Raw genomic sequence first — 55750 nt, 5'->3', positions numbered from 1 at the left:
GGCCTTCCGAAACGGCACCGGTGTAGTCGACCAGCGCGATATCCAATTCGGCCTCCGGTTCACCCCATTCCCCTGGTGCAATGCGACCGGAATGAATGGCCATTTCGGTCGCAAAGGCGTCAACCGCTCGCCCGTCTTCGTATCGGGCACCGATGGTGCTGCCGACGCCGCCGTGCAACAATGCCCGTGAGATCTTCTGCTCTCGGCAGAAAGCCTCGAGCGCCTGCGAGAGATCCTGATTGGGCCTTAGCCTCAGCGCGAACACCCGCCGCTCTCCAGCGAGGCCCAATGCGGCCTCCGAGACGGGGCCAAACAAGGTGAAGTTCGTCTCGGGATCCGGTTCTGCCTTGTACGCCGCGCCATCGAGACCGATGCCGATGACCTGGATCGGCTCCGCGACGAAGGTCTCCTCAGGCATGACATGGCCGCCGCGAAGGACACCGTCTGCGTCGGTCCAGAACGCGTGACAGTGGAAGAACGGCATCCCATCCCGATGTCCGAAGGTCAACGCTCCCGTACGAATGCGACTCAATCCCGGCGGCCGCAGCGTCGCACTGTAGTAGGCAGCATGTCGCGGTGTTTCCGGGAGCGCAGGTATGACATAGGCAAAAGGAGCAATGGCCCCGCCCTTGAGCCTTAGTACCCCGCTCGTCAGGCCCTGCGCCGCGAAGACGCTCTGGACCGCATCAAGGAGCGGCAGACCCGGTTCGAGATGTGCGGACACTTGCAGGCCCTTTGCCTCGGTCCATTGCACCCGCTCGGACGGTCCAACTCCAGGCTGCTTGATTGATCTCATAACTCTCTCCGGGCTCACCGGCTCATGAACTATGTCGTGTCCCATCTCGCGGAGTGCCGACGTTGTCTTCGCCGAAAGCGCGAGTGCGCCGTGCACGATCCAGAACCGGTGGCACTGCCCCAAAAAACCGACCGAATCCCGCCGGCATAATCTTGAGGCAGCAGGCCGTCAGACAATGAGGGGTTCACGACGGAACTTGGCCGGAAGAACGGACAGCCTGCTCCTCCGTAAGCGAACATGCCGCCCACTGACCGAGCGAAGGCTTTGGATGCGAACCGGATTGAACCGGCCGGGGTGAATCAGAGTAGGTGGCCGCGGGAACTGAGTCGTGGCTGCCCCCTTCATCGTGAGCCTCCCCGGGCGTTCCGTGAGCGATGACAAAGGCGTCATAGCGATGCCTATCCGACGGCAGCCGGCCCTGCAGCTTGCGTCGATGCCAAAGCGGCGCTCGTGCCGGTGATGATACCCGCACTCGTAAAACCGCCGTCGACGCAGATCGTCTGGCCCGTGATGTAGCTCGACTTGCTGTCGTCGAGGAGGAAGACTGCAGCGCCGGCGATCTCCTCGGGAGACCCGTAACGACGCAGCGGTACTGTCGACATCCAGGCCGCACGAGCCTCCTTCGTGTGGACCTCCTTGACGAGCGGCGTCTCGATCGGGCCAGGTGCGATCGCGTTCACGCGGATTCCAAGGGGCGCCAGCTCGACCGCCATGACCTTTGTCATGGTGATCACGCCGCCTTTTGATGCGCCATAGGCGACACGTCCCTCATTCCCCACGATGCCGGACACCGATGCGATGTTGATGATGGATCCGGCTCCGCGCGCCTGCATCCTCTTCGCAGCTTCGCGCGACACCACGAAGCTGCCGATGAGATTGACCTCCAGAATCGTCCGGAAGAGTTCGGCGCTCGTCTCGAGGGCCGGCACATCGCGTCCGATTCCGGCCGAATTTACGACACCGGTCAGCGGCCCGAACTCCGCTTCGCAACTCGCGATGCAGCGGACGATGGCATCCTCGTCCGCAACGTTCAGCCGCTCGAACCGAACATTGCCAGCGGAAGACCCGAAGGTATTCCGGCAGCGATCGAGGTTAGCTTGATCCAGATCCGCGACGACCGCCCGCCAGCCCTCCGCAAGGACTGCCTCGACAATTGCAAGACCGATACCTGAGGCTCCGCCGGTGACGAGTACGGCTTGTTGACGAGACATCGGTCCCTCTCGTTTGAAGTTCACATGACTCTCAGGCTGCAGCGGATGCCCCAGTTGGCGCCGCGGCCGGTTGATCGAGCGGCAGGCAGCCGCGCGCCTCGAGTTCCGCGCGGACGTCCTTCTTCGTGATCTTGCCGTACGCAGACTTCGGCAGAGCCTCCCAGAAAAACACACGCTTCGGGAGCTTGTAGCGGGCGACCTTGCTCTCCAGCCAGGCCAGGAGGTCCCGCTCGTCGAGGTTCGCGTGCGGTCGCAGCACGCAGACCGCCACACCGACTTCACCCCAGGTCCTGTCGGGCACGCCGACAATGGCGACCTCGGCGATGGCCGGATGCGTCAGCAGCTTTTCCTCAGTTTCACGCGGATAGACGTTCGAGCCGCCGGATATGTACATGTCCGAAGCCCGCCCGGTGATGTAGAGGAAGCCTTCCTCATCCATGTGGCCGAGATCGCCCGTCCGGAACCAGCCATCCCGAAATGCCTTCGCGTTCGCGTCCGGGTTGTTGTAGTAGCCCGCGAACACCGCGGGACCGCAGACGCAGATCTCGCCGGTCTCGCCGGGCCTCACCTCGCGGCCTTGCTCGTCCTGGAGCGAGACCTGCATCCCGGTGCGCTCATAGCCACATGTCCCGACCTTCACATGAGGGCCGTCCTCGAGTTCGTGCAGCGCGGGCGGAAGCACCGTGATGTTGCCGGTGACCTCGCCCAGTCCGAAATACTGGACGAGCACCTTCCCGAGCTTCCCGAGCGCGTGCTTCTGATCCTCCCGGTACATGGGCGCGCCTGCGTAGATGACGTAGCGCAGCGAGGAGAGATCGTGTGACTCGACCGAAGGATGCTCGGTCAGCATCTTCACGATGGTCGGCACCGTGAACATGTTCGTGATCCGCCACCGCTCCACCAACCCCCAGGCCTCGTCGGCATCAAATCGGTCGCTCGTGAGCAGGACGGTCTTCACACCGCGCGCCACCTGCACGAGCTGGTGAACACCCGCCCCATGCGAGAGCGGAGCTAACACCAGGGAGGCATCCCGATGGGTCGTGCCCGGCATCAGATCGCAGAGATGGTTCGTGATCACGAACGCCATCTGGCCATGGGTCAGAACGGCGGCCTTCGGGCGGCCCGTCGTGCCCGAGGTGAAGAAAAACCAGCACGGATCATCGTGCTCGACTGACGCCACTGGAGCCGCCTGCCCGGAATGCTGCTCGACGAGAGCATCGTAGTCTTCACCAAACTCCGACGGTCCAATCGAGATGACAAGGCGGATATCCGGGGCGGCTTCGCGTGCCGCCGAGACGTACTCCGGAAAGCCGCTCTGGCAGATCATGGCGGTGGCGCCGCTCGCCTGGCCGAGATAAGCGACCTCGCTCGGCGTCTGACGAAAGTTCGTCGGCACCCAAACCGCGCCGAGCCGGAAGCAGGCGAACATCGACTCGAACATCTGGTTGCAATTCTTGGACTGCACTAGAACGCGATCTCCTTTCCTCACGCCTCTGGCGGCCAGCGCAGCCGCCATCGCGTCCACACGCTGGTCCAGCTCGGCCCATGTCCAGGTCGCCTCTCCCCAGACAAAGCCGATCTCGTCCCCATGCCGCCGCGCCGCCTGGCGTAGAAAATGGGAGAGGTTCATGACCCGCTTGGTGACGGGCGCAACGCCCCCGGCAGGAGCCTGACCGAGAGAGCTCATTTGCGGCGCTCCAGGATCGAGACGTAATTCGCGACGGCTGCGCCGCCCATGTTGAACACACCGGCAAGCTTCGCGTCCTCGATCTGCATGTCGCCGGCCTCATTCATGAGTTGCAGGCAGGCCATGACATGCATCGAGACGCCGGTCGCGCCGATCGGGTGACCCTTCGACTTGAGGCCGCCGGAAGGGTTGACAGGCAAACGACCGTCTTTTTCGGCAATTCCCTCTCGTACGACACGGTACCCCTCGCCCGGAGCCGCGAGTCCCATTGCCTCGTACTCGATCAGCTCGGCAATGGTGAAGCAGTCATGCGTCTCGACGAAGTCGAGATCGTCCAGCCTCACACCGGAATCCGCACGTGCTTTTTCCCAGGCCGTCCGGGCGCCCGCGAAGGCGATGGGATCGCGCCGCGATAGCGGCAGGATATCGTTGACGTGCCGCCGCGCCCGAAACGTGATCGCGCGTTGCAGCCGCTCGGCGGTTTCCTCGTCGGCAACGACGAGCGCAGCCGCGCCGTCCGAAATCAGCGAGCAGTCGGTCCGCCGAAGCGGCGCCGCAACATAGGGGTTCTTGTCAGAGACGGCATTGCAAAACTCGAATCCGAAATCCCGGCGCATCTGCGCATAGGGATTTGAGACACCATTCTTGTGGTTCTTCGCGGAGATGCGAGCGAGCTCCTCGCTGCGGTCGCCGTAACGCTGGAAGTAGTTTTGAGCGATCCGGCCAAACACCCCGGCGAACCCGCCGTCGATGTCGGCTTCCTCTTTCCGGTAGGAGGCACTCAACAGGATGTCGCTCGTCTCGGGGACGCTTTTCGCGGTCATCTTCTCGGCGCCGACGACCAGCGCGACACGTCCGCGGCCACTCTCAACGAAGTCGAGCGCGGTGTAGAGCGCCGCCGATCCGGTCGCGCAGGCGTTCTCAAGGCGCGTCGCCGGCACATGCGCAAGTTCGGGCTGACTAAGGGCAACCTGCGCCGCCTCGAAGCCCTGCTTCGAGAAGCCGTTGTTCATGACACCGACATAGATCCCGTCGACGTCTTCCGGTCCAACTCCCGCATGGGCGAGCGCCTCTCCGGACACGCGGGCCATCAGGCTCTCGACATCCGGATTCTCGAGCTTGCCGAATGGCGTATGAGCCCATCCTACAATGCAACCACGTGTCATGTCTGTTTCTCCACTATCTTCGGATACGAGAGGTGTTGCCTTACTGGGCCTGGACTGGGTGGCGTTCCGGAGCGTCACCGGCCGATTGTCATCAGAGAAAGCCGATCGATATCCACGGCACGGCCGCAACGATGACGGTGCCCGACGAGGAGCGCGAGCATGTATGGCGGGATCGGCTTCATGCCCTCCGCTGGCTCGACCCGGCCAATCGCACAGGCCGCGTTGTAGCCGACCCCGAACGGCGGGGCGAACAGGCCGATGCCCATCGCGAGGATGACCACCATCGTGTAGTGCACCGCATGGACGCCGACTGCACCGGAATTTCGACGAGGGCACCGAGAATAGCCTTGAGCGAAGAAGTCCAGGGGTGCCCGGTAGCGAAGGCGGGGCGGTTTGCCGACAGGCTGACTCCGGCGGGATGCGTCTGGATCTGTGCCATAGCCGTCATGCCAGTGTTCCTACGGACTTCTCGAGAATCGCCCAGGCTTCGTTGCCGTATTTGCCCTTCCACTCGGCGTAGAAGCCGGCCTGGCGCAGCTTGTCCCGGAACGGCGCAGGGTCGGGCTGGTTGAAGACCAGGCCTTTCCCGGCGAGTTCCTGCTGAAGATTGGCGTTGAGCTTGGCGACGTCCTCGCGCTCCTTCTCCGCCGCGGCATTGATGTGCTTGGCAACGATAGTGCGCAGGTCCTGGGGCAGTCGTTCCCAAGCACGGCGGTTTGCCAGAAACCAGAACCCGTCCCACATGTGGTTGGTGAGCGAACAGTACGTCTGCACCTCGTAGAGCTTCGCGGTCGAGACGATTGCCAGCGGGTTCTCCTGCCCGTCGACAACCTTGGTCTGGAGTGACGAGTAGACCTCGTTGAAATTGATGGAGGTCGGAGCCGCCCCGAAGGCCTTGTACATCGAGGTCCAGAGGGGCGAGACCGGCACCCGGATCTTGAAGCCTTTCAGGTCGTCGGGCGTGTTGATCGGCTTCGTCGACGATGTGGTCTGACGGAAGCCGTTGTCCCAGATCTTGTCCATGGCCACGAGATTGGCCTTCGTGATCTGAGCGCGAACATAGGCGCCGAGTTCTCCATCCATGGCTTTCCAGACGGTGTCGTAGTCCGGGAAAGCATAGCCGAGCCCGTTGATGGAGGCGGCCGGCACGAGCGTGGACAGGATCAGGCCGGACAGCGTGAAGAACTCGACCGCGCCCGAGCGCACTTGGCTGAGCGTATCGGTATCTGATCCGAGCTGGCTCGACGGAAAGATGTTGATCTCGACCCGACCGTTTGTCTCAGCCTTGATCGCGTCTGCCATCTCGCGCGCCCGCATGTTCATCGGATGCGTGACGGGAAGATTGTTGGCGTATTTGTAAGTGAACTCGGCTGATTGCGCGCGTGCAACGAACGGAGCTCCGAGAACTCCACCCACGACAGCGCTTGAACCAACGGCAAGCAGGCGACGGCGAGACAGGATCATGTAACCCTCCTGATCGGATCCCAGCGGATCCTACGTTTCCTCAGCCCACGGGGTCCATTAAGTGGACCGTTTCTTGTTGATGGCAGCTAGGACCGCACTTGCGGGTCGCTGTCAACCTCTTATTTTTCCGCTGGAGCGGCGCTTTGGTTAAGCTGAATTAGGTCCATATGTTGGAACACCCCAAGAGCGCGTCGGCGAGGAAAGCTGTGCAGGTGATCGGAGAGGCCGCTGCCGGCGGAGCTCAGAGCATCGATCGCGCCGCGACCCTGCTGCTCCTCGTCGGGCGGGCAGGTCCGTCGGGCGCCCGGCTCTCCGAACTTGTCGAGCAGTGCGACCTCACCAAGCCTACTGTCCGGCGGATGCTCCTTGCACTCGTGCGAGCGGGCCTTCTCGATCAGGATCCTGACACGCGGCGCTATCATCTTGGCCCGGAAATTTACGTTCTTGGCACACTTGCAAGCGCTCGCTTCGGCATCCATCCAATATCGCTACGCCCGCTCGCACAGCTGAGCCAGGAGACCGGCGACACGACATTCCTTTCGGTTCCACGGGGCACCTACTCGATTTGCGTTCATCGTGAGGAAGGGTCGTACCCGATCCGAGTCCACGCACTTCACGCCGGGGACCGTCACCCTCTGGGTATCGGGGCCGGGAGCCTTGCCATGCTGTCTGCTTTGCCGGACGACGAGGTAGAGCAAGTCCTGGCCGCGAACGCGGGTATCCTGGCTGACAAGTACTCGCAGTATTCACCACCGGTGCTTCGCGCGCTGGTCAAAGAGACTCGAGTGAGGGGTTACGCGCTCAATCCAGGCATGATGCTCCCCGGCTCGTGGGCCATCGGCGTTCCTATCCGCGGGCTGGACGGCCGGCCCGTCGGTGCCCTCTCCATCGCAGCGATCGAGAGTCGGTTAAGCGAAGAGCGCCAACGCGAGTTGGCTCCGCGCCTTGCAAAGGAGGCCAGCTGGGTGGAGGCGCGGTTGCGGGACGCCGCCGTTGGTGACGAAAGGCAGCCGAGGACCAGGAACGGACGGGTTAGCGCTTGACCATGTTGGACGGATTGGCGCCGCTCCTGGACGACGCTCTAGCGCCCGATCCTGGGCCGGGTGAACACGTTCCAGTAGGCGAGTGCGAAGCCCAGGAAAGCCGCAGCCCAGGCAAGACCGGAGATATCAAGGAGGACGCTCCACTCCGGATGAATTGAAGCGCAGATGCGCGTCAGCGCTGACAGAACGACGAGGGCATAGACGGCCTGAACCACCACCGTCGCCGCCAGAGGACGCCCGGTATGCCCGAGACTCGCCCGGGACATGACAGCGAGCGTCATCGTGCCGACGGCGCCACCCGTCCAGGCGTGGATGCCAGCGGCGGTGGGCAAGAGCCCAAGCGATGACAGGCCTATGAGCACGAAGCCGATGGGCACGAAGGCATACGCGACATGGAGGATGAGAACGAGCCTATCGCGCCACGTACGGTCGCCGGCCCAGCGCGCGAGCCGCACGGCCTGGAGGATACCCGAGACAATCAGGGCGGCGCCCGTAGTGGAATGGTCCGGAACCGCGATCCAGGCGATGACGGCCGCTCCGGCGCAGGCCATTGAGACCATATCGTAGCGCCCGAACGAGGCCGGCAGGCGACCGGGGTTCTCCCGCGCGAGCCAATTGCGAGTGAAACTCGGCACGATACGGCCCCCGATCAGCATCACGAGCAGGATGGTTGCCCCAATGCCGAGCCGGATCCCGTAATCCGCAACTCCGGAGAGATGCGCCTCGAGGTGGAAGATCGCATTGCCGACGAGCAGCAACCCGAGAACGATCAGGACTTTCAGGTTACGCCAATTCCGTCCCGAGACGATCTCGCGCCCGGCCGCTGCGGCGACAAGGAGGAGAATCGACAGGTCGATCAGGGCGGCGGGAAGCCAGCCGATCCAGGCGGACGTCGTCACTGCGACACGCCCCAGGACCCAGGCAATGACCAGTACCAGGAGTGGCCTGCCCTGGAGAGGCATCCTCCCCGTCCAGTTCGGGATCGCGGTCAGAAGGAAACCCGTGATCACCGCCGGGAGAAAGCCATAGAGCATCTCATGGACGTGCCAGTCGCGGGGCGCGAGGAGAGTCGAGACCTCCAAGTGGCTGTAGAACATCGGCAACCACGCCAGGATCGCAAGCCCAGCGTAGAGCGATCCGAACAGGAAGAACGGGCGGAACCCGTAAGAAAGGAGTGCGGGTCCGGTATAGTCCCGCAGACGGGGAATCGGTGCCATTACTGACCTCCAGCTGGAACGAAAACGTCCTGTGCGGTTACGGAACGCCCGGATGCCACGTCCGTCGCGGTGAACTGCAGCGGAAGGCGATCTTCGGTCGATGCCTTGACGAGCATGCGTAGTTCGTAGGTGGCATCCGGAGCGACGGTGACGCGTGCATCGCTCCCTACAACCTCCACCTCGGCATTTTCGAGGCCTGAAACCGCGAGCGCAAACGAACGCTCAAGGCCCGTCTTGTTGTAGAGGCGCACAGCGTAGCCGTTCCGCGTGCGTCCATCGGACAGCGTCACTGCAATCGGATTCCGGTCATGGATGACGACGATCTTCGCGTCTCCCCGCATGCCGAGGCTGACGGACATCAAGGCCAGCAACGCGACGATGGACAACGCGAGAGCAATAGTCTTCGGCCGGATCATCCGAGGTTGCGGCGGCTCACCGCGCCACCCCCGCTCGATGTTGGACCAGGCCTCGTAATCGATCAGTCCGCGCGGACGTCCGAGCTTGCCCATGGTGGTGTCGCACGCGTCCACGCACAGACCGCAATTGATGCAGGCGAAGTTCGGTCCCTCCCGGATATCGATGCCGATGGGGCAGACCGTGACGCACTGCAGACAATCGACGCAATCGCCCGCCGGTTTGTTTCTGGCTTTCAACTCGGCGGCCTTCTTGGCGGAGGCGCGCGGCTCGCCGCGATAGTCGCGATAGTTGACGATCAACGCCTCCGGATCCCAGATCGCACCTTGCAGGCGCGGCCACGGGCACATCCATGTGCAGACCTGCTCACGTGCGAATCCTGCGAGCGTGTAGGTCGATGCGGTCAGGATTCCGACCCACGCATAAGCGATGGCGGATGCCTGCCCGGTCACAAAATCGCGGATCAGGCTCGGAGCATCCGCGAAGTACAGGACGAAGGCTCCGCCCGTTCCCATCGCGATCAGGATCCAGAGGCCGTGCTTGGTGCCAATTTCGAGAACGCGCTGTGGCGTGATGGGAGCACCATGCTTTTTGAGACGCGCCCGGCGGTCACCCTCGACGAGTCGTTCCACGAGGAGAAAGAGATCGGTCCATACGGTCTGCGGGCAGAAATACCCGCACCAGACTCGTCCCGCGAGCGAATTGACGAGCACCAGGACGAGTGTCGCAAGGACCAGGACGCCGGTAAGATAATAGACCTCCTGCGGCCAGATCTCGACGAAGAAGAAGTAGAGACGTCCGCGTTCGAAATCGACGAGCACTGCCTGATCCGGCTGGCCCGGGCCACGGGACCACCGGATGAACGGCAGAATGTAATAGACCGCCAGACAGACGATCACGGCGGTCCATTTCAGCCGGCGATAACGCCCCGATACCGATTGCGGCACGATCCGCCCGGTGAATGCACCCGCCTTCGGCTTGCGCAGGTGAGCTCTCTCGGGCTTGAAGCTGATATCGAGGGTCGCCATTCGAATACCGGAGTGCAAATGCCGCTGCGATGGGAGTCGCGGCGCTCGTGCTGGAACGTCGGCTCTTACTTCGCAGCATTCTTCGTAGCTGCGAGCTTGTCGAATGGAGTTGCAACCAGGGCGCCGAACACGATGAGCGTCCGCATGTGAATTCTCCTGTTGGATCGAAAATCCGCGAGCCCGGCGAAGAGCTCTCGACAGGTGATTAGGTTCGGATGCGATGGAACAGATTGATCTATCTCAAACACTCAGCGTTTCGCTCGGTCTGATCCTTCTTATTTGCGTTTCAGCAAATACGGCGCAGCGCAGCAAAACTAATGACTCCTTATCTGCTGGTGGCCGCGAGTGGTCTGTGGTGCGGGTCTACTTTGGAGTGGGGGGCCCGAACTACACCGCGTCGTTCCACGTCATCGGCGAGATCTTCGATCGGGTCTACAGCATGGGCTCGCTCACGGCCGCGCCGCTGAGCGACGTCCAGACGATCACGACGCCGCCGGGCGGGGCCGCGGTGGTGGATTTCAAGCTCGAGGTGCCGGGCCGGTATGTGCTCGTCGACCATGCCCTGAGCCGGGTCGAGCGCGGTCTGGCCGGGATCCTCGAAGTCGAGGGACCCGACACCCCGAGCGTGTTCCAGGACCCCACCCCGCAGCGCGCCGCGCAAGCTGCCGGCGGCCACTGACCGCCCCCAGCCGCCAAGGCCCGGGCCTACGCCCGGGCTTTTTCCATAGTAGGCCCGAAATCCGGCAAACCGCCTGGTCTCGACTGGCTTGCGAGCGAAGACCCGTCCCGCTCCGGAGGGCCGCCGCCCTTTAAGCCGTAGGCAGGTTTTACGCCGGATCGCTCCGATCAGATCCAAGACCTTCGGGACCTTGACCCCCGTGGTGAAGCGGGTGAAGAGCACGCATGCCCTCACCCTGTTCCGCTCTGGAGTGCATCTGATGGCCAGCGTCGACCGGTCCCTCGTTGCCCATCTTTCCATTTTCGCCGGCCTCGCGCCGGAGCAGTTGGATGAACTCCTGCGTGAGGCTCAGTCGGTTCGTTATCCCAAGGGGACGAACGTTTTCCAGCAAGACGAGGATGCCCATTCCTTCTTCGTCCTGCTGCATGGGCATCTGCGGGTCTTCAAGCTGACGCCAGACGGCCAACAGGTGGTCGTCCGCTTCGTAGCGCCGGGTGAGGTCTTCGGGGTCGCAATGGCGATCGGGCGTACAGCCTACCCTGCTACGGCAACAGCGGTGGTGGACAGCATTGCGCTCGTCTGGCCTTCAGCGGCTTGGCCGCGCTTGATCGAGCGGCACCCGTCGCTTGCCATCAATACGCTCCTGACAGTCGGTAGCAGGCTCCAGGACGCGCATACGCGCGTCGTCGAGATGTCGACCGAACAGGTCGAGCAACGGGTCGCTCATGCGCTGCTTCGCCTGGCTGGGCAGGCAGGCCGGAAGGTGGAATCCGGGGTTCAGATCGACTTTCCGATCTCGCGCCAGGATGTCGCCGAAATGACGGGCACAACACTTCACACGGTCAGCCGGATCCTCAGCGCCTGGGAAGAGCAAGGCCTCGTAGAAGGTGGGCGGCAACGGATCATGATCCGGGAGCCCCATAAGCTCTTCCTTCTGGCTGAGGGCTCCCGGAGTTAGGAGTTAACGAGGGGCCGCGGCGCGCCTGGAGCGGGACCATGGCCCGAACCTTCCCCGAGCCGTCTCGACTACGTTCAGCCGACCGGCTCGGCGGCGAAATCGTGCCTGACCATGGCCTCCAGATCGGCCAGGAACTTTGCACGATCGACCTGATGCTCTCCGCACGCGTCGTCGACAGTGTGGAAGCACGCGATCGGACAACCGACGCAGCGCATCTTGTGATCGAGAAAAACGCGGATGGTCGCCGGCCATCGTCGCATGATGTCGTCGACGAGATCAGTGGTTTCGATCGACATGTAGGCCTCCGGGCGTTTTGAATTGTCCGTCCAATAGACCTCTGGCCAATGTCGTTCTTTGCGCCGGGACAAGAAACGGTTATCGGCATCCCTTCCTGGTGATTTGTTTGAGCCGGGGCAAAGAGCGGCCCTGCAGCATGGTCCAGATGTTCGGCGTCGAACGAGGGACATCATGAACCGAACGCCAGCTACGCGGTCGAGCCTTGATCCGGACGTCCTCGATTGTCTTTCGGACGTCCTGGATCCGGAGATCGGCCTCAGCATCGTCGATCTCGGCCTGGTCTATCGCGCCGAGCGGACGGCAAACGGGATCGACGTCGCGATGACGTTGACGACGCGATCCTGCCCCCTGGGAGAGATGATCACGGAGGATGCCAGGGAGCGCCTCTATCGCCGGTTTCAAGACTGCCCTCGGGTCGATGTCAGCCTGGTCTGGGATCCGCCATGGCACCCGGATCGGGTCACCGATCGCGGCCGCGAACTGCTCGGCCGCCCTCCGAGGGAGACGAAATGATGTGCGGTTACGGCGCTACCGAGTCGATCATCGACGCCAGGCAGATCATGCCCCACATGCGGCACGCACTGATTTTCGAGACCTTCGATCGGCTTGAGCCAAGCCAAGGCTTCCTGCTCGTGAACGACCACGACCCGAGGCCTCTCTTCTACCAGTTCAGCGTCAAGCACCCGGGCGAGTTCGGGTGGGATTATCAGGAGCAAGGTCCAGATGTCTGGCGTGTCCGCATCAGCCGCGCGGCTGCCTGAAACGGCTCCGCTCGCATCCCGATTGGGAAGCCTCTTGGGAATCCGCATTCCTCTGCTCGCCCTGGGCGCCCTCGCGCTGCTGGCCGGCTTGTGCGCAGGCCTCTGGCGGCTCGGTTGGGCGATACCGCATGGGTCATCCCTTGGGGCGATCCATGGTCCTCTCCTTATCTCGGGCTTCTTTGGCACCGTGATCAGCCTCGAACGGGCGGTCGCGCTCGGGCGTAGCTGGGCCTATGCGGCTCCTGCACTCGCCGGCCTTGGCACGCTGGCTCTGCTTGCCGGTGCGCCGGTCACCGTCGCAGCGGGGCTCTACGTGCTCGCCTCCGCCGGCCTCGTCGCCGCGTCGTTCACGATCTCCGTCAAGGAGCCGGCGCTCTTCACCGGCGCGATCCTGCTTGGTTCCCTCACCTGGCTTGCCGGCAACGTGCTCTGGCTTCTCGGACAACCCGTGCCGGAACTGGCCGGATGGTGGCTGGCTTTCCTGATCCTGACGATTTCAGGGGAACGTCTGGAGCTGAGCCGACTCCTGGCGCCGCGGCGTGGCAGCGAGGTCGTCTTCCTGTTCGCTGTCGGCCTTCTCCTGGTCGGCGCGCAGAACGGCATCCTGAACGAGAACGGCGCGATCCTCTATGGTCTTGGACTGCTCTCGATGACCACTTGGCTACTCCGGCACGATATCTCGCGGCGGAGCGTCCGGCAGAGCGGCCAGACGAGGTTTTTTGCGGCCTGCATGCTCCTGGGTTATCTCTGGCTAGGTCTGGCCGGCGGCATGCTGCTCGTCTTTCGTCCGGGGGAGGCTCCCTTCGGCTACGATCTGGTGCTCCATGCCATCGTGATCGGGTTTGTCCTCTCAATGGTATTCGGGCACGCGCTCATCATCCTGCCGGCCGTCACTCGTCTTCGTGTCGCCTACCGGCCGCTCATGTATGCTCCTCTCGCAGTGCTCCACGCGTCGCTGGTCCTCCGCACCTGCGGAGATCTGTTGGAATGGGAGACGGCGCGCCAGTGGAGTGGAATTGCGACCATTCTCGCCCTCGTGGGGTTCGCCCTGCTCGTCGCGACGTCGACCGGACACGCGCGGCGCAACACTGCACCGGCACGTGCTATCCATCGCTGATGGCCGAGTTTCTCGTCGCATTGGGCGCCTTTCTGAGCGCCCATCTGATTCCGGCAAGCCCGCGCATTCGCGCGCGCCTCATCGACCTGATGGGGCGGACGCCCTATCTGGTGGCGTATTCGATCCTGTCCGTGGCGCTGCTCGGATGGCTGATCGTCGCCGCGCAACGGGCAGAGTCGGTCGTGCTCTGGGATGCGGCGCGGTGGCAGTGGCAGTTCGCCTTCCTCCTGATGCCGGTCGCCACATTCTTCCTTGTTGTCGGCCTCCTTGCTCCGAACCCGCTATCGATCAGCTTCCGGACTGGTTCGGAAGCGGGCGCCATCGCTAGCGTCACGAGGCACCCGATCGTCTGGGCTTTTCTGATCTGGTCCGTCGCGCATATTCCTCCGAACGGAGATCTCGTGTCGGTCATCCTGTTCGGCGGGATGGCGATGTTCTCCCTGTTGGGTTTCGCCCTGCTCGACGCCAAGGCACGCCGACGGCTCGGTCCGGACCGCTGGCGGATACTGGCGAAACGCACCTCCATTATCCCGTTCGCTGCTCTGCTGACGGGACGTACCCGCCTGATGAATGCTCGTTCGCTGATCCTCGCAGGAGGGATCGCGGCCGCCCTCTACCTGTGGTTCATACTTCAGGGTCACCAGCTTCTGATCGGCCTCGCCCCCTTGAGCACTCTCCGGTACTTCGGTTGAGTTCGAGAGCCTGGAATACCGCATGACCGGACCTGCACTCGATCGGAGCGAGCGCTCCTCATGATGTCATAGAAAATTGCGCCGGAGCCGAGCACTCCGGCGCATTCTTCAATAGGATCGTATGCAGACCCGGCCGGCAGGACCGAGGCTTACTGCGTGAAGAAGAGGGCTATGCCGATCGCAACTGACATCGCGACGGCTGTGATCGTGCCACTCAAGCGCAATACTCCCATGCGGTAGAGCGCCAGCGCAAAGATGACGATGATGGGAGTGGCGACAAGGAGCCCTACCTGTGCATCGCTCATGATATCGTTTGTCCTCTCTTGGTCGATGAGCTGCTCTGCCCGTTGCCGGGCGCACCGTGTTTGTGCCAGCGCAAGCTTCGGATCGGGGGCAAGTGCCGCCCGGAACAGCCGCAGAATTCCAACCCTCGAGGCGAGGATCTATTTCGTGCCGGCTGAACCAGTTTCGCCTTGCCAGTGCCCCTGCTCGCGGAGCGCATCTGCAACTTCGCGCGGCATGTAGTTCTCGTCGTGGCGTGCCAATACGCTGTCTGCCCGGAACAGACCCGATGTCTCGAGAACACCATCGGCGACAACGCCCTGCCCTTCCCTGAAGAGGTCAGGGAGAATTCCCGCATACTGGACCCGGACCGATGCGCCAGTATCCTCCACAGCGAACGAGATGATCTGGTTTGAGCTCTTTTGCAGCGAGCCTTCCTGCACGAGCCCGCCCAGGCGGAAGCGCGTTCCTGGCTTGATGGCCTTCGCTTCGATGTCCGACGGCGCGTGAAAGAATACGACGGAGTCGTTCAGCGCGTAGAGAACGAGACCGAGAGCAAGTCCGAGGACGGCGAGGGATGATCCGATGATCATCAGGCGTCTCTTCTTCCGATTCATGATGTAGCAGCCGTAGTCAGTGATCCGCCCGAGCGACAGGCGGCAGGTCCGAAATCGGTCGTTCTATGCCCGAAATCCGCAGACCGATTCTTGAGCCATGTCAAAGAATGGCAGCTCGAAGCGGCGTGGGCGCTACGCATCATTCCAGGGTCTTTGTTCGAAGCTTGTGCCAGCACAAAGAGCCATTGCGGAGCTTGTCTAGGTTGCCGCCACTGCCGCCCAGGCGGCACGCCAGCTCAGAAAGGATCGCGTGATGGCTGAAGCCCTCACAAAATCGGCGGTGAGAAACGTGTTCTACGGGGGCTCGTTTTTCTTCTTCGCCATTTTCGTGGGTCTGACCGCCCACAGTCACTATTACATGGTCAACACATCAACAGATAAAACGACGCTGACGGACTCCGTCGCCCGCGGCAAGCACGTCTGGGAAAAGAACTCATGCATCAACTGTCGCTCGATTCTGGGTGAAGGCGCCTACTTTGCGCCAGAGCTCGGAAACGTGTGGGACCGCTGGGGTGGTTACGAGGATTCCGCGGCAGCGCGCGAGACCCTCAAGGCCTGGATGGCCGCCCAACCCTCGGGCGTCGAGGGTCGCCGTCAGATGCCGCAGTTCAACCTGACTGACCAGGAACTGAACGATCTCGCCGATTTCCTGGAATGGACCGGACGCATCAAGACGCAGAACTGGCCACCGAACAAGGCCGGCTGAGCTGGAGAACGATCATGAAGTATCAAACTCAGAAGGTCGCCCTGCTCTATTTCTACGGGGCGCTCGGCCTGTTCCTCGCGCAGGTCCTCTTTGGGGTTCTAGCGGGAACGATCTACGTTCTGCCGAACACGCTGTCCGAACTCCTGCCCTTCAACATCGTCCGCATGGTGCACACGAACGCACTGATCGTGTGGCTTCTGATGGGGTTCATGGGCGCAACCTACTACCTGATCCCTGAAGAGACCGAGACTGAACTTTTCAGTCCAATGCTCGCGAAAGTGCAGTTCTGGCTCTTTCTCGTTGCAGCCGCCTTGGCCGTGGTCGGCTATCTCTTCGAGATTCATGAAGGCCGAGAGTTCCTGGAGCAACCCTTCTCGATCAAGGTGGGCATTGTCGTTGTCTGCCTGATGTTCCTTTTCAACATCACGATGACCGCCCTGAAGGGCCGGAAGACCGCCGTCATCAACATCCTGCTCTTCGGGCTTTGGGGCGTGGCGATCTTCTTCCTGTTCTCGTTCTACAACCCGTCGAACCTCGCGGTGGACAAGCTGTACTGGTGGTACATCGTCCACCTCTGGGTCGAGGGCGTGTGGGAGCTGATCATGGCCTCTGTGCTGGCCTTCCTGATGATCAAGCTCAACGGCGTCGATCGTGAGGTCGTGGAGAAGTGGCTCTACGTGATCGTCGGGATGGCGCTGTTCTCGGGCATCCTCGGCACGGGCCACCACTTCTACTGGATCGGCGCTCCCGGATACTGGCAGTGGATCGGCTCGCTGTTCTAGACGCTCGAGGTCGCACCGTTCTTCACCATGATCCTGTTCACCGTGAACATGACCTGGAAGGCGGGTCGCCGTCACCCGAACCGTGCGGCGCTGCTGTGGTCGGTCGGCTGCTCGGTGATGGCTTTCTTCGGCGCGGGCGTCTGGGGCTTCCTGCACACGCTCTCGTCGGTGAACTACTACACCCACGGCACGCAGGTGACGGCTGCGCACGGCCACCTCGCCTTCTTCGGCGCATATGTGATGCTCAATCTTGCCGTCATGGCTTATGCCATGCCGCAGATCCGCGGGTGCGCACCGTATAACCAGTGGCTCAGCATCGCGAGCTTCTGGATCATGTGCACGGCGATGTCGGTGATGACCTTTGCGCTGACCTTTGCGGGCGTGCTCCAGGTTCACCTGCAGCGCGTAAACGGTGGGATGTATATGGAGGTGCAGGACCAACTCGCCCTGTTCTACTGGATCCGCCTCGGCTCCGGCGCCTTCGTCCTCATCTCCGCGCTGATGTTCATCTGGGCCGTGCTGGTCCCCGGCCGCGAGCGGACGCCTCAGCTGGCCGGTGCACTGCAGCCCGCCGAATAAGCCCAGTGGGGCGGCCACCGCCGCCCCGCCCTTTTCAACCGGTTTTCCCGAGGCTCATCATGACGAAGCCAGTTCTCCAGGCGGTGGCCAGCCCGACCGTCGAACTCCCCTATTATGTGCCCGCAGGCAACGAATGCGCCCTGTTCGAGCTCGCCTGGCGCAAGCGGTTGCCTCTCCTTCTGAAAGGCCCGACCGGCTGCGGCAAGACGCGCTTCGTGGCCCACATGGCCGCGCGGCTCGGCCTTCCGCTGCACACGGTTTCCTGCCACGACGATCTCACGGCCGCCGACCTGACCGGCCGCTATCTCCTGAAAGGCGGCGACACGGTGTGGGCCGACGGCCCCCTCACCCGGGCCGTGCGCGAAGGCGGCATCTGCTACCTGGACGAGGTCGTCGAGGCCCGGAAGGACGTGACGGTCGTGCTCCACCCGCTGACCGACGACAGGCGGATTCTTCCCCTCGACCGCACCGGCGAAGAGCTCCAGGCGCCGGACTCGTTCATGCTCGTGGTGTCGTACAATCCCGGCTACCAGACTCTCCTCAAGTCGTTGAAGCCCTCCACCCGCCAGCGCTTCGTTGCCATCGAGTTCGATTTCCTGCCGATCGATCACGAGGCGCCGGTTGTCGCGTCCGAGAGCGGGCTGTCGGTCGAACGGGTACGGCCGTTGCTTCTGCTGGCGCGCCGTCTGCGCTCGCTGAAGGGACAGGATCTCGAGGAAGGAGTGTCGACACGCCTCCTCGTCTATTGCGCCTCGCTGATCGCAGCCGGCGTCCCGACCGAGGAGGCCGTGAACGCCACGATGATCGAACCGCTGACGGACGATACGGACGTCAAGAAGGCGTTGATCGAAGTCGCTCGCGCGACACTGGGCTGAGCGGAGCTGGCCAATGCTCGATTTTTTGGAACTCGAGGAGACCGTTGGCCGCGCGTGGCACCGCCTCGTCGGCAGCGCCGTGAGTTACCCGCGTTACCCGGAGCACCGCGTCTCGCTTGATGAGGTCAAAGCACGGATTGCGGTGTTCTTTCGAGGTCTCGGCGGCGAATTCGGCGTGCAGCTTGCAGGCACGAGTGCGCGATCGTCCTCGCATCGCCTTTCGCTCCGGCAGCGGATCGGTATTGCGGAGGAGCGTCTCGAGCAGCCTGGACGTGACGCGGCGACGCTCTTCCTGCCGCCGAGGATCGAGCTGTTTCCCTCGCGCCAGTTGAACGAGACGCTCTATTCGTGGCTTGCCGCCTATTTTGCCTATGTTCCACTGGAACCGATCACCGAGCCTGATCCGCTGCGACGCGATCTGCACGTATTGAAGCGGGCCCACGATACGGTAGCAGCCGTACTCGCCGCCTGCCCCGGGCTGACCGATCCCTATGCCGAGCTGTGTCGTGCCATGCGCGAGGCGAGACCCGAGCGATCGCTGCCGAGAGCAGAGGCCGAGGTCGAGCGGATCGTACTCGCCATGTTGCAAGATCCCGCTCCCGCCGACGCGGATTCCTGGAAGGCCTTCATCAGCGAGGCCTCTCTCCCCGCCCACGCACCGAGCGGCTATCAGCCCCTCCTGCCCGTGCCTTTGTGGCCGGATGCCTGGACCCGGGCTGCCGAAATAGCCTCCGGCGATCGGGACGAGCCGGCCGGGCCGGGCACGCTCGCTGCTGCGGATACCCGCAAGCGGTTCGCGGTGCGTCGCGACTCGGACCAGGCTCAGCGCAACGATCCCTTCGTGCTGAACCGGTTCGAGAAGATCCTCGCCATGGCTGAGATGGTCAATGTCAGCCGGCCCGCCAACGACGACGAGGATGAGGATGCCGAGAAGGCGGCCGACGACATGGAGGAACTGCCGCTCTCCAAGCACCGCGGCAAGCCTGCAACCAAACTGAAATTCGATCTCGATTTGCCACCGGAAGCCGTCGACACCACGTGTCTCACGGCCGATCTGACCTATCCCGAATGGGATTACACGCGGAGAACCTATCTGGCCGATCATTGCCGGGTGCTCGCCGCACCGGCCTCCGAGCAGGGAGAGACCTGGGCGCCGGACGAGGATGCGCGACGCCGGATCCGCCGCGTGCGGCGGCAGTTCGAGGCTCTCCGCCCGAAGCACGAGCTCCTGCGCGCCCAGGTCGACGGTGAAGAGCTCGACATCGATGCCGTCGTCCGGGCCCGCAGCGATCTCCGCGCCGGAGGCATCGGCTCCGACCGGATTCATCTCGCAAGCCGTTGGCAGGCGCACGATCTCGCGGTCAGCCTTCTGGTGGATGTGTCGCTCTCGACCGATGCCTGGGTCGACAACCGCCGGATCCTGGACGTCGAGAAGGAGGCTCTCCTGGTGCTGTCGCATGGGCTTGCCACCTGCGGCGACAGCCATGCGATCATGACGTTCACATCGCGGCGGCGCTCATGGGTTCGTGTCGAGACCGTCAAGGGCTTCGACGAGCCGCTCAACGAGGCCGTCCTGCGCCGCATATCGGCGCTGAAACCCGGATTCTACACGCGCATAGGGGCGGCCGTGCGCCATGCGACGGCGCGGCTCGCCGAGCGGCCGAACCGCCAGAAGCTTCTCCTGGTGCTGACCGACGGCAAGCCCAACGACATCGACCATTATGAGGGCCGCTTCGGGATCGAGGATACGCGCCGCGCCGTCATGGAGGCGCGCCGTGCGGGCGTCTGCGTGTTCGGCGTGACGGTGGACCGCGACGCGCAGTCCTACTTCCCGACCCTGTTCGGGCGCGGCGGCTACGCCATCGTGGGCCAAGTCGCCAAGCTCCCCTCCGCCCTTCCCGCCATTTACAGGCACCTGCTCCGTTGAAGCGGAGGATGCACTATGTCCCAGATGCAGTATCCGGCCTTCTTCGACAGCGCGCCTCGCCTTGTGATCTATGACCCGCTCAGCGATTTCCTCGGCGCGACGGAAAGGGGCATCCTGGAGTACCAGTATCTGGACGTCGTCAAGGTTGCGGGCCATTCCTGCCCGACTGTCGCCGGTGCCTATCTCATGACTCTCAAGGCTCTTGCCCATCTCTATGGGGAAGAGTTGCCGGTGCGCGGCGAGATCGATGTGCTCCTGCCGGAGGCGGTCGATGAGGGCGTCACCGGTGTCCTGGCCAGCGTCGCGACGCTCCTTACCGGCGCCACCGGCGCGGGCGGGTTCAAGGGCATCGCCGGACGCTTCGACCGGCGAAACGGCCTCTCCTTCGAGGTCGACCTCCCCTGCACCATGGCTTTCAGGCGGCGCGGAACGGGCACGGTCGTTGGCGCCGCCTTCAATGCGGGCACCATCCCGATCGCACCGGCTGCACGAGCCCTGATGCAGCAGGCTATCGGTGGGGCGGCTTCTTCCGAGGAAGAAGCATTGTTTCGCTGGCATTGGCAGGATCGTGTCAAAAGGATCCTCATCGACCACGCAGATGATCCGGCCCTCGTCTCGGTCCACCCGCTCTCCTGAGGCCCCGAGCTACCGATCCGGTCTGTTCTACCGATTTTGCGGGAGATCAAAGAGGCCCGGTAAGGCCGGGTGTAGTGATCCCCAGCATTTGGAGAACCGCCGCGCCGTAAGCAGGACGGCGCAGGCCTGCACCGGAGAAGGGACGATGAGAGATGACTTGAGGGCGCAGTACGGCGAGGAGCGCCTTCCCCGCTACACGAGCTATCCGACAGCTCCGCAATTTTCCGACGCCATCGCGCACGAGACCTATGCGGGCTGGCTCTCTTCCCTGCCGGTCGGTTCTAGCGCCTCCCTCTACCTGCATGTCCCGTTCTGCCGCTCGATGTGCTGGTATTGCGGCTGCCACACCACGATCACGCAGCGCGACGCGCCGATCGTCGACTACCTTGCGGTCCTCAGACGCGAGATCGATCTTGTCACCGGCAAGCTGCGCGAGGAGCTGCCGGTGCGTCACATTCACTTCGGCGGAGGGACTCCGACGATCATGGAGCCCGCCGAGTTCCAGGAACTGATCGGGCTCCTCAAGGACCGTTTCCCGCTTGCGCCCGGGGCTGAGATCGCGGTGGAGATCGATCCTCGTACGCTGACCAGGGCCATGACGGCGGCCCTGGGCGAGGCCGGCGTTACGCGGGCGAGCCTCGGTGTCCAGAGCTTCGATCCTGTCGTGCAGCGGGCCATCAACCGGATTCAGAGCGTCGAACAAACGGCCCTGGCGACCGAAGGGCTGCGCGCGGCCGGCGTCCAGGGTGTGAACTACGACCTGATCTACGGACTTCCTCACCAGACCGTGGAGTCCTGCATCGATACCGTCCGCCAGTGCCTGGAACTTCGGCCGGAGCGCTTTTCTGTCTTCGGCTATGCGCATGTGCCTTCGTTTAAGAAGCACCAGCGCAAGATCGACGAAGCCGCACTCCCCGACGGACCGGCCCGACACGCGCAGGCGGAAGCGATTGCCCAGACGCTCGTCGCGGCGGGCTATTGCCGGATCGGCCTCGATCATTTCGCACTGCCCGACGATGCGATGGTCCGGGCTCAGGTCGATGGGGTGCTGCACCGGAACTTCCAGGGCTACACCACGGATCCCAGCGACGTCCTGATCGGCTTCGGAGCCTCCGCAATTGGCCGCCTCTCGCAGGGCTATGCCCAGAACGAGATCGTGCTCGGGCGCTATGCCGAGCGCATCTCGCGCGGAGAGCTGGCCACTGCGAAGGGCTACGCCCTCACGCCGGACGATCGTCTCCGCGCCGACCTCATCGAACGGATCATGTGCGATTTCACCGTCGATGTCGGAGAGGTCTGCCGGGCCCACGGCGCTTCGCCGGAAGACCTCCTGCAAGCCATTCCGCGCCTCCGGGTCTTGGAGGGAGATGGAGTGATCCGGCTGGATGGGACCGTGCTGGCAATTGCGGAGGATGCGCGTTTTCTCGTGCGAAGCGTCGCGTCGGCTTTCGACGCCTATCTCGGCAATTCGGGGCGCACGCACAGCCGGGCCGTGTGAAGAGCCCTCGCCGGGCCTGCGGTGGCCCGGTGCGATCCTCGGCGCAGTGATTAGCCTTACGCGTGACCTCGATGGGCCGAAATCTCCGGCAGATCGGCCCTCAACCAAGCAAGGCGATTGATGGCACGGGCGGCATAGGCCTGCGCCCGCGCCACAGCCTCCTCGTCCCGAAGATGGTCGGCCGCTTCGAGATAGCGCTCGGTCAGCAACTCGGCGAGTGCGACCGGGTCGTCCGGGATCGACGCCGGAGAGCCTGAGGCTGAAATCGCGAGGGGAGCACCCGCAAGCTCTTCCGCATGGCCCCTCGCTTCCCCTGCGAGTTCGCGGAGCCAGGCCTGCTCCCCAGGAGCCGCCGTGTCGGCGAGGGACTCCAGCAACTCGGCAAGCCTCCGCTCGAGATGCCCTGTGTCCTGGGCCTCTGTGCGGCTGCGCTGGCCCGCGGCCCCCGAGCGTTCGGAATGGAAAGCCTTTCTTCGGGCGCGTCGAAGCGTCGCCACATGGCCGAGTTCCTCGTGAGCCATCGTTTCCGCAGCACGCCTTACGTCTTGGCTCTCCGCGTGAGCCGAAACATAGGCCCAGAAGGCAAAAGCGCGCTCCTCGTTGCGCACTGCCATGGAGAATGTCCGATAGGCGCTCAGCAAGCGCGGATCCGTCGTCGCCGCTCCCTCATCATCGAAGGTCTCGGGAATCTTCCAACGAATCTGTGTCGGGTCCGGGGCCTTTCCCTTCTCGCGCTCGGACCAGTACACGACGCTATCCAAATGGCCTTTTTCGTCGGCTGACAAGCGTTCGAACACCTCTGCGATCGAGGGATTTCCTTCCTGCCGCATCCGCCTCGCGATCTCGGCGTACCGCGCTGCCGCTTCCTCCTCCATGGCGTGAGCAATCGCAAAGAGCTCTTCCAGCGACTTTACCGGTGCGGGTGGCTCGGCCTTGAGAAGCCGCATGGGAAGTCTCCGTTTGACAGAGGTTGCGTCAGCCCAAGGTTGACAGTGCAAACATCCTGCTCTCAATTTGCGCCAGATCAAGGCATGTCCGTCAGCGGAGGCGCATAAGGCAGCAGATCCGGCTGGAACGTTTATGTTACAGCCCGGTACGGTTCACGCGCTGCGCGGATGGAACGTTCCTCGCCGGGCAGCGCTGGGGGTCTTTTGTTCAGGAACTTTCGCTCTAAACGGGACGGTCCTGATTGTCTTGCACGCAACCATCTCTTGCAGGTCATTTCGTATCAGCCGGCACTCTGAGGACCGCTTGTTTCCTCACCATTTTCGCCTTGCTGTTGATTCTAGGCGGGCCGGTTTTGGCAGCAGGACAAGTGCAGGAGTTTCTTTCGAAGGCTCAGCCGGCTGAACTGCTGCCGGATGCGAATCGGTTCGGTCCTCCGCAAGGCGATCCGCCACTCGTTCCTGCCTATCAGGGCGATACCCTGCGTGGATATGTCTACCTGAATTCCGATTTTACGAACTCCGTCGGCTATTCCGGCAAGCCTATCCACATGCTCGTCGGCATCGATCCTCAGGGCACGGTTCGGGGGATCAAGCTCGTCGACCACAAGGAGCCGATTGTCCTGATCGGTATTCCCGAGCGTCGTGTCATCGACGCGATGAATTCTCTCATCGGAAAGGACATGAGCGCGGTGGCGAGCGGCGCGGAGCGTCCTCCTCAGGTCGACATAGTGAGCGGCGCCACCGTGACGGTGCTCGTCATGGGCGATAGCGTCGTCCGCTCCGCAGTGCGGCTCATTCGAAGCGGTCGCCTTGGGGGGAGTGGTGCGGCGGCATCCGCTGCCGCGGCTCCTAGTGCCGTTCGAATCGTCGATCGCGAGAAGAGCGAAATTCGAGATTGGGAGTCTCTCGTGGGAGACGGCTCGGTACGCCGCCTCTCGCTCACCGTCGGCGAGGTCAACCAGGCTTTCGCGAAAGCAGGCAACCAGGAAGCCGCCAACAACGCCGAGACGAACGATCCCAACGATACCTTCATCGATATGTATGTCGCGCCCGTGAGCGTTCCGACCATTGGACGTAGCCTTCTTGGAGATGAGGGCTACGAGCGCCTGAAGGGACGTCTCAAGCCCGGTCAGGAGGCGATCGTGGTCGCTGGTGACGGCGCCTACTCGTTCAAGGGATCGGGCTATGTGCGAGGCGGCATCTTCGACCGCATCGAGCTCATCCAGAGCGGCCAAAGCACCCGCTTTCGCGACCGCAATCATACACGTCTGGGCGCTCTCGCGGCCGAAGGGGCACCGGATCTGCGTGAGATCGCGCTCTTCGTCATGCCGGAGGAATTCAAGCTCGATCTGGCCGAGCCCTGGCAATTGCAGCTGCTCGTGCAGCGGAACGTCGGAGCGCGAGACAAGGCGTTCCTGACATTCGATCTCGCCTATACGCTGCCGGAGAAATATTTGCGAATCGAACAGCCTGCCGCGCCCGCACCCGCGGCTGCCCCGGCTCCGAGTACGGCGGCCGCGCCCCAAGCCGCCACTCAGGGGCAAGGACTGGCGGCACCTCAACCTGAGGCCGGCACTCTGGACAAGTCCGAGGCGCTTGCGGCCGGGCCGCTCGAGGAGCCACTCTGGCAGAGAATCTGGAAGACGAACACGCTTCCTATCGCCATCACTGGCGTGGCGCTGCTCGTTCTGACCGCGATCTTCTTTTTCCAGGATGCACTGGTGAGGCGGCCCAGAATTTATGTCTGGGTGCGCAGGGCCTATCTGACCTTCACTCTCGTGTGGCTCGGCTGGTTCGCGAGCGCGCAACTTTCGGTCGTGAACGTCCTGACCTTCATGAATTCCCTGGTCACCGGCTTCAGCTGGGAGTTCTTCCTGGCTGCTCCGCTCGTCTTCATCCTGTGGTCGGCCGTCGCTGCCGGGCTGTTGTTCTGGGGTCGTGGACCCTTCTGCGGATGGCTCTGCCCATTCGGGGCATTGCAGGAACTGACCAACAACATTGCCCAGTGGCTCAAGGTGCCGCAAATCACTGTCCCTTGGGGCCTTCACGAGCGGCTCTGGCCTATCAAGTACATCATCTTCCTCGGACTATTCGGGCTTTCGCTCTACTCGGTCGCGCTGGCGGAAATCCTCGCAGAGGTGGAGCCGTTCAAGACGGCAATCATCCTGAAGTTCGTTCGGGACTGGCCCTTCGTGATCTATGCGCTCACTCTGCTGGCGGTAGGTCTGTTCATCGAGCGCTTCTTCTGCCGCTACCTGTGCCCACTCGGCGCAGCGCTGGCGATCCCCGGGCGGATTCGCATGTTCGAGTGGCTGAAGCGCTGGCCCGAATGCGGATCACCGTGCCAGCGCTGCGCCAAGGAATGCCCTGTGCAGTCGATCCATCCTGAGGGGCAGATCAACGTCAATGAGTGCATCTACTGCATGCACTGCCAAGAGCTTTACCATGACGATCATCGCTGCCCGCACATGATCCAGGTGCGGCTCAAGCGCGAGAAACGCGAAGCACTTTCGTCCCCATCCATGCGCGGGGACAAAGAAGGCGGCAGGGGACCCGCTAAGCCGGTCATCACGCATATGGGAAAACCGATACGAGAGCCAACGGCGGCGGGCGTTCCCACAACCACTTCGTGAGCCACAGGAGACATCGATGGCAGACGAGAGCGAGAGCAAGAAAAGCGGTCTTAGCCGGCGTGATATGCTCGGCACGACGGCAGCGGTTGCTGCTGCCGGAGCGGCGGGCGTTGCAGGCGGTGCGAGCCTGACGAGAACGGGTGTCATCACGGAGGCGGAAGCCCAGACGAGGCCGGCTTCGCCGGCGAGACCCGCAGCCACCAATAAATACGAGGTCAAACCAGGCGAGCTCGACGAGTACTACGTCTTCTTCTCGAGCGGCCAGACCGGTGAGATCCGCATCGTTGGTTGCCCCTCGATGCGCGAACTGATGCGCATTCCGGTCTTCAACCGCGACAGTGCCACAGGCTGGGGCCAGACCAACGAGAGTCTGAAGATTCTCACAGAGGGAATGACACCTGAAGCGCGCGAGTTCCTGAAGGACAAGGGTGGCATCTATCTCAACGGCGACCTGCATCATCCTCATCCGTCTTTCACGGACGGAACTTACGATGGCCGCTATCTCTACGCCAATGACAAGGCGAATACCCGCGTCTGCCGCATCCGTCTCGACGTGATGAAATGCGACAAGATCATTCAGCTCCCCAATCAACACACGGTGCACGGCCTGCGGGTGCAGAAATACCCGAAGACGGGCTATGTGTTCTGCAATGGTGAGGACGGCGTGCCGATCCCGAACGACGGCAAGATCCTGGACGATCCCAAGCAATACCGGTCCATTTTCACGGCTGTCGATGGCGAGACCATGAAAGTCGCCTGGCAGGTCATCGTGGACGGCAACCTCGATAACGTCGACGCTGACTACCAAGGAAAATACGCCTTCTCGACCTGCTATAACTCGGAGGGCGGCGTCACGCTCGCCGAGATGATGGCGAAGGAGCAGGACTGGATCGTCATCTTCAATCTCAAGCGCATCGAGGAGGCCGTGAAGAAGGGCGATTATAAGACAATCGGCGGAGTGCCGGTCCTGGACGGTCGTGCCGGCTCACCGTATACGCGCTATGTCCCGGTTCCGAACAGCCCGCATGGCATCAACACTGCTCCAGACGGAATCCACGTCGTCGCGAATGGCAAGCTGTCTCCCACCGTCACGGTGTTCGACGTGCGCAAGTTCGACGATCTGTTCGATGACAAGATCAAGCCGCGCGACACAGTCGTGGCAGAACCCGAGCTGGGTCTCGGACCGCTTCATACGGCGTACGACGGCAAGGGAAACGCCTATACAACACTGTTCATCGACAGCCAAGTTTGCAAGTGGAACATCGAGATGGCCAAGCGCGCCTTCACGGGCGAGAAGGTCAACCCGATCATCCAGAAACTGGATGTCCACTACCAGCCGGGTCATAACCATACCTCCATGGGCCAGACCAAGGAGGCGGACGGCAAGTGGCTGATCTCACTGAACAAATTCTCGAAGGATCGCTATCTCAATGTCGGTCCGTTGAAGCCCGAGAATGATCAACTCATCGACATCTCCGGCGATCGCATGGTGCTGGTCCATGACGGCCCGAGCTTTGCTGAGCCACATGATGCCACTCTCGTGCATCGATCTAAAATCAACCCGGTGCATGTCTGGAAGCGCGATGACCCAATCTTCGCGGACGCCGTGCAACAGGCGCGGGCGGATGGCATCACCCTTGAAGCTGACTCGAAGGTAATTCGAGACGGCAACAAGGTCCGCGTCTATATGACCTCGACGGCTCCAGCTTTTGGGCTCGAAAGCTTCCAGGTCAAGCAGGGCGATGAGGTCACAGTCTACATCACGAATATCGATGAGGTTGAGGATCTCACGCACGGCTTCTGCATCGTCAACTACGGCATCAACATGGAGGTCGCTCCGCAGGCGACGGCCTCCGTGACTTTCACGGCCGATAAGCCTGGCGTGTATTGGTACTATTGCAGCTGGTTCTGTCACGCCATGCACATGGAGATGAAGGGCCGCATGCTCGTCGAGCCGCAGGCCGTGTAGCGATATGAGAGATATCCGCACAGTCGTGCGCCTGGGATCGGCGGCGGCTTTCGCCGCCGGTCTCGCTGTGCCGGCATGGGCAGAGCGCATATCCGTCCAATCCGGCGAAACACCTCTTCAACAGATCGTCGACGCCGCGTCCGACGACGATGTGATCGTCCTCGAAAGCGGCGAACACCGTGGCCCGGTCAGGCTCACCAAGAAGGTGACGCTCGAGGGAGAGACTGGCGCCATCATTCGAGGGAACGGGCAAGGAAGCGTCGTGACCGTTTCAGCCCCCGGAGCCGTCGTGCGCGGGCTGACGGTCAGAGGTTCGGGCATGAACCTCGAAGCCATGGATTCAGGGATCTTCGTCGAGAAAGCGGCAACCGGAGCTCTCGTCGAGCAGAACCGTGTCGAGGGCAACCTCTACGGCATCTATTTGCACGGAGCCGAGAATTCGGTTGCGCAAAGGAACGAGATCATCGGGATCGAGGAAGGCCGCGTGAACGAGGCTGGTAATGGATTTTCGGTCTGGAACGCGCCCGGTGCCAAGGTTCTCGACAACACCGTCCGTTTCGGACGGGACGGCATCTTCGCCGTCACCAGCAAGCGCAATGTCTTCAGCGGAAACCGGTTCAGCGACCTGCGCTTCGCCATCCACTACATGTACACGAACGACAGCGAGGTCTCCGACAACGTGTCGACCGGAAACACGGTCGGCTACGCGATCATGTTTTCGAATCGGCTGAAGATCACCGGAAACGTGTCGGACGGCGATCGCGATCACGGCTTCCTGTTCAACTACGCCAACGGATCGCAGATCTCCGGCAACATGGTTCTCGGGCGGCTCCAGCCTGCCGAGCGCTGGGCGACGTCCGGCATGCGCTCCAAGGAGACGCGCGAGCACGGCCTGCCTGCCGCTGACGAAGCTGCTCCGGCCGTTGCCGAGGGCGCCCGGCCAGGCCCGACGAAATGCGTCTTCATCTATAATGCCAACAAGAACCGGTTCCGTGACAACTGGTTCGAAGGGTGTGAGATCGGCATTCACTTCACGGCAGGTTCGGAGGGTAACGACATCGTCGGAAACGCTTTTCTGGGAAACCGCAACCAGGTGAAATATGTCGGCACGCGCTATCTCGACTGGTCGAAGGACGGGCGCGGCAATTTCTGGAGCGATAATCCGGCCTTCGATCTGAATGGTGATGGGATCGGGGATAGCGCCTATCGGCCGAACGATCTCGTCGACAAGGTCTTGTGGACCGCCCCGCTGGCAAAGGTCCTGGTCAATAGTCCGGCCGTGCAGGTGATCCGCTGGGCGCAGGCGCAGTTTCCCGCTCTTTTGCCCGGTGGCGTTGTCGACAGCCATCCTCTCATGAAACCTCCGCCGCGCCCGCAGGCCGTCGGGAGGGTTGCGGAAAGGCGCGTGCCGTGACCGACACCGTCGAGATTCACCGTGTCGTGAAGCGCTTCGGGAAGGTCGAGGCTGTTCGTGGTGTCTCGCTCACTCTTGGCGAGGGGGAAACGATCGCGCTCGTCGGCCACAACGGGGCGGGCAAGACCACTCTCATGAAGCTGATGCTGGGCCTCATCCGTCCAACCTCCGGGACCATCAGAGTGCTGGGCGATGATCCTGCCGCCGGTGAATTCGCCGCGCGGCGCCGGCTCGGATACCTTCCCGAGAACGTCTCTTTCAACACGGCGCTGACTGGACAGGAGACGCTCGCCTTCTATGCGCGCCTGAAGCGGCAGAACAAGCGCGAGGTCGCGTCACTACTCGAACGTGTCGGCCTCACCCATGCCGCGGATCGAAGGGTGGGCACCTATTCGAAAGGCATGCGTCAGCGCCTCGGTCTGGCGCAGGCGCTGCTCGGGGAGCCGCGTATTCTCCTTCTCGATGAGCCAACTACCGGTCTGGATCCGGCTTTGCGCCAGACCTTCTATGATATTGTCGAGGAGTTGCGCGCGCGCGGCGCGACCGTGCTCCTGTCCTCGCACGCCCTGACCGAACTGGAGGAGCGGGCCGGACGGGTCATCATCATGAATCGGGGACTGAAAGTCGCCGACGGCACACTCGACGAACTCCGTCGCATCGCACGGCTCCCGACGCGCATCCGCCTGAAGGTCACGGACGAAGCACTCAGCGACATCCCGAGATGGCTGGGCCCCGTCGATGATTGGCGTCGCGTCAACGGCCATTTCGTCGAGATCGACGCCGCTCACGAACAGAAGATCGCGGTGCTCAGGCGTGCTATGGGAGAAGGCGCTCCGGTCGAAGATCTCGACGTGGTCCCGCCGACCTTGGATGAGCTCTATGCGCACTTCCTTCGCACGCAGGAGGCAGTGCAATGAGGAACATCCTGATCGTCGCGCGCAAGGAGATTCAGGAGGGTTTCAGGAACCGGTGGGTTCTCGCGACCACGCTCCTCCTCGCAGCGCTCGCGCTGACACTCACCTTCCTGGGGAGCGCGCCGACGGGGAATGTTGGCGTCCGAGCGCTCGACGTCGTGATCGTGAGCCTCTCGAGTCTGACGATCTTCCTCCTGCCGCTGATCGCACTGCTGATCTCGCACGATGCCATCGTCGGCGAGATGGAGCGCGGCACCATGCTGCTGTTGTTGAGCTATCCGGTGGCGCGCTGGCAGGTGCTTCTCGGCAAGTTCGTCGGGCATCTTGCGATCCTCGCCTTTGCGACGCTGCTCGGCTACGGCGCAGCTGCGGGAGCCCTCCTCGCGACCGGCGCCGAGATCTATCCGGAGAGCTGGGCGGCATTCGCATCGATGATCGGCTCTTCCGTACTACTCGGCGCGGTTTTCATTGCCGTCGGCTATCTCGTCAGCGCCCTGGTCCGGGACCGCGGCACGGCCGGCGGCATCGCGGTCGGGATCTGGCTCGTGTTCGTGCTGATCTACGACATGGCCCTCCTCGGCCTGCTGGTCGTTGACCAGGGGCAGAATGTTACGGGTGGCCTCCTCAGCGCTCTGCTCCTTCTCAACCCGACCGACGTATATCGAATCCTAAACCTGTCCGGTTTCGCCAATGTGAGCGCGCTGTCGGGCATGGCCGGAATCGCGGACAACGCCACCTTGAGCGCGACGGTCCTCGTCTCCGCACTCGCGGCATGGGCTCTCGTGCCGCTCGGGCTCGCGGCGCTCGCTTTTTCCAGGAGAGAATTATGAGATTCCTCGCCATTGCCGGCGTCCTGATCGGAACGCTGACACTCGGCGCCTGCAACGAACAGAAGACCGCGGCAGCGCCTCCGCCCGCACATGAGCTGACGGCCTCTGCCGTCGGCCACTATTGCGGGATGAACGTCCTGGAGCACACCGGGCCGAAGGGGCAGATCATTCTCGCGAGCCGCCGGGAGCCCGTATGGTTCTCGTCAGCGCGTGACGCCGTCTCCTTCACGATGCTGCCGGAGGAGCCGAAGGACATTGCGGCCATCTATGTATCCGACATGGCCAAGGCGCCCTCGTGGGACGAGCCCGGTGAAACGAATTGGGTGGACGCGAAGCAGGCCGTCTTCGTGGTCGGCAGTCGCATGAAGGGCGGCATGGGCGCTCCCGAGACGGTCCCGTTCTCCGACCGGGCTGCTGCGGAGAAATTCGCAGCCGAGAATGGCGGGCAGATCGTCTCCTTTTCAGACATCCCGAAAGACTACGTCCTCGGCACGCTCGAGGAGACGAGTTCCGTCGACGATGAGCACGATGTCGAGGCTGCGGAGCACGACCACCCGGCGCCTTCGGCACATCGTCCCGGGCAGGCGCACTGAACAGGAGACGTGTCATGGCTCCGCTCGTTTCGCGCAGACGCCTCATCGGAGTCTCGGCGGCAGCCGCCGGCCTGAGCCTGCTTCCGCTCGGACGTGTCGTTAGGGCGGAGGCACATGTCGTCAGTTGGCGCGGCGAGGCCATGGGCGCAGTGGCAACTCTGCAGATCCATCATCATGACCGCGTCGCGGCCGAGTCTCTCGTGGAACGTGCGCTCGCCGAGGTTCGCCGGCTCGAGCGGATTTTCAGTCTTTATCAGGACGGCTCGGCTCTCGTATCTCTGAACCGTCAGGGTTTCCTCGTCGCCCCACCGCCGGAACTCGTCACCGTGCTGCGCGAGTGCCGCCGCTATTTCGAGATGACCGGCGGTGCCTTCGACCCAACGGTCCAAGCGCTTTGGACGCTTTACAGTGATCACTTCACGCGACCCGGAGCCGATCCGCGTGGACCGTCCAAAGAAGCGCTTCAGACCGCCCTCTCACGGGTGGGCTTCGGAGCCGTGGTGTTTGATGAGAATCGGGTCGCGCTCGGCCGGCATGGCGTAGCCCTAACCCTGAACGGTATTGCGCAGGGCTTCGCGACCGATCACGTCGTCAATCTCCTGCGGTCCGCCGGGATCGCGCACAGCCTTGTGGATATGGGGGAAACCCGCGCTATAGGCTCCCGTCCGGATGGGAGCGCCTGGGCCATAGGCATTGCCGATCCGAACGAGCCGTTGCGCGTGTCGGAAACGCTTCGGATTACCGATCGCGCTGTCGCGACCTCCGGCGGCTATGGTTTCCGCTTCGACCCAGAGGGGCGTTTCACCCATCTCTTCGATCCGCGCACTGGCCTCTCGCCGAACAGGCATGCGAGCGTGACCACCATTACACCCACAGCAACGGAGGCAGACGCCTTGTCGACGGCTTTCGCTATTCTCTCACAGGAGGAGATCGAAGGAGTACTTCGAAGCCTGGGGCGCGGGAAGGTCCATCTGACATCCACTTCCGGCGAGCGAAGGATTCTGAGCGCCGCCTGAGAACGCAGCCACGGCGAGTCGGGACCGCAGTCTGTGCGCCGGCGCAAGGGTCCTCCAGAGCATCGTCGCATGCCCGACTGGGCTTGATCCCGATCAAAGAGAGCCCTCCTCCTCTCGCGTATAGGGACCCCCGAGAGGCAGGCTCGGCCGTGCCGTCGTATCCGCATGAAGCCGGACAGTTGGCCCGACATGCCTGCACGTGCTCCAGGAATCGTGCTCATGAGTGTCGCGATCGTCATCGACCCGCAGGGTTGTCGCCATGTCCTCGAAGCGGAGGACGGCTGGCGTCTCATGGAAATCATTCGGGATTGGGGGCTCCCGATCGGTTGCGAGTGCGGCGGCGCGGCGAGTTGCGGAATGTGCCATGTCGAAGTCGCCGACACATGGCGGGCCCGTCTCCCGCCGCGCTCCGAGGAAGAGGAAGCGAAACTCGACGAATTGCCGCTCGTGACGCCGAACACGCGGCTTGCCTGCCAGATTCTCTGGAACGAAGAGTTGGACGGCCTCGAAGTGGCGCTGCCGAAGGCTGCCTGACGCTTCCCATTTCGGTCGATTTACCGCGCCCGCGGTAGTATGGGGCTCTTCCGGGCTGATCCTCCAGCGAAAGGGTCGAGCGCAGCTTGGCAAGAGTAACCTCGCGGATTTCTCGCAATTGACCTCCGACACGATGCAGGAGGTCTGAACATGAAGTTACAACTCGCGGCGACTGCTCTGTGCGCTCTCCTCGCGATCCCACCGGCCTTGGCTCAACAGGGTCAAGCCCCCTCGACAACCCCGTCCCGAGCCTCACCCGAACCGACCAGCAACCCGCCGGCCGATCCGTTCAAAGATGGCGGGCGGCCGGAAAGCCATGGTGGCACGGTGCATGCGCCGCAGGTAGGGTCCAGCGTGACCAGCTCGGCGCAATCGCTCTCCCCCGAGATCCGCCAGACGGTCGAATCACTTGCTGAAAACACGGTGACGGCTCAGCAGTATGGGAATCTCGCTGCGGATCGCCACGCCAGCGAAGCCGCTCACGAGCTGGGCGATCGGATGTTCGTGACGAACAGCCGAATCAACAGGGCATTGACCGCCGCTGTGCCTGGCCTCCGGGCGTCGGAACAAATGCCGGCGGATCAGCGTGCGACCTTTGACAGTCTGGCTCGGCAGGCAGACGAGAAGCAATTCGGGGTTAGCCTGGCTCAGTGGGTGGCACAGAATTACCCTGAGACCATCTCCGCGCTGCAGCGCCTGTCGCAAGAATCAGGCTTCGAGGAGCTGACGAGTTCCGCTCTGCCCGAGCTGAAGGCGCAGCTTTCCGAAGCTCAGAGAATTCTCCAGACTGCGAGTTCGGGAACCAACGGGCAGCCGCTCGCGACCGGCACGGTCGGGAAGCCGGGAGCGAAAAAGCTACCGGACTGAGCTAGGCGGTTGACGTGAGCCGCTCATATTCGCTTATAGGGAACTGGTTGTAACGCCCCCTCGTTTCAACCGGATCTCACCTTCTCCGGAGGAGCAGTAAATGCATAGAGTTCTCACCGGCCTCGCCTTCGTGCTCATGGCAGCGACCCCTCTGGCATCTGCATCGGCCGATCCCAGTGCCGAGGATGGCGCGAAGGTCTTCGCGCAGTGCCGCGCGTGCCACCAGATCGGCGAGACAGCGAAGAACGGCGTCGGACCGGAGCTCAATGGCCTGATCGGCCGCAAGGCCGGCTCGGTCGAAGGATACAGCTATTCGGCTGCCATGAAGAACTCCGGTCTCACATGGGATGAGGCGACGTTCCACGAGTATATCAAAAATCCCAAGGCAAAAGTTCCTGGCACGAAGATGGTCTATGCCGGGTTGAAAGACGAAGAGAAGATCAACGATCTGATTGCCTTCCTCAAGCAGTACGATGCCAGCGGAAAGAAGACTTCGTCGCTCGACTCCGCAAAGTACGCCAGCCGCTGACCTGAGGGTTATTCGCGGCCGATAGCGAGGGCGGACAACACTCATTCTCTGGCTCTACGGCTATTCGCCACCCGCGCAGGAAGAAGCGCGGGTGGTTTCTTTTGTGTACGGCTCCTCGAAATCCGACGCCACTCTGCTCTGGAGGTGGGTGCCCGTGCCTTGAAACCCGAAGACGTGGGAAAGAGGCGTTCTCATTCGCGCTCTGGCGCTGGAGTCGCGCAGCAGTGGCTCCCCCGGGCGTGCGCCGCGCCGGTCCCTGTTGACGCAATGTCATGGTGAGCAATGGATGTGTTGAGGCCGCTCGGCCGCGGTGTTACCGTTACGCTCGTCAATAAAGCCACGGCACCAAGCCGTGGCATCGCGGAGGAAACAGAATGGCTTCGTTCACGCGGCGTGGATTCATGGTGGCGGCTGGAGCTGCCGGCTCGGCAGCAGGGTTGGGTCTCAGGCCAACTTCAGCTCAGAGCGGCTACCCGAATCGCCCGATTACGATGATCTGCCCCTGGGGTGCTGGGGGCGGGACCGACGCCACGGCCCGTATCGTGGCTGGGCTTCTGGAGAAGGAGTTGGGCCAGCCCGTGAACGTCGTCAATCGGACGGGCGGCAGCGGCGTGGTCGGTCACCAGGCGATCGCGTCCGCCAATCCGGACGGCTACAACCTCGGCATCATCACCGTCGAAATCTCGATGATGCATTGGCAGGGCCTGACGGAGCTCACGCCGCGGAGCTATACGCCGCTTGCGCTGATGAACGAGGACCCACCCGGAATTCAGGTCACCGGGAGCAGCTCCTATAAGAATGTCAAGGAACTCGCGGAGGCTATCAAGGCCGCGCCGCCCGGCAAATTGAAGGCTTCGGGCACCGGTCAGGGCGGAATCTGGCACCTCGCACTCGTCGGGTGGCTGCAGGCCATGGGCCTGAAACCGGATCACGTCGCCTGGGTGCCGTCCAACGGCGCGGCGCCTGCGATGCAGGACCTTGCGGCGGGTGGGCTGGATATCGTGACCTGCTCGGTTCCCGAGGGGCGGGCCATGATCGAGGCCGGCAAAGCAAGGAGCCTTGCCATCATGGCCAAGGAGCGCAACCCGACCTTCCCGAACGTACCGACCCTCAAGGAGGAACTCGGGATCGACTACTCCACCGGCGCGTGGCGCGGCATTGCAGGACCGAAAAACCTGCCGCAGGAGGTTCAGAGCAAGCTCATCCCGGCGCTGCAGAAGGTCTACGAGTCGAAGGAATACAACGAGTTCATGTCGAGCCGCGGGTTCGGCGTGAAATGGGCCGAATCACAGGCCTTCGCCCAGTTCATGGACTCTGCCGACGAACAGATGGGCAAGGCCATGAAGGCCGCCGGTCTCGCAAAAGTCTGACGCCCTGGTCTCGAGCGAGCCGGAACCATCGCCGGCTCGCCTGCCTTGCCCTTCTATCGGGAGTTGGTGAATGCGCCTGTCCGATCGCGCCACCGGCCTATTCACGTTCGCTCTTGGGGCGATCGCCGCCTATGCAGGCACACAGCTCCCGCCGGTTCCCGGCCAACAGATCGGGCCGAACGTGTTCCCGCTCGTGATTGGCATCGGGCTTTGTCTATGCGGTCTCATGATTGCATTCGGGATTGGCCGTCAGTTCGAGGAAGAGGCCGAGGCCGAACTCACTGCGCATACGGACCTGCCTCCTGAAGGAGAGTTCGTGGCCGCACCCGGCCGGTTCCAGGGATTACGGATCCTGATCCCACCTGCCCTGCTGATCTTCTATGCCCTGGTCGTGGATACCCTCGGGTTCTTCCTGACCGCGGCCGGTGTCATTCTCGTCGCGGCGCTCGCCTTCGGGGCGCGGCTCAGCCATGCGCTTGCGCTCGCATTACTGGCGCCGATCCTGGTCCACCTCGTCTTCTACAAGTTGCTCCGTGTGCCGCTCCCAGCCGGCCTCGTACCCATGCCCTGGTGATCATGGATCAGTTTATCGAAGCCTTCGGTCTCGTTACCGCTCCCGATGTCCTGATCGCGATCATCGCCTCGTCCGTTTATGGGCTCGTGGTCGGCGCTCTGCCCGGCCTCTCGGCCACGATGGCGACGGCGCTCCTCGTTCCGGTCACGTTCTATCTGTCTCCGATTGCGGCGATCGCAACGATCATCTCTGCCTCGGCCATGGCCATCTTCTCCGGCGACATTCCTGGCTGCCTTCTGCGCATTCCGGGCACGCCGGCCTCGGCGGCCTATACGGACGAAGCCTATGCGATGACCCGCAAAGGCCAGGCGGAGCTCGCACTCGGAGCAGGCCTCTGGTTCAGCGCTCTCGGAGGACTCGCCGGAACGGCCTCACTCATCCTAATGGCGCCTTTGCTGGCAGAACTGGCGCTGAACTTCTCGACCTATGAGTATTTCTGGCTCGCATTCCTGGGCCTCATGTGCGCAACGCTCGTAGCGCGGTCATCGCCCGTGAAGGCGATCGCCAGCATGCTCGCCGGCCTTCTCATATCCAGCATCGGAATTGAAAACCCGGGAGGCGTTCCACGCTTCACGTTCGGGCTCACGGATCTCTATGGCGGCATCGAAGTCGTACCGGCAATGGTGGGCGTGTTCGCAGTATCGGAGGTCATGCGTGCCATTGCGGCGCCGGAACCACCCCGACTTCCTCGTCGAAAGTTCGGGAGCATTCTGGCCGGGCAATGGCAGCTGACCAAGAAGTATTGGCGCCAGATGACGCGTGGCAATTTCGTCGGCATCATCATCGGCGTGCTCCCGGGCGCCGGCGCCGACATGGCAGCCTGGGTCAGCTATGCGCTGGCGAAGCGCTTCTCGAAAGAACGTAAGAAATTCGGCACAGGCCATGTCGAGGGCCTTGTGGAGGCGGGCGCCAGCAACAATGCGAGCCTTGCAAGCGGTTGGGTGCCCTCTCTTCTGTTCGGCATTCCGGGAGACACCATCACCGCCATCGCCATCGGCGTCCTCTATATGAAGGGCCTCAATCCCGGTCCAACACTGTTCACCGAGCGTGCCTCCAGCATGTACGCGCTCTGCATCATCTTCGCGGTCGCCAACATCATCATGATCCCGCTCGGCATCGTCATGATCCGCGCCGCTTCGCTGGTCCTACGCGCCCCGCGCTCCGCCATCATGCCACTGATCCTTATTTGCGCGGTAGTCGGCTCCTTTGCGATCGGCAACAATCTCTTTGCCGTGCTCGTCGTTGCGCTCTTCGGTGTCGTCGGATACCTCATGGAAGCCAACGGTTATCCCGTGGCGGCGCTCGTTCTGGGCATCATCATGGGAACGATGGTCGAGCAGAACCTCGTGACCTCGCTGATCAAGTCCGACGGAAGCGTGTTGCCGTTCTTCGAGCGCCCCGTCTCTGCCGTGCTCGCAGGGATCACGCTTGCGTGCCTCGTGTGGCCGCTTTTTGTCTGGGCGCATCGCAAGCTCAGGAAAAATCAAGTTCTCGCAGGAGTTCATGAACGGTAATGCATTCTCCCACAGCGCTACCGTCCAGGAGAGGATGAGAGCACGGTCGGCTCGCGGTAATACGGTAATCGACGCGCCACCCTCATCCGCATCAGGACTCCACACGGCGAGGAGCCCTGACCGAGAAGTTGGGTTTAGTGGCTGTACTGAGCGACCCGATCGCCCGTCCGATGTCCCGGGAATCTATCCTGACCGGAATCTCTCGAGTCGACCAGCATCGCTTTGAGCGGGCATTGGCCGACATACCCGCGCCAAGCCAAATACGAGCCTCCGGCCAGCGCAAGCACGTTGAGCAGCGGATTGGGGCGCGGCTTTGCCCCTGCCGCCGCAAGCCCAAGGCCTACGGCGATGTAGATTGCCCGCTCCGACCAGGAGAGGTTTTGCTCCTCCCCATGGGGGCTATCCTGTCTGTGCATCATCGAACTTGTCACGGTTCCATCTCCTGAAGAACAAGTGGCGAACGTAACAGTCGCTTCTCTGTTCCGGCTTGCCCCAGAAAGTATCGTGCTCACCATCTGGCCGGGGAACCCCCGGGCACGCCCGCCTCCAGGACGATCACGGGTGGCCCAGTTCCTTGGACCACCGATAAAGCCTCGGCCGAGCTCTCCGGGCTGTCACTCGGTCATCGCCGCTTGCCTGAGCCTCCCCTTGCAGGCGCCGAAATTGCCGCGCTTCCGCAGGCTTGTCGAACCGGAAGGCATTGAACGCGTTGCATGTAGGTGTGAGGACCTTATGCCATGAGCATCATCTGGACCATCGTGATCGGATTCATTGCCGGCGTGATCGCGAAGCTGATCACGCCGGGTCGGAACGAGCCCTCCGGCTTCATCCTGACAACAATCCTTGGGATCATCGGTGCATTCGTCGCAACCTACCTCGGTCAGGCGATCGGCTGGTATCGCGCAGGCGAGGGTGCGGGCCTGATTGGCGCGATCGTCGGTGCCGTTATCGTACTCGTAATCTGGGGCATGGTAACCAGGGACCGCAGTTCCAGCGTGTAACGCGCTGCAAATGCTGAGTGCCTCTCCCCGGGGGGAGAGGCAATCGACAAGGCGAGATCGCTCGCGTGCATGACGAGCGCGGCTTACCTCTACGGTAGGCCGAGTTGCTCGGTCCTCTCAAGAAACTGGGAGCCCGGCGAAGCGGGCCGTGGTCCTTGCTCTGGATCTCCTCCCATTCGTCAGCACTGAAAACGGTTAACTGCTCAAAACGCGGAGGAACTGTCAAATCCGCTCTACAGCACCGCCGTTCATCGGACTGAAAGCACCCTCATCGTCTTGGACAGACCCCGTCGGATCACCATCGGGGCTATGTGACGGCCGCCAGATGCCGGTTTTACCCAGCGCTAGGTGGCACCACGACGGTGAAGTCTTGTCAATTCCGTGTTCGCATGGGGTGCCGTATGACTCCCCTGCATCCGTGCTTGCCCAGTCGGGCAGAGATCGAGCAGCACACAGCGGTTGCAGGCCGGGTTCGTGAAGAAGCAAACCCGCTGTCCATGGAGCATCAGGACCTGGTGATTGTCGTAGACGGCCTGTGCGTCCCAGTCTGGCGGCAGTTGTGCGGCCAGGACGGCATGGGCTGGGCCGACACCGAGTGACAAAGGAATGAGTCCCGTGCGTTGCGCCACCCGGTGGTGATGGCTGTCCACGGGGAGCGCTGCCTTGCGTAGGGTCGAGAACGCGAGCACCGCTGCGCTGGTCTTCGGACCGATCCCTGTGATACTCTGAAGCCAGGCTCGCGCTTCCGAGACCGACATGTCGCCGAGGAAATCCAGCGAGAGTTCCCCACAGCGCTCCGTAATCGTGCGTAGCACGGCTTGAATCCGCGGCGCCTTCTGCTCCGGCCAAGTGACACCCTCGATCGTAGCCTCGATATCCTCGGCCGGTGCGTCTCGCACTGCAACCCAATCCGGGTATCGTGCCTCGAGTGCCGTGTAGGCCCGACCCGAATCTGCGTTGCGCGTGCGGTGCGACAGCAGCGAGGAGATCAGCTCACTCAGCGGGTCGTAGCTGTGGAAATATGGGATCGGACAGCCATAGACCGCGCACAGGCGATGATGAATGTCGATCGCCTTCTCCTGCAAGTCCTGCGGTCCACAAGCCATGGGCCGGAAAAACCGCGGAACCTGCGAAGGGTTCCACATGGGCTGTGCAGTTTGCGCCCGCGATTGAGTAAACCAGGCCCATCTCATAGGCGCGGCCTTCGGGCTCACCCGAACGCCGGCTCCCGCGGCCAGCCGGAACGATTCTCCGTCAGTCTACGGTGATCTGATCCTTGACGCGATTGAAGGTGGTGCGATTGAGCACCCGCTTCTTCAACAGATCTTCGATCGAGGTATAGGGACGCCCGCGAACGATGGCGCGCCCGATCCTCCGAGCCCCCCTGAGCCCGTTGAGGTCCTCGAGCGTGGCCGTGTTGATATTCACGAGCCGGGCGGCCGAGGTCTCAGCTGGTTCGGCCATGTCTTCGATTGCTGCGACTTGAGGCTGGTCGCGTTGTGCGGCCGGAGATCCCGTCACAGCGGTTGGCACGATGATTTCGGCTTCGCGGGCAGTCTGAGAGGCAAGTGCTGATACGGAGCTGGCCGTGGCGGCCCCAGCAGCATCGAATTGCTCGTCGGCGGAAACCGAGCCGGCCCTTGCGAAGGACGAGACATCCTGAGCTGGGAGATCAGGAGCACGCTGTGGCGCTGGGGCTGTGGCAATAGGTCCTGCGTATACGACCCGAGGTCCGGTACCCTGCGCCTGCTCGGGTCTCGAGGGGCCCTGCGGCCCGGCTCTTTGGGCCGAACGCACGCTATCCTGTGCTGCGGCTACCGCCGCTGGCCTCTCCTCATGGCTCGGCAGCACCTGCATCGCTGCAGCCGCCAATCCCACGAGCAGGATCAGGGACAGGAGGCGGAGGAGGACATTGAGGAGCCCGCGGAGAGGAGCATGGGCCTGGGGAAGATGATCAACTCGCATGAGGCTTGGGACCGCGACAGTGATACCTAGCCCGTAGACTCAGGGTGTGGCGCAGTCTGGGCAGCAATTCCGCAAAATGGAAGCGCAGCAGTTTGCCAGCCCTCCTTCGGCCGGCTGGGCAGCGGTGGTCCAGAATGAAAATCCCGCCGCTCCCGCTTGGGAAGAACAACCTTGGTCTGGGAGCGTACGCTCTCCGTTCCAAGGCAGGAACGACCTGCGACGGGCTCCATTGTCATTGGTGAGCCTGCAGGAAACCAGCTTCTCGCCCCGAGCATTCGCCGGCGTGTCTGTGTCGGCGTCCTACAGGCTCACCATACCCCTCTCCGCTGCTTGCAGCTCTACTTGCCCTCTGCCAGCCGCAGGCCCTCCCTCAGCGAGGCATTGTGGCTCTTCGCCAATTCGGCCATCAGCAGAATTCATCCGCGGGGTGCCAAGCAATAACCTCTGGACCTTTCCGAATCCCGCCCAAAGTCCAATTCATTGTAACGGCAACCTTCCGTCTGGCCGGGGTGCCTCTTCGATTGTGATCATTCTCGCTGACCATACCGGCGAGACAGCGCGCAACCTGTCGCCACAGGCCAAAATTCTACGATTCCATTCGGGTTGGGCCGGGGCACACTGCTGAAGGAGCACGCCGATGCGGTTCCGCACGATCCACGAAAGTCATGGTCAGCGCACCATCGTCGCAATTCTGGAAACAGGCGATGAGGTCACCGAAAGTCTGCTGCGGCTCTCGCGAGAAGAAAACATAACGGCGGCTCAGATCACTGCGATCGGTGCATTCGAGAGAGCCGGCCTTCGGTACTTCGATTGGGGATCGAAAGCCTATGAGGACATCCCGGTTCGCGAGCAGGTGGAGGTCGCTTCGCTTCTCGGCGATATCGGACAGGACGACAGCGGCGGACCCGCCCTCCACATTCACGCCGTGCTTGGAAGACGGGACGGCACGGCCGTGGCGGGACACCTTGCGACAGGCCTCGTCCGGCCTACGCTCGAAGTGGTACTCATCGAGTCGCCGGAGCATCTCAAGCGAAGGCACGATCCGAAAACGGGTCTTTCGTTGATCCAGATAGAGACATAGCCCGGCCCGAAAAGCCGCACGTGAGCGCTCCCATGTGGCGAGTTGCGCATTGTTCCAGGCCAGACGCCCGACTCTCGCCCGAACCGACGGGCCGACCGGACCGTTCATGGGCCGCGTGAGAGCCGGGGCCCGAAATGGCGCAGATCTTCAAGCCGCGCGCGGACACCGTCATCCGGATCGTGCTCGCTGCGGCGGCAGCACTCCCGGTGCTTGCCGTAGGCCTCGGCTACGCAATCATGCGCTCGTCCTACACCACCGAGCAGAACCTCACGCGCGAGCAGCCTGTCCCGTTCAGCCATGAGCACCATGTGGGCGGTCTCGGCCTCGATTGCCGCTACTGTCACACCTCGGTCGAGAACACACGCTTCGCGGGCATGCCCCCAACGGAGACGTGCATGACCTGCCATTCGCAGCTCTGGACCAATGCCGGCATGCTCGCTCCCGTCCGGGCCAGCCTCGTCGAGAACAGGCCGCTGCGGTGGCAGCGTGTCCACAACCTGCCCGGTTACGTCTACTTCGATCACAGCGTCCACGTCACGAACGGCATCGGGTGCAGCACCTGTCACGGCGCAGTCGATCGCATGCCGCTGATGCGTCAGACCGCACCGCTCACCATGAGCTGGTGCCTCGACTGCCACCAACACCCGGAAAATCACCTCCGCCCGCCCGACGCCATCTTCGATATGTCCTGGAGGCCACCTGACGACCAAGCCACCGTCGGACGCCAGCTCATGCTGCAGTACCACATCGACACCCGTCATCTCATGGACTGCTCGCGATGCCACCGGTGAATCCCCGGCAACTCGGCCCCACAGCGGCCGGCAGGCTAACGCGTCGCGAGGCGCTGCAGGCACTCGCCGCATCGGTAACACTCGCTGCGACAGCGTGCTCGAAGCCCGATCAGGAGATCGTGCCTTACGTCCGTCAGCCGGAGCGGATAATGCCCGGCGAGCCGCTGCGCTTCGCAACCACCCTGCCGCTTGCCGGCTACGGCCGCGGCGTGCTTGCGATCAGCGTCGACGGACGTCCCATCAAGGTCGAAGGCAATCCGCTTCACCCTGCGAGTCTCGGCGCAACCGACGTCTTTGCAGAGGCTACCGTGCTCTCACTCTACGATCCGGATCGCTCGCGGACCGTGCGGCGCGATAATGCGATCGTCTCCTGGGAGATGTTTCTTACGGCGCTCGCGCCACAGCTCCAGCAACTGCGCGCGAGCGGCGGTGAAGGCCTTCGGCTGCTGACGGGCCGCATCACCTCACCGACACTGCTGCGCCAGATCGACGGTCTTCTCCGCATATTCCCGAATGCTGTCTGGCATGCTTACGAGCCTACGGACGATGCCGGCCGAACAGGCTCCCGGATCGCTTTCGGTCGTGCATTCGATGGTCTGCCGCACCTCGATCGTGCCGATACGGTGCTCTGCCTGGATGCCGATCCTCTCGGGCCAGGGCCGGATCAGATTCGGTTGTCGCGAGGTTGGATCGATCGGCGGAAGTCCGGGGACCTCTCTCGTGTCTACGTGCTGGAATCGACGCCGACGCTAACAGGCACAAAGGCAGACGAGCGGCGTGCGCTCCATCCGCACCTGATTCACAACACGGCAATCGCCGTTGCGAATGCATTGGGTGCCGGGCGCGGAACGCCGACCCTGCCGCCCGAGATCCAGGCATTCATCGCTGCCTGCATCGACGCGCTCCGGTCCTCTCCGCGGCGCGCCTTGGTTCTCGCGGGCCGCACATTGTCTGCAGAGGCCCATGCCTTGGTGCACTGGATCAATCGTCAGCTCGATGCGCCGATCGATCTGATCGAGCCCGTTGACGTGTTGTTCGGGCGCGAGCCAGGTAATCTCGAGAGCCTGCGCGAGGAGCTCGAAGGAGGACGCGTCGGAGCTCTCGTCATCATGGGGACAAACCCGGCCTATGATGCGCCCGCCCTCTCACTGCCAAACCACATCGGACGCGTGCCGTTCACGATCCATCTCGGCAGCTGGTTCGATGAGACGGCCGCACTTTGCCATTGGCATATCCCGGAATCGCACCCGCTCGAAAGCTGGTCGGATCTGCGCGCCGTCGACGGCACCGCGAGCATCGTCCAGCCGTTGATCCGGCCTCTGTATGGCACGCGCACCGCGCATGACCTCCTGGACGCAATGTCCGGCCGTTCCGATGCATCCGGCTATGGACTCGTCCGCGAAACCTGGATGGCCACGGGCCTGGATGATTTCGACGCCTTCTGGCGCACTGCCCTGCATGATGGTGTCCTCGCAGGGAGCACGTCGCGACCGGTAATGAGCTCCGAGCCGCACGTGCCGCAAATAGAGCCACTCTCTGCGCCCGCAGGGTTGAATATCGTCCTTCAGCCGGACCCATGCGTCTGGGACGGGCGCTTCGCGAACAACGCCTGGCTACAGGAATGCCCGAAGCCGGTGACCAAGCAGGTATGGGGCAACGCCCTCGGCCTCTCGCCGGCCGATGCGGTGAGATTTCGCCTTGCAACGGGTGACATAGTGGCCGTCGAAGGGCCCGCGGGCGGTACGCTCGTGCCGGTCCAGATCTCGCCGAGGCATCCCGAAGGGGCAGCGAGCCTGACCATCGGCTACGGTCGCCTCAAGGCAGGAGCCATCGGCAACGGCGTCGGCGCCGACTCCTATCATCTGCGCGCAGGCAGCGCAGACTGGATCATCGGGGGTGTGAAGCTCACGAAGGGAAGCAGCACGCACGAAATACTGACCACCCAGAACTACGTGCAGCTCGATCGCGCGGTCGCCGATCTTTTCCCGATGCTGACAGCCGATGCGCTGGCCCGGGGGGCAGAGCTTCCGCAACCGAGTCCCTTCCCCGACTTCTATCGCGATTACGTCTATGACGGACCGGCCTGGGCCATGGTGATCGACACGGCGGCCTGCTTCGGTTGCAATGCCTGCGTCCTCGCCTGCCAGGCCGAGAACAACGTCCCGGTCGTCGGACCGGAGGAGATTGCGCAAGGGCGGATGATGCATTGGTTGCGCGTCGACATCTACGATCGCGGCACCTCGGAACAGCCCAAGCCGGGCTTCCAACCCGTTCCCTGCATGCATTGCGAAAAGGCTCCGTGCGAGCCCGTCTGTCCCGTCGGCGCCTCCGTCCACGATGGCGAAGGCTTGAACGTACAGGTCTATAATCGCTGTGTCGGAACGCGCTTCTGTGAAGCGAACTGTCCCTACAAGGTTAGGCGCTTCAACTTCTTCGGATACGCCGACGGCCAAGAATATGCGAACCTCGGCGCGGAGCCTCTCAAAGCACAGAAGAATCCGGAGGTGACGGTCCGCACGCGTGGCGTCATGGAGAAATGCACCTACTGCATCCAGCGCATCAGCCGGGTGCGGCGCATGGCAGAACGGGATGGGCGCTCCATCGCCGACGGTGAGATTGTGACCGCCTGTCAAGCTGCCTGTCCGACGCGGGCCATCACGTTCGGTGACCTCAACGCGGAATCCCAGGTCCGCCGACTAAAGCGCGATGCGCGCCATTACGTGCTGCTAGGGGATCTCAATACACGTCCGCGAACGACTTATCTCGCCGATGTGCGCAACCCCGACCCGAAGCTGACGGGGGATTCATGAGCGACCGTAACGCTCCGCATCATCCACTGATAGCGGCCGGACATGAGAGCTACGCAGCCATAACCGCATCCGTGGTCGATCCGGTCCTGGCGCGCCCGGCCGGGTGGGGATGGTGGCTCGCCGTTGCCGTCAGCTTCGTGTTCCTGCTCATGACCGCCGGAGCGATCGGTTACCTCTTCACCACAGGCATAGGGGTATGGGGCGTCAACTACACCGTGGTGTGGGGCTACGCGATCGCCAGCTATGTCTGGTGGATCGCCATCGGTAGCGGCGGCACGTTAATCTCTTCGATTCTCGTGCTCACCCGCCAGGAATGGCGCCGGTCCATCAATCGCTTTGCCGAAAGCATGACGATTTTTGCCGTGGCGATCGCTGGGCTATTTCCGATCCTCCATCTCGGCCGGCCACAATATTTCTACTGGCTTGCGCCCTACCCGAATACCATGGGGCTATGGCCGCAATGGCGCAGCGCCCTCGTCTGGGATTTCTGGGCAATTCTCAGCTATCTCCTGTTCTCAATCCTGTTTCTGTATGTCGGGCTGATTCCTGACCTCGCGACGATGCGCGACCGCGCCCGAGGGCGTCTTGCGCAGGTGCTCTATGGCGCTTTTGCGCTCGGATGGCGCGGCTCGGCGCAGCATTGGCGGTGCTATGCGATCCTGCACCGGACGCTCGCTGCGCTTGCAGTACCGCTCGTCGTCTCGGTGCATTCGATCGTCGGCCTCGACTTTGCAGCAAGCCTCATGCCCGGCTGGCAGGAGAGTCTTTTCCCACCTTATTTCGTGGTCGGCGCGCTGTATTCCGGCTTCGCGATGGTGCTCCTGCTGACCCTCCTCGTCCGATGGGGATTGCAACTCCAGACCATTATTACCGTCTCGCATTTCGACAGTATGGCGAAAGTGATCCTCGCCGGCTCCGTTTTGATGACCTACTCCTATGCAACCGAGTGGTTCATGGCCTGGTATGGCGGCAGCCATGCCGATCGGACCGTCGTCGCCTTCCTCTTCGGCGGTGCCTATGCTCCCCTTTACTGGACGCAGCTCCTTTTCAATTGTGTTGTCCCGCAGGCACTGTGGTGGAAGCGGGTTCGGCGCAGCATGCCGGCGCTTGCCGTCATTTCGGTGCTCATCCTCGTCGGCATGTGGATCGAGCGTATCCTGATCATCTGGGGCACGCTCTCGCGCGGCTTCATGCCGAGTCTCTGGCATCTGTTCTATCCAACCGTCTCCGACTGGCTGCTCCTCTTCGGGCCCCTCGGGTTCTTTGCCTTCATGTTCCTGTGGTTCATTCGCCTCGTCCCGGCGGTGTCGATGCACGAGGTTCGCTCGCTCGTGCGCAAGGAGGGGCTGGCATGAGCGTGCAACTCGTTGCCGAGTTCCGTGATCCCGATACGCTGACCGCCGCGCTAGAACCTGTGCGCGACTCGGGAGGTCGGCTCCTGGACGCCTTTTCGCCCCTCCCGATCGAAGGTCTCGCCGAACGCCTCGCCGTACCCTCGGTGCGAATTCGCATTCCGATGCTGGTCGCCGGCATCGCGCTCGCGGCAACAGGATACTTTCTGCAGTGGTATAGCGCAGTTCTCGGTTATCCGATCAATGTCGGCGGCCGGCCACTGCACAGCTGGCCTGTTTTCCTGCTCGTTCCCTTCGAAGTCGGTGTCTTCGCCGCGGCACTCGCCGGCGTGATCGCAATGATGCGCTATTGCGGCCTGCCGCGGCTTCATCACCCGCTCTTTGCAGTCGCGGGATTCGAGCGCGCGAGCCAGGACCGCTTCTTCCTGCTGGCCGAGACCGACGGTGCAGTCGAGGAGTTGCGCCACGTGCTCGAGCGCGCGGGTGCGCTCGCAGTAACGGAGGTGCGGCCGTGAGGCGCGCTGCCCCACTGCTCATCCTACTCGCCGTTGCGGCTTGCGACGATCAATCCATGCGCCTGCAGAAGCGCTATGAGACTGAAACACCCTCCCTGCTTTGGCCGGATGGGAGTTCTGCCCGGCCCCTGCCGGCGGGAACGGTCGCCCACGGCGATCTTGAGCGCGAACGGGCCCTAGCACAGGCTCCCGCAGTCACGCCGGAACTTCTCGCCCGTGGCCGCGAGCGCTTCGGAATCTTCTGCTCTCCGTGCCATGGCTTGTCGGGATACGGCGACGGAATGATCGTCTCAAGGGGTTTCCCGGCGCCGCCATCCTATCATTCCGCACGTCTTCGTGCAGCCACGGCTCAGCACTTCGTCGATGTGATCACGAATGGCTACGGCGTCATGTACTCGTATGCTGCGCGGGTTTCGCCTGAGGACCGCTGGGCCATAGCGGCCTATATCCGGGCGCTGCAACTCTCCCAAGGTGCCCGCGTTGCAGATGTGCCGAACCTTTCGGAGCGTCTGCCATGACTCGCGTCGCGACGGGGAGTCTCGTGGTAGCCATCGCGGCCTGCTTCGGCCTCGCCATCGGAGTGATTCTGAACGCTCGCGCCGTAGCCCAGGGCTGGCTCATAGCCTTCGTGTTCTGGAGCGGGATCCCGATCGGTTCGCTCGTCCTTCTCCTGATCCACCGCATCGTGGGTGGGCGCTGGGGCGAGGCGCTCGCTCCGGCCCTGATCCCGGCTGCAGCCCTGGTCCCGCTTGCTGCGATCGCGATCCTCCCGTTGGTGCTCGATCTCTCAGCAACTTACCCCTGGGCTGCCGATCCGGCCACCACACCATCCGACGTCGCACGCCTGTATCTGAACTGGCCGGCCTTTATCGCTCGATCGATTGTAGCGCTTGGCGGTTGGTCGCTTCTCGTGCTCCTTGTCGTGACCGAGCGCTGCTCGAAGCTCGCGGCCGGGATCGGACTGGCCTTCCACGGAATCGTGATCAGCCTCGTGGCGGTCGACTGGGTTCTCTCGGTCGACCCAGGCTACACATCCTCTTCCTTCGCAGCTGGAATCGCAATCCAACAGATCCTCTCGGCCCTCAGCGTCGCAGCCATTGTCGGGCCTTCCGATCTCGACGAACGGCTTCTGCGCGACCTCTCCGGACTTCTCCTCGCGGGTCTTCTCGGCGTGGTCTATCTCGATCTGATGGCCTACGTCGTCGCGTGGTACGGCAATCTGCCCGAAAAGGCGGCCTGGTACATTCCCCGGAATCACGGCGCCTGGGGCTCCGTGATTCTCGCCGCCATTGTCGTCGGTGCATTCATCCCGTTTGTCCTGCTCCTCAGCACTCGCGCCAGAGCCAGCAGGAACGTGTTGCGTGTGGCCGGCACTCTGATTCTGCTCGGCGTCGCTCTCCACACGGTGTGGATCCTCGCGCCAGCCTTTGAGCCGAGCGCTCTCATCACGGCCTGCATTGCCGTTGTTGCGCTTGCGGGGCTGTCGCCGGCTATGTCCGGGCTCATTCGACGCCCACTCCTTTGGAGGGCCGCACATGGCCGGTGACGCAAGGCCGGAAGCTCCCGGGGTAGATTCCCGCGTGGTCATCAAAGCCGCGCTCGGCTTCCTGGCTTTCGTGGCCGTCTCCCTGGCTGCCCTTGGTGGCTACTATGCCTGGATCATTCGCGAACCAGTTCTATTGCCGCCCCGCACCTTCGGCGAGCCGCAGCTGCAGTCGAATCCGCGAGCAGACTTGGCCGAGCTTTATGCAGCACAAGCGAGCCGGTTGCACGGCTACGCCTGGGTCGACCGGGACCGTGGCCTTGCGCGGATCCCGATCGAGCAAGCAATGGCATTGATCGCAGCTCGCGGAGATCAAGCCTACGCACCGCTCGACCAGCTGCCCTCTGCGCCGTCGGAGAGGCAGCCATGAGGATCGCAGTGCTCATCTTGATGCTGATCCTCGCCGATACGGCCCATGCGGGCCTGACTGAACGCGAATTGAGTTCCGTGAGGATCGCGCCGCCTCCGGCTGCCGCGGTCCCGCTCAACTTGGCTCTCCGCGACGGTGCCGGCGACAGTATCTCTTTGCGTGAGGCGCTTGCTGGTCGCCCTGCCCTTCTCGTCCCCGTCGACTACACGTGCCGAACGACCTGCGGGCCGGTTCTTGCCATTGCGGCAACGGCTCTTTCCCAGACAGGCCTCAAGCCAGGGACCGATTTTCACCTGATCATCGTGGGGATCGACCCGAACGACGACTCGACCGCGGCGCGCAGCATCACCGAAGCACAGATCCTAGACGAGAATCTTGCTCATGGGACCCGTGTCCTGACGGGTGATGCAGGAGCCGTCAGTAATCTTCTCGATGCAATCGGCTACCGCACTGCTTACGACGCCGAATCCGATCAATTTGCCCATCCCACCGCAGCTCTCACGCTCACTGCAGACGGTCGCGTGGCGCGTGTTCTGTCTTCGCTCGCGCTCGAACCCGGAGACCTTCGTCTGGCGCTGGTCGAGGCTAGTGAGGGCAGCATCGGCGGATTTTCGGGCCAAATTGCGCTCCTGTGTTACGGCTACGATCCGGTTCACGGGATCTACACGCCAGCGATCAGGCGCGTTCTCGCCGGCGTGGCCGTTCTAACAATTCTGGCCCTCGCGCTTGCTCTCGTTTTCTTGCGCCGCCGTTCGAGCGCGAACGCAGAGGCATCGTAATGCTGGCGAGCCTGATGCCGGAATCGGCTTCGACGCAGGCGGTCGATACGGACCGCATTTTCTATATGCTGCTGGTTCTTTCCTGCGCGATCACCCTTCTCGTTCTCGTGCTTGTCATCACCTTTGCGATCCGATTTCGCCGCAACTCCAAAGTCGAGCGCGGAGAACTTCCGGCCGTCATCACACGCGAGTTCGAGGTCGGGTGGACCGCGGCGACCCTTTTCGTCTTCCTGTTCCTGTTCTGGTGGGCAGGTTCTGCGCAGCTTTCCGCCCTTGTTGCGCCTAGGGATGCACTCGAAATTCACGTCGTCGCCAAGCAGTGGATGTGGAAGACGCAGGCCGCAAACGGTGCGCGCGAGATCAACGAGCTCCACGTTCCGATCAATGTGCCGGTGCGACTCGTGATGACGTCCCAGGATGTAATCCACTCCTTCTTCGTTCCGGCCTTCCGCATCAAGAAAGACGTAGTGCCTGGTCGTTACACGGAGACCTGGTTCGAAGCGACAAAGCTTGGTACATTCCACCTGCTTTGCGCCGAATACTGCGGCACCGATCACTCGCGCATGCTCGGGCGCATCGTCGTCATGCCGCAGGAAGACTATGCGCGCTGGCTCTCGGCGCAATCGGAGGGAGAGGACCTCGCGCATGAGGGGGCCGCTCTTTTCGTAGCGCGTGGATGCGCCGGCTGTCACGCGTCGTCATCGAAGGTGCATGCGCCCAATCTTGCCGGGATCTATGGCAGGCCGGTTCAACTTGAAGGCGGTCGAAGCATCATTGCCGACGATGCCTACATCCGGGATTCGATGCTTCAGCCGACCCGCGACATCGTGGCTGGTTACGAGCCCCTCATGCCGAGCTTCGCGGGCGCACTCTCGGACGGCGAAATTCAGGCGCTTACCGCCTATATCCGGTCTCTGGCGACCGAGGACCTGAGCGACACACGCATTCAGCGCACCGAGCATGAGGAGCTGGTGCCCGGCTCGCCTGCGGAACGCAGTCCTTCGATGATGCCGGGCCGCTCGCCGGACCGTAGTGGAGAATCCCGATGAGCTCAACGAGCGCCACAACGGCCGACCTGCCGCTTTCGCACGAGCCGAGCTATCTCGGTGATGGTACGACCGTAGCGTCCTGGCTCGCCACAACCGATCACAAGCGCATCGGAATTCTGTATGCGATCACGATCACGATCTTCTTCTTCCTGGGGGGTATTGCGATCTCGATCGTGCGCCTCGAGCTATTCACGCCGGAAGCCGACGTGGTAACGGCCGACACGTACAATCGCTTGTTCACGTTCCACGGCATCGTGATGGTATGGTTCTTCATGGTGCCGGCAATTCCGGCAACGCTTGGTAACTTCCTTCTGCCGCTCATGATCGGCGCCCGGGATGTTGCCTTCCCGCGTCTCAACCTCTTCAGCTGGTACCTGGCGGCCGGCGGCTCGGCAGCAACAATCTACACACTCATTGCTGGCGGGGTAGATACGGGATGGACCTTCTACACGCCGTTCTCGACCATGTTCTCGAATTCGCACGTGATTGCAGCAGCATTCGGCGTATTTACGATCGGATTTTCCTCGATCGCCACGGGGGTGAACTTCATCGCCACGACACACATGCTGCGAGCGCCAGGCATGACGTGGTTCCGGCTGCCATTGTTCGTCTGGGCAATCTACGCCACCAGCCTTGTCATGGTGCTCGCGACCCCGGTACTCGCGGTGACGCTGCTCCTGATCATGGCAGAGCGCTGGCTTCAGCTACCAATCTTCAACCCGGCAAATGGTGGGGATCCGATCCTTTTCCAGCACCTGTTCTGGTTCTACAGCCACCCCGCCGTCTATATCATGGTGCTTCCTGCCATGGGGGTCATCTCGGAGGTCATCACTTGCTTCGCGCGCCGGCGCATATTCGGCTACACCTTCATGGTCTATGCGCTCGTCTCGATCGCCGGCATCGGCTTCTTCGTATGGGGCCACCATATGTTCGTGGCTGGCATGTCGCCCTATGCCAGCCTCGTGTTTTCGTTCCTGTCATTCGTGGTCGCGGTGCCTTCCGCAATCAAGGTCTTCAATTGGACGGCTACGCTGTACCGGGGGCAGATTGGTTTCGAGGCTCCGATGCTCTATGCGCTTGGGTTTCTGGGGCTATTCACGATCGGCGGCTTGACGGGGCTGTTTGTCGCCTCAATTCCGATCGACGTGCACGTGACCGACACGTATTTTGTCATTGCCCATTTCCATTACATTATGGTCGGGGGAACGGTATCTGCCTATTTCGCGGGCCTGCATTACTGGTGGCCGAAAGTCACCGGCCGGATGTACCCGGATGCCTGGGCGCGGTTCGCCGCAATCCTGATGTTCTTCGGCTTCAACTTCACGTTCTTTCCGCAGTTCATCCTGGGCTACCTTGGCATGCCGCGTCGATATCACGTGTACCCTCCGGAGTTTCAGGTTTGGAACGTGATGTCGTCCTCGGGTGCGGGCGTTCTGGCGGTAGCGTATCTTCTTCCACTCGGGTACCTCGCCTGGTCGCTAATCTGGGGCGCACGCGCGACGCGCAATCCCTGGGATGCAACTGGGCTCGAATGGCGGACGGCGTCGCCACCGCCGACACACAACTTCGACCAACCTCCTCACGTCGACGTCGGTCCCTACGATTATCATCCCGAGGGTATTGCCCCTGAACCGCATCAACCGCCCAGGCGTGGGCAGGGAGATACCGGATGAGCGATGCCCCTGCCCTGCTCAAGGACCCCTGGCTTAGCCTGGACCGCCAGCGTGAGGCCTCGATCTTCGGCATCTGGGTCTTTCTTGCAAGCGAACTGCTCTTCTTCGGCGGGTTGATCCTCACCTATACAATTTATCGAATCCAGGATCCGCAGGCCTTCGCGGAGGCAGCCCGCGAAACGGATATCTGGTACGGAACGATCAATACTGCCGTCCTTCTCACGAGCAGCCTGACAATGGCGGTCGCAGCCCAGGCCGCGGAAAGAGGCCTCGCACGCAGCCTAGTCGCCGGCTGCCTGGCGGCGACGGCAGCACTCGGCACGATGTTCTTGGTGGTCAAGGGATTCGAATACGCCGAGGATTTCCGAAATCACCTCGTTCCCGGACCTGGTTTCGCGCTGGAGGCGCGCGCGGCGCAGTTATTCTTCGCGTTGTACTGGGTGATGACGGGCGTGCATGCGATCCATCTCACGATCGGCATCATACTTGTGAGCCGACTCGCTTTCCTGAGCTGGCGTGCCCGTATGGAGGTGCGAGGAAATCCGGAAATTGAGGTGACCGCACTCTACTGGCACCTCGTCGATATCATCTGGATCGTGCTCTATCCGCTGATCTATCTGCCCGGGAGAGCCTCATGAGCGTCGGCGCCGAACATGGTCAGGCCGCCGGATTGTGGCGGCGGAACCTGCTGATTTGGGCGGCTCTCCTCGTCTTGCTCGGAGTGACGTGCATCGCGGCCTACATCCCCCTTGGCACCCTAAATGTCGTGGTGGGCCTCTCGATCGCAGCCATAAAGGCCAGCCTCGTCGCACTTCTGTTCATGAATCTCAGACGCTCGGACGCTATCATCCGCCTGGCCGCCGCCGCTGGCTTCTTCTGGTTGATCGTACTATTTGCCCTGACGCTGAGTGATTTTCTAACGCGTTATGGCAACCCCTGATAGGGAGAGACATAGGAGGTGGATCTCCGTACTGCCCCAGAGAGTGGTGTCGATGCCACTGTCGCCCTTGCGAGCCGCAGGTGGTGCACACTTCGACTTCCGCCGCACTTCCGCTGTTGCCAGTTGCAGTCATCCAGCCCGACGCGGACCCTCTGCCGTCTTTGCGAGCCGCAGGCGTGATGCACCGCCCGACCCATCGCCACACTGTCCTTGCGAGCCACAGGCGAAGCAATCTACCCGTCGACGGATGCGCCCCTGGATTGCTTCGCTCCGCTCGCAATGACGAAGAGGACCTACGAGAGGGAAGAGCTACGCCAACTCAATGACGAGTCCCTCGTTTGGCCGCAGGTCGATTGTCGGCGGCGCGCAGGCGCCCTCGCGGTCCATGTGAGTGGAGATCAGTATCCTGCCCGGCTTGTCCACGCTCGCGCTCTGTTGGGAGGCGCCGAGGTTCAGGATGACGAGAGCGCTCTGCTCGTCCGCACAGCGGCGGTATCCGAGAAGATCGCCATGATTGGGAGCCGGCTCGTAGGAGCCGGTCGCGAGCGCGGGGGCATTACGGCGGAGCGCGATCAGCCGATGATAGAGGTTGAGGATCGAGCCGGCCTCCGACTGCATCTGCGAGACGTTGCGGGTGCAATGGTCGGCGCCGAGCGGCAGCCATGGATCTCCCTCTGTGAAGCCTCCGTTCGGGCTCCCATCCCATGGCATCGGGCTGCGTTGTGGATCCCGCCCGAGTGACTTCCCGAGGCTCTTGGCGACTGGATCATGAACCTGGCCATCCGGGATTGTGGTATTGGGCAGCCCGATCTCTTCTCCGTAATATATGAAAGGCGTCCCCCTCAGCGTCATCAGCAGCATCGCCGCGATTCGCACCTGGGCCTCCCCGATGCGTGAAGCGACACGCGGTTCGTCGTGATTGCCAAGAACCCAGTTCGGCCATGCTCCTCGCGGCAGCAGGATCGTATACTGGTCGATTGCCGCCTCGACGCTGCGGGCGCTCCAAGGCGTATGCAGCAAGATGAAGTTGAACGGCAGGTGGAAGCCAGGGCGCCTGCCGCCATAATACTCCATGATGCGTGCAATTGGTAAGTGTGCCTCGCCAATGAGGACACGGTTACCAATCTCATCGAGAACCGCGCGCATTTCGGCGACGCAGCCGTGCGTCTCGGGGCGGTCAGCCGTGAAGACGCGCTTGAGATGCTCCTTGTCGGGCATGCCGGTGCGGTAGGAGGCGTTCGGTGGATCGTCCCGAAGGAGTTCGTCCTCGACAAGGTTCGTGATCGCATCCACCCGGAAGCCGTCGACGCCGCGACGCATCCAGAAGCGGAGCACGTCGTACATGGCCGCGCGCACCGCCGGGTTGCGCCAGTTCAGATCAGGCTGCTCCTTCAGGAAGGCATGATAATAGTACTGGCCGGTCGGCTCGTCGTATTCCCAAGCCGATCCGCCGAAATTGCTGATCCAGTTGTTCGGCGGACCGCCATCCGGGGCCGGATCGCGCCAGATGTAGAAATCGCGCTTCGCGCTGTCGCGGGCGGAGCGACTCTCGGCAAACCAGGGATGCTGGTCAGACGTGTGGTTCGGGACGAAATCGAGGATGACCTTGAGGCCACGCCGATGCGCTTCGGAGAGCACGACATCGAAATCCGCGAGCGTTCCGAAGAGCGGATCGATGTTGCAGTAATCCGCGACATCGTAGCCGAAATCCGCCATCGGGGAGGGATAGATTGGCGAGATCCAGG

Annotated in this window: 54 protein-coding genes and 2 pseudogenes (1 of these 56 only partly in view); 40 read left to right on the top strand and 16 right to left on the bottom strand. The window is 62.7% G+C overall.

Annotated features, from left to right (window positions below):
* The 6 genes and pseudogenes from BN1233_RS36380 to BN1233_RS36355 form a co-directional block, all read right to left on the bottom strand.
* Positions 1 to 796, bottom strand: partial view of a PCC domain-containing protein gene (locus BN1233_RS36380; RefSeq protein ID WP_046868540.1) — the 5' portion only. Its footprint begins 65 nt before the window's first position; 796 of the gene's 861 nt are visible here — the first part of the coding sequence; it begins with the start codon at positions 794 to 796; its stop codon lies beyond the left edge, outside the window.
* A gap of 398 nt (positions 797 to 1194) precedes the next feature.
* Positions 1195 to 2007 (bottom strand): SDR family NAD(P)-dependent oxidoreductase, encoded by an 813-nt coding sequence (locus BN1233_RS36375; RefSeq protein ID WP_046868539.1) that lies wholly within the window; start codon positions 2005 to 2007, stop codon positions 1195 to 1197.
* Between the two features lie 31 nt (positions 2008 to 2038).
* Positions 2039 to 3694 carry an acyl-CoA synthetase gene (locus BN1233_RS36370; protein ID WP_046868538.1) on the bottom strand — a complete coding sequence of 552 codons (1656 nt, stop codon included), beginning with the start codon at positions 3692 to 3694 and terminating at the stop codon, positions 2039 to 2041.
* Positions 3691 to 4860 carry an acetyl-CoA acetyltransferase gene (locus BN1233_RS36365; RefSeq protein ID WP_046868537.1) on the bottom strand — a complete coding sequence of 390 codons (1170 nt, stop codon included), beginning with the start codon at positions 4858 to 4860 and terminating at the stop codon, positions 3691 to 3693. Before BN1233_RS36365 ends, BN1233_RS36370 begins: the two co-directional genes overlap by 4 nt.
* A gap of 91 nt (positions 4861 to 4951) precedes the next feature.
* A pseudogene (locus BN1233_RS36360) lies at positions 4952 to 5174 on the bottom strand (TRAP transporter large permease subunit); the annotation flags it as partial.
* A 130-nt stretch (positions 5175 to 5304) separates the two neighbouring features.
* Positions 5305 to 6324, bottom strand: a complete 1020-nt coding sequence (locus BN1233_RS36355; protein WP_046868535.1) for a TRAP transporter substrate-binding protein — start codon at positions 6322 to 6324, stop codon at positions 5305 to 5307.
* Positions 6325 to 6530: 206 nt separating this feature from the next.
* Here BN1233_RS36355 and BN1233_RS36350 point away from each other — a divergent pair, with 206 nt between their 5' ends.
* Complete coding sequence (locus BN1233_RS36350) at positions 6531 to 7367, top strand: IclR family transcriptional regulator (RefSeq protein ID WP_244470642.1); 837 nt, start codon at positions 6531 to 6533, stop codon at positions 7365 to 7367.
* Positions 7368 to 7405: 38 nt separating this feature from the next.
* Here BN1233_RS36350 and BN1233_RS36345 read toward each other — a convergent pair whose 3' ends face one another.
* Together BN1233_RS36345 and ccoG are read right to left on the bottom strand one after the other, a co-directional pair.
* Positions 7406 to 8584 (bottom strand): NnrS family protein, encoded by a 1179-nt coding sequence (locus BN1233_RS36345; RefSeq protein WP_046868534.1) that lies wholly within the window; start codon positions 8582 to 8584, stop codon positions 7406 to 7408.
* Positions 8584 to 10026, bottom strand: a complete 1443-nt coding sequence (gene ccoG, locus BN1233_RS36340; protein WP_074078446.1) for a cytochrome c oxidase accessory protein CcoG — start codon at positions 10024 to 10026, stop codon at positions 8584 to 8586. Before ccoG ends, BN1233_RS36345 begins: the two co-directional genes overlap by 1 nt.
* A 220-nt stretch (positions 10027 to 10246) precedes the next feature.
* Here ccoG and BN1233_RS36335 point away from each other — a divergent pair, with 220 nt between their 5' ends.
* Entirely contained in the window at positions 10247 to 10705 is a 459-nt protein-coding gene (locus tag BN1233_RS36335; protein ID WP_244470641.1) for a cupredoxin domain-containing protein, read from the top strand.
* 259 nt (positions 10706 to 10964) lie between these two features.
* Positions 10965 to 11663 (top strand): Crp/Fnr family transcriptional regulator, encoded by a 699-nt coding sequence (locus tag BN1233_RS36330; RefSeq protein ID WP_046868612.1) that lies wholly within the window; start codon positions 10965 to 10967, stop codon positions 11661 to 11663.
* A 74-nt stretch (positions 11664 to 11737) separates the two neighbouring features.
* Here the strand turns inward: BN1233_RS36330 and BN1233_RS36325 are convergent, their stop codons facing one another.
* Entirely contained in the window at positions 11738 to 11959 is a 222-nt protein-coding gene (locus BN1233_RS36325) for a DUF1858 domain-containing protein (RefSeq protein ID WP_046868533.1), read from the bottom strand.
* 172 nt (positions 11960 to 12131) lie between these two features.
* On the opposite strand from BN1233_RS36325, the gene BN1233_RS36320 reads away from it, so the two are divergent.
* Genes BN1233_RS36320 through BN1233_RS36305 form a run of 4 tightly spaced genes read left to right on the top strand, consistent with a single transcriptional unit; the run spans position 12132 to position 14530 of the window.
* Complete coding sequence (locus tag BN1233_RS36320; RefSeq protein ID WP_046868532.1) at positions 12132 to 12473, top strand: metal-sulfur cluster assembly factor; 342 nt, start codon at positions 12132 to 12134, stop codon at positions 12471 to 12473.
* Complete coding sequence (locus BN1233_RS36315) at positions 12470 to 12721, top strand: DUF2249 domain-containing protein (protein WP_244470640.1); 252 nt, start codon at positions 12470 to 12472, stop codon at positions 12719 to 12721. The genes BN1233_RS36320 and BN1233_RS36315 overlap by 4 nt, the downstream gene beginning before the upstream one ends.
* On the top strand, positions 12684 to 13838 hold the full coding sequence (locus BN1233_RS36310; RefSeq protein ID WP_197094517.1) for a hypothetical protein: 1155 nt from the start codon (positions 12684 to 12686) through the stop codon (positions 13836 to 13838). Before BN1233_RS36315 ends, BN1233_RS36310 begins: the two co-directional genes overlap by 38 nt.
* Positions 13838 to 14530: an NnrU family protein gene (locus BN1233_RS36305; protein WP_046868530.1), complete on the top strand. Its 693-nt coding sequence runs from the start codon at positions 13838 to 13840 to the stop codon at positions 14528 to 14530. The genes BN1233_RS36310 and BN1233_RS36305 overlap by 1 nt, the downstream gene beginning before the upstream one ends.
* Before the next feature lie 149 nt (positions 14531 to 14679).
* Here BN1233_RS36305 and BN1233_RS48815 read toward each other — a convergent pair whose 3' ends face one another.
* The gene (locus tag BN1233_RS48815; RefSeq protein WP_187144458.1) at positions 14680 to 14835 is read right to left on the bottom strand and encodes a hypothetical protein; all 156 of its coding nucleotides are present in this window, start codon (positions 14833 to 14835) and stop codon (positions 14680 to 14682) included.
* Positions 14836 to 14973: 138 nt separating this feature from the next.
* Positions 14974 to 15429, bottom strand: a complete 456-nt coding sequence (gene ccmE, locus BN1233_RS36300) for a cytochrome c maturation protein CcmE (protein WP_046868529.1) — start codon at positions 15427 to 15429, stop codon at positions 14974 to 14976.
* A 253-nt stretch (positions 15430 to 15682) separates the two neighbouring features.
* Here ccmE and BN1233_RS36295 point away from each other — a divergent pair, with 253 nt between their 5' ends.
* The 6 genes and pseudogenes from BN1233_RS36295 (at position 15683) to hemN (ending at position 22432) form a co-directional block, all read left to right on the top strand.
* Entirely contained in the window at positions 15683 to 16135 is a 453-nt protein-coding gene (locus BN1233_RS36295) for a c-type cytochrome (RefSeq protein ID WP_046868528.1), read from the top strand.
* A 14-nt stretch (positions 16136 to 16149) separates the two neighbouring features.
* A pseudogene (locus BN1233_RS36290) lies at positions 16150 to 17496 on the top strand (cbb3-type cytochrome c oxidase subunit I).
* 59 nt (positions 17497 to 17555) lie between these two features.
* Positions 17556 to 18371: a CbbQ/NirQ/NorQ/GpvN family protein gene (locus BN1233_RS36285; RefSeq protein ID WP_046868527.1), complete on the top strand. Its 816-nt coding sequence runs from the start codon at positions 17556 to 17558 to the stop codon at positions 18369 to 18371.
* Positions 18372 to 18384: 13 nt separating this feature from the next.
* Positions 18385 to 20298, top strand: coding sequence for a nitric oxide reductase activation protein NorD (locus tag BN1233_RS36280; protein WP_046868526.1), 1914 nt, complete (start codon positions 18385 to 18387; stop codon positions 20296 to 20298).
* Positions 20299 to 20313: 15 nt separating this feature from the next.
* Positions 20314 to 20934, top strand: coding sequence for a hypothetical protein (locus tag BN1233_RS36275; RefSeq protein WP_046868525.1), 621 nt, complete (start codon positions 20314 to 20316; stop codon positions 20932 to 20934).
* Between the two features lie 145 nt (positions 20935 to 21079).
* On the top strand, positions 21080 to 22432 hold the full coding sequence (gene hemN, locus BN1233_RS36270; protein WP_046868524.1) for an oxygen-independent coproporphyrinogen III oxidase: 1353 nt from the start codon (positions 21080 to 21082) through the stop codon (positions 22430 to 22432).
* Between the two features lie 56 nt (positions 22433 to 22488).
* Here the strand turns inward: hemN and BN1233_RS36265 are convergent, their stop codons facing one another.
* On the bottom strand, positions 22489 to 23379 hold the full coding sequence (locus BN1233_RS36265; RefSeq protein WP_046868523.1) for a ferritin-like domain-containing protein: 891 nt from the start codon (positions 23377 to 23379) through the stop codon (positions 22489 to 22491).
* Between the two features lie 317 nt (positions 23380 to 23696).
* On the opposite strand from BN1233_RS36265, the gene BN1233_RS36260 reads away from it, so the two are divergent.
* The 13 genes from BN1233_RS36260 (at position 23697) to BN1233_RS36200 (ending at position 38136) form a co-directional block, all read left to right on the top strand.
* Positions 23697 to 26012 carry a 4Fe-4S binding protein gene (locus BN1233_RS36260; protein WP_046868610.1) on the top strand — a complete coding sequence of 772 codons (2316 nt, stop codon included), beginning with the start codon at positions 23697 to 23699 and terminating at the stop codon, positions 26010 to 26012.
* A gap of 16 nt (positions 26013 to 26028) precedes the next feature.
* The gene (gene nosZ / locus BN1233_RS36255; RefSeq protein WP_046868522.1) at positions 26029 to 27981 is read left to right on the top strand and encodes a TAT-dependent nitrous-oxide reductase; all 1953 of its coding nucleotides are present in this window, start codon (positions 26029 to 26031) and stop codon (positions 27979 to 27981) included.
* A gap of 4 nt (positions 27982 to 27985) precedes the next feature.
* Positions 27986 to 29395, top strand: a complete 1410-nt coding sequence (locus tag BN1233_RS36250) for a nitrous oxide reductase family maturation protein NosD (RefSeq protein WP_046868521.1) — start codon at positions 27986 to 27988, stop codon at positions 29393 to 29395.
* Entirely contained in the window at positions 29392 to 30312 is a 921-nt protein-coding gene (locus BN1233_RS36245) for an ABC transporter ATP-binding protein (protein WP_046868520.1), read from the top strand. The genes BN1233_RS36250 and BN1233_RS36245 overlap by 4 nt, the downstream gene beginning before the upstream one ends.
* The gene (locus tag BN1233_RS36240) at positions 30309 to 31139 is read left to right on the top strand and encodes an ABC transporter permease (RefSeq protein WP_046868519.1); all 831 of its coding nucleotides are present in this window, start codon (positions 30309 to 30311) and stop codon (positions 31137 to 31139) included. The genes BN1233_RS36245 and BN1233_RS36240 overlap by 4 nt, the downstream gene beginning before the upstream one ends.
* Positions 31136 to 31732, top strand: coding sequence for a nitrous oxide reductase accessory protein NosL (locus tag BN1233_RS36235; protein ID WP_046868518.1), 597 nt, complete (start codon positions 31136 to 31138; stop codon positions 31730 to 31732). Before BN1233_RS36240 ends, BN1233_RS36235 begins: the two co-directional genes overlap by 4 nt.
* Before the next feature lie 14 nt (positions 31733 to 31746).
* On the top strand, positions 31747 to 32748 hold the full coding sequence (locus BN1233_RS36230; RefSeq protein ID WP_046868517.1) for an FAD:protein FMN transferase: 1002 nt from the start codon (positions 31747 to 31749) through the stop codon (positions 32746 to 32748).
* 219 nt (positions 32749 to 32967) lie between these two features.
* A complete protein-coding gene (locus BN1233_RS36225) occupies positions 32968 to 33282 on the top strand; it encodes a 2Fe-2S iron-sulfur cluster-binding protein (RefSeq protein WP_046868609.1) in 315 nt (104 codons plus the stop codon).
* Positions 33283 to 33432: 150 nt separating this feature from the next.
* A complete protein-coding gene (locus tag BN1233_RS36220) occupies positions 33433 to 34149 on the top strand; it encodes a DUF305 domain-containing protein (protein WP_046868516.1) in 717 nt (238 codons plus the stop codon).
* Between the two features lie 136 nt (positions 34150 to 34285).
* On the top strand, positions 34286 to 34678 hold the full coding sequence (locus BN1233_RS36215) for a c-type cytochrome (RefSeq protein WP_082145866.1): 393 nt from the start codon (positions 34286 to 34288) through the stop codon (positions 34676 to 34678).
* Positions 34679 to 35052: 374 nt separating this feature from the next.
* Positions 35053 to 36048: a tripartite tricarboxylate transporter substrate binding protein gene (locus BN1233_RS36210; RefSeq protein ID WP_046868514.1), complete on the top strand. Its 996-nt coding sequence runs from the start codon at positions 35053 to 35055 to the stop codon at positions 36046 to 36048.
* A gap of 70 nt (positions 36049 to 36118) precedes the next feature.
* The gene (locus BN1233_RS36205) at positions 36119 to 36622 is read left to right on the top strand and encodes a tripartite tricarboxylate transporter TctB family protein (protein WP_046868513.1); all 504 of its coding nucleotides are present in this window, start codon (positions 36119 to 36121) and stop codon (positions 36620 to 36622) included.
* Between the two features lie 2 nt (positions 36623 to 36624).
* Positions 36625 to 38136: a tripartite tricarboxylate transporter permease gene (locus tag BN1233_RS36200; protein ID WP_425311779.1), complete on the top strand. Its 1512-nt coding sequence runs from the start codon at positions 36625 to 36627 to the stop codon at positions 38134 to 38136.
* A gap of 134 nt (positions 38137 to 38270) precedes the next feature.
* On the opposite strand, the gene BN1233_RS36195 is transcribed toward BN1233_RS36200, so the two are convergent.
* Positions 38271 to 38567, bottom strand: a complete 297-nt coding sequence (locus BN1233_RS36195; protein ID WP_425311778.1) for a YgaP family membrane protein — start codon at positions 38565 to 38567, stop codon at positions 38271 to 38273.
* Between the two features lie 306 nt (positions 38568 to 38873).
* On the opposite strand from BN1233_RS36195, the gene BN1233_RS36190 reads away from it, so the two are divergent.
* Positions 38874 to 39137: a GlsB/YeaQ/YmgE family stress response membrane protein gene (locus BN1233_RS36190; protein WP_046868511.1), complete on the top strand. Its 264-nt coding sequence runs from the start codon at positions 38874 to 38876 to the stop codon at positions 39135 to 39137.
* A gap of 344 nt (positions 39138 to 39481) precedes the next feature.
* Here BN1233_RS36190 and BN1233_RS36185 read toward each other — a convergent pair whose 3' ends face one another.
* Positions 39482 to 40243 carry an endonuclease III domain-containing protein gene (locus BN1233_RS36185; RefSeq protein WP_082145862.1) on the bottom strand — a complete coding sequence of 254 codons (762 nt, stop codon included), beginning with the start codon at positions 40241 to 40243 and terminating at the stop codon, positions 39482 to 39484.
* 148 nt (positions 40244 to 40391) lie between these two features.
* Positions 40392 to 41102: a helix-hairpin-helix domain-containing protein gene (locus BN1233_RS50230; RefSeq protein WP_244470639.1), complete on the bottom strand. Its 711-nt coding sequence runs from the start codon at positions 41100 to 41102 to the stop codon at positions 40392 to 40394.
* A gap of 637 nt (positions 41103 to 41739) precedes the next feature.
* Between BN1233_RS50230 and BN1233_RS36170 the strand changes: the two genes are divergently transcribed.
* The 13 genes from BN1233_RS36170 to BN1233_RS36110 all read left to right on the top strand — a co-directional run bounded on the left by BN1233_RS36170 (position 41740) and on the right by BN1233_RS36110 (position 54005).
* A complete protein-coding gene (locus tag BN1233_RS36170; RefSeq protein WP_046868509.1) occupies positions 41740 to 42183 on the top strand; it encodes a PPC domain-containing DNA-binding protein in 444 nt (147 codons plus the stop codon).
* Positions 42184 to 42317: 134 nt separating this feature from the next.
* A complete protein-coding gene (locus BN1233_RS36165; RefSeq protein WP_046868508.1) occupies positions 42318 to 42974 on the top strand; it encodes a cytochrome c3 family protein in 657 nt (218 codons plus the stop codon).
* Positions 42962 to 45784, top strand: a complete 2823-nt coding sequence (locus tag BN1233_RS36160) for a 4Fe-4S dicluster domain-containing protein (protein ID WP_046868507.1) — start codon at positions 42962 to 42964, stop codon at positions 45782 to 45784. The genes BN1233_RS36165 and BN1233_RS36160 overlap by 13 nt, the downstream gene beginning before the upstream one ends.
* Positions 45781 to 47139, top strand: coding sequence for an NrfD/PsrC family molybdoenzyme membrane anchor subunit (gene nrfD / locus BN1233_RS36155; protein WP_046868506.1), 1359 nt, complete (start codon positions 45781 to 45783; stop codon positions 47137 to 47139). Before BN1233_RS36160 ends, nrfD begins: the two co-directional genes overlap by 4 nt.
* Positions 47136 to 47651 (top strand): DUF3341 domain-containing protein, encoded by a 516-nt coding sequence (locus tag BN1233_RS36150; RefSeq protein WP_046868505.1) that lies wholly within the window; start codon positions 47136 to 47138, stop codon positions 47649 to 47651. Before nrfD ends, BN1233_RS36150 begins: the two co-directional genes overlap by 4 nt.
* Complete coding sequence (locus tag BN1233_RS36145; protein ID WP_046868504.1) at positions 47648 to 48169, top strand: c-type cytochrome; 522 nt, start codon at positions 47648 to 47650, stop codon at positions 48167 to 48169. The genes BN1233_RS36150 and BN1233_RS36145 overlap by 4 nt, the downstream gene beginning before the upstream one ends.
* Positions 48166 to 49197: a hypothetical protein gene (locus tag BN1233_RS36140; RefSeq protein ID WP_244470638.1), complete on the top strand. Its 1032-nt coding sequence runs from the start codon at positions 48166 to 48168 to the stop codon at positions 49195 to 49197. The genes BN1233_RS36145 and BN1233_RS36140 overlap by 4 nt, the downstream gene beginning before the upstream one ends.
* A complete protein-coding gene (locus BN1233_RS36135) occupies positions 49187 to 49564 on the top strand; it encodes a hypothetical protein (RefSeq protein WP_046868503.1) in 378 nt (125 codons plus the stop codon). The genes BN1233_RS36140 and BN1233_RS36135 overlap by 11 nt, the downstream gene beginning before the upstream one ends.
* Positions 49561 to 50343, top strand: coding sequence for a thioredoxin domain-containing protein (locus BN1233_RS36130; RefSeq protein ID WP_046868502.1), 783 nt, complete (start codon positions 49561 to 49563; stop codon positions 50341 to 50343). The genes BN1233_RS36135 and BN1233_RS36130 overlap by 4 nt, the downstream gene beginning before the upstream one ends.
* Positions 50343 to 51392 carry a cytochrome c oxidase subunit II gene (gene coxB / locus BN1233_RS36125; protein ID WP_046868501.1) on the top strand — a complete coding sequence of 350 codons (1050 nt, stop codon included), beginning with the start codon at positions 50343 to 50345 and terminating at the stop codon, positions 51390 to 51392. Before BN1233_RS36130 ends, coxB begins: the two co-directional genes overlap by 1 nt.
* Positions 51389 to 53065: a cytochrome c oxidase subunit I gene (ctaD, locus tag BN1233_RS36120; RefSeq protein ID WP_046868500.1), complete on the top strand. Its 1677-nt coding sequence runs from the start codon at positions 51389 to 51391 to the stop codon at positions 53063 to 53065. Before coxB ends, ctaD begins: the two co-directional genes overlap by 4 nt.
* Positions 53062 to 53703, top strand: a complete 642-nt coding sequence (locus BN1233_RS36115) for a cytochrome c oxidase subunit 3 family protein (protein ID WP_046868499.1) — start codon at positions 53062 to 53064, stop codon at positions 53701 to 53703. Before ctaD ends, BN1233_RS36115 begins: the two co-directional genes overlap by 4 nt.
* The gene (locus BN1233_RS36110; protein ID WP_046868498.1) at positions 53700 to 54005 is read left to right on the top strand and encodes a cytochrome C oxidase subunit IV family protein; all 306 of its coding nucleotides are present in this window, start codon (positions 53700 to 53702) and stop codon (positions 54003 to 54005) included. The genes BN1233_RS36115 and BN1233_RS36110 overlap by 4 nt, the downstream gene beginning before the upstream one ends.
* Before the next feature lie 309 nt (positions 54006 to 54314).
* Here BN1233_RS36110 and BN1233_RS46345 read toward each other — a convergent pair.
* Positions 54315 to 55750: alpha-amylase family glycosyl hydrolase (locus tag BN1233_RS46345; protein ID WP_046868497.1), on the bottom strand; the 1436-nt coding region annotated here is incomplete at its 5' end.

This window comes from Microvirga massiliensis, assembly GCF_001006805.1.
Taxonomy (GTDB): Bacteria; Pseudomonadota; Alphaproteobacteria; order Rhizobiales; family Beijerinckiaceae; genus Microvirga; species Microvirga massiliensis.
The sequence above is the reverse complement of the archived record's forward strand: the minus strand, read 5'-3'. Positions and strand labels throughout refer to the sequence as shown.

Bases quoted from the DNA above. Each gene is read 5' to 3' on its own strand.
- BN1233_RS36375 (WP_046868539.1), bottom strand. From the start codon at position 2,007: ATGTCTCGTCAACAAGCCGTACTCGTCACCGGCGGAGCCTCAGGTATC.
- BN1233_RS36370 (WP_046868538.1), bottom strand. From the start codon at position 3,694: ATGAGCTCTCTCGGTCAGGCTCCTGCCGGGGGCGTTGCGCCCGTCACC.
- BN1233_RS36365 (WP_046868537.1), bottom strand. From the start codon at position 4,860: ATGACACGTGGTTGCATTGTAGGATGGGCTCATACGCCATTCGGCAAG.
- BN1233_RS36355 (WP_046868535.1), bottom strand. From the start codon at position 6,324: ATGATCCTGTCTCGCCGTCGCCTGCTTGCCGTTGGTTCAAGCGCTGTC.
- BN1233_RS36345 (WP_046868534.1), bottom strand. From the start codon at position 8,584: ATGGCACCGATTCCCCGTCTGCGGGACTATACCGGACCCGCACTCCTT.
- ccoG (WP_074078446.1), bottom strand. From the start codon at position 10,026: ATGGCGACCCTCGATATCAGCTTCAAGCCCGAGAGAGCTCACCTGCGC.
- BN1233_RS36335 (WP_244470641.1), top strand. From the start codon at position 10,247: ATGGAACAGATTGATCTATCTCAAACACTCAGCGTTTCGCTCGGTCTG.
- BN1233_RS36330 (WP_046868612.1), top strand. From the start codon at position 10,965: ATGGCCAGCGTCGACCGGTCCCTCGTTGCCCATCTTTCCATTTTCGCC.
- BN1233_RS36325 (WP_046868533.1), bottom strand. From the start codon at position 11,959: ATGTCGATCGAAACCACTGATCTCGTCGACGACATCATGCGACGATGG.
- BN1233_RS36320 (WP_046868532.1), top strand. From the start codon at position 12,132: ATGAACCGAACGCCAGCTACGCGGTCGAGCCTTGATCCGGACGTCCTC.
- BN1233_RS36315 (WP_244470640.1), top strand. From the start codon at position 12,470: ATGATGTGCGGTTACGGCGCTACCGAGTCGATCATCGACGCCAGGCAG.
- BN1233_RS36310 (WP_197094517.1), top strand. From the start codon at position 12,684: ATGTCTGGCGTGTCCGCATCAGCCGCGCGGCTGCCTGAAACGGCTCCG.
- BN1233_RS36305 (WP_046868530.1), top strand. From the start codon at position 13,838: ATGGCCGAGTTTCTCGTCGCATTGGGCGCCTTTCTGAGCGCCCATCTG.
- BN1233_RS48815 (WP_187144458.1), bottom strand. From the start codon at position 14,835: ATGAGCGATGCACAGGTAGGGCTCCTTGTCGCCACTCCCATCATCGTC.
- ccmE (WP_046868529.1), bottom strand. From the start codon at position 15,429: ATGAATCGGAAGAAGAGACGCCTGATGATCATCGGATCATCCCTCGCC.
- BN1233_RS36295 (WP_046868528.1), top strand. From the start codon at position 15,683: ATGGCTGAAGCCCTCACAAAATCGGCGGTGAGAAACGTGTTCTACGGG.
- BN1233_RS36285 (WP_046868527.1), top strand. From the start codon at position 17,556: ATGACGAAGCCAGTTCTCCAGGCGGTGGCCAGCCCGACCGTCGAACTC.
- BN1233_RS36280 (WP_046868526.1), top strand. From the start codon at position 18,385: ATGCTCGATTTTTTGGAACTCGAGGAGACCGTTGGCCGCGCGTGGCAC.
- BN1233_RS36275 (WP_046868525.1), top strand. From the start codon at position 20,314: ATGTCCCAGATGCAGTATCCGGCCTTCTTCGACAGCGCGCCTCGCCTT.
- hemN (WP_046868524.1), top strand. From the start codon at position 21,080: ATGAGAGATGACTTGAGGGCGCAGTACGGCGAGGAGCGCCTTCCCCGC.
- BN1233_RS36265 (WP_046868523.1), bottom strand. From the start codon at position 23,379: ATGCGGCTTCTCAAGGCCGAGCCACCCGCACCGGTAAAGTCGCTGGAA.
- nosZ (WP_046868522.1), top strand. From the start codon at position 26,029: ATGGCAGACGAGAGCGAGAGCAAGAAAAGCGGTCTTAGCCGGCGTGAT.
- BN1233_RS36250 (WP_046868521.1), top strand. From the start codon at position 27,986: ATGAGAGATATCCGCACAGTCGTGCGCCTGGGATCGGCGGCGGCTTTC.
- BN1233_RS36240 (WP_046868519.1), top strand. From the start codon at position 30,309: ATGAGGAACATCCTGATCGTCGCGCGCAAGGAGATTCAGGAGGGTTTC.
- BN1233_RS36235 (WP_046868518.1), top strand. From the start codon at position 31,136: ATGAGATTCCTCGCCATTGCCGGCGTCCTGATCGGAACGCTGACACTC.
- BN1233_RS36230 (WP_046868517.1), top strand. From the start codon at position 31,747: ATGGCTCCGCTCGTTTCGCGCAGACGCCTCATCGGAGTCTCGGCGGCA.
- BN1233_RS36225 (WP_046868609.1), top strand. From the start codon at position 32,968: ATGAGTGTCGCGATCGTCATCGACCCGCAGGGTTGTCGCCATGTCCTC.
- BN1233_RS36220 (WP_046868516.1), top strand. From the start codon at position 33,433: ATGAAGTTACAACTCGCGGCGACTGCTCTGTGCGCTCTCCTCGCGATC.
- BN1233_RS36215 (WP_082145866.1), top strand. From the start codon at position 34,286: ATGGCAGCGACCCCTCTGGCATCTGCATCGGCCGATCCCAGTGCCGAG.
- BN1233_RS36210 (WP_046868514.1), top strand. From the start codon at position 35,053: ATGGCTTCGTTCACGCGGCGTGGATTCATGGTGGCGGCTGGAGCTGCC.
- BN1233_RS36205 (WP_046868513.1), top strand. From the start codon at position 36,119: ATGCGCCTGTCCGATCGCGCCACCGGCCTATTCACGTTCGCTCTTGGG.
- BN1233_RS36200 (WP_425311779.1), top strand. From the start codon at position 36,625: ATGGATCAGTTTATCGAAGCCTTCGGTCTCGTTACCGCTCCCGATGTC.
- BN1233_RS36190 (WP_046868511.1), top strand. From the start codon at position 38,874: ATGAGCATCATCTGGACCATCGTGATCGGATTCATTGCCGGCGTGATC.
- BN1233_RS36185 (WP_082145862.1), bottom strand. From the start codon at position 40,243: ATGGCTTGTGGACCGCAGGACTTGCAGGAGAAGGCGATCGACATTCAT.
- BN1233_RS50230 (WP_244470639.1), bottom strand. From the start codon at position 41,102: ATGCGAGTTGATCATCTTCCCCAGGCCCATGCTCCTCTCCGCGGGCTC.
- BN1233_RS36170 (WP_046868509.1), top strand. From the start codon at position 41,740: ATGCGGTTCCGCACGATCCACGAAAGTCATGGTCAGCGCACCATCGTC.
- BN1233_RS36165 (WP_046868508.1), top strand. From the start codon at position 42,318: ATGGCGCAGATCTTCAAGCCGCGCGCGGACACCGTCATCCGGATCGTG.
- BN1233_RS36160 (WP_046868507.1), top strand. From the start codon at position 42,962: ATGCCACCGGTGAATCCCCGGCAACTCGGCCCCACAGCGGCCGGCAGG.
- nrfD (WP_046868506.1), top strand. From the start codon at position 45,781: ATGAGCGACCGTAACGCTCCGCATCATCCACTGATAGCGGCCGGACAT.
- BN1233_RS36150 (WP_046868505.1), top strand. From the start codon at position 47,136: ATGAGCGTGCAACTCGTTGCCGAGTTCCGTGATCCCGATACGCTGACC.
- BN1233_RS36140 (WP_244470638.1), top strand. From the start codon at position 48,166: ATGACTCGCGTCGCGACGGGGAGTCTCGTGGTAGCCATCGCGGCCTGC.
- BN1233_RS36135 (WP_046868503.1), top strand. From the start codon at position 49,187: ATGGCCGGTGACGCAAGGCCGGAAGCTCCCGGGGTAGATTCCCGCGTG.
- BN1233_RS36130 (WP_046868502.1), top strand. From the start codon at position 49,561: ATGAGGATCGCAGTGCTCATCTTGATGCTGATCCTCGCCGATACGGCC.
- coxB (WP_046868501.1), top strand. From the start codon at position 50,343: ATGCTGGCGAGCCTGATGCCGGAATCGGCTTCGACGCAGGCGGTCGAT.
- ctaD (WP_046868500.1), top strand. From the start codon at position 51,389: ATGAGCTCAACGAGCGCCACAACGGCCGACCTGCCGCTTTCGCACGAG.
- BN1233_RS36115 (WP_046868499.1), top strand. From the start codon at position 53,062: ATGAGCGATGCCCCTGCCCTGCTCAAGGACCCCTGGCTTAGCCTGGAC.
- BN1233_RS36110 (WP_046868498.1), top strand. From the start codon at position 53,700: ATGAGCGTCGGCGCCGAACATGGTCAGGCCGCCGGATTGTGGCGGCGG.